Annotated in this window: 54 protein-coding genes (2 of these 54 cut by a window edge); 24 read left to right on the forward strand and 30 right to left on the reverse strand. The window is 71.6% G+C overall.

All coding sequences use genetic code 11. From position 1 onward, the window contains the following. The 7 genes from Q7A36_RS03220 to Q7A36_RS03250 form a co-directional block, all read left to right on the forward strand. Positions 1-598, forward strand: partial view of a threonine synthase gene (locus Q7A36_RS03220; RefSeq protein ID WP_305102206.1) — the 3' portion only. The gene continues 527 nt to the left of window position 1, outside the view; the window shows 598 of its 1,125 coding nt (coding positions 528-1,125); the start codon falls outside the window, past its left edge; the stop codon is at positions 596-598. Then, the gene (locus tag Q7A36_RS03225; RefSeq protein ID WP_305102207.1) at positions 595-2,130 is read left to right on the forward strand and encodes a M81 family metallopeptidase; all 1,536 of its coding nucleotides are present in this window, start codon (positions 595-597) and stop codon (positions 2,128-2,130) included. Before Q7A36_RS03220 ends, Q7A36_RS03225 begins: the two co-directional genes overlap by 4 nt. After that, positions 2,127-3,233: an alanine racemase gene (locus Q7A36_RS03230; RefSeq protein WP_305102208.1), complete on the forward strand. Its 1,107-nt coding sequence runs from the start codon at positions 2,127-2,129 to the stop codon at positions 3,231-3,233. The genes Q7A36_RS03225 and Q7A36_RS03230 overlap by 4 nt, the downstream gene beginning before the upstream one ends. Before the next feature lie 101 nt (positions 3,234-3,334). After that, positions 3,335-4,642 carry a dicarboxylate/amino acid:cation symporter gene (locus tag Q7A36_RS03235; RefSeq protein ID WP_305102209.1) on the forward strand — a complete coding sequence of 436 codons (1,308 nt, stop codon included), beginning with the start codon at positions 3,335-3,337 and terminating at the stop codon, positions 4,640-4,642. A gap of 56 nt (positions 4,643-4,698) precedes the next feature. Beyond that, positions 4,699-5,073 carry a RidA family protein gene (locus Q7A36_RS03240; protein WP_305102210.1) on the forward strand — a complete coding sequence of 125 codons (375 nt, stop codon included), beginning with the start codon at positions 4,699-4,701 and terminating at the stop codon, positions 5,071-5,073. Beyond that, positions 5,070-5,477, forward strand: coding sequence for a 4Fe-4S dicluster domain-containing protein (locus Q7A36_RS03245; RefSeq protein WP_305102211.1), 408 nt, complete (start codon positions 5,070-5,072; stop codon positions 5,475-5,477). The genes Q7A36_RS03240 and Q7A36_RS03245 overlap by 4 nt, the downstream gene beginning before the upstream one ends. Beyond that, complete coding sequence (locus tag Q7A36_RS03250) at positions 5,468-6,361, forward strand: (Fe-S)-binding protein (protein WP_305102212.1); 894 nt, start codon at positions 5,468-5,470, stop codon at positions 6,359-6,361. The genes Q7A36_RS03245 and Q7A36_RS03250 overlap by 10 nt, the downstream gene beginning before the upstream one ends. An 11-nt stretch (positions 6,362-6,372) precedes the next feature. Here Q7A36_RS03250 and Q7A36_RS03255 read toward each other — a convergent pair whose 3' ends face one another. The 6 genes from Q7A36_RS03255 to trxB all read right to left on the reverse strand — a co-directional run bounded on the left by Q7A36_RS03255 (position 6,373) and on the right by trxB (position 12,520). Next, positions 6,373-7,116, reverse strand: a complete 744-nt coding sequence (locus Q7A36_RS03255) for a sulfite exporter TauE/SafE family protein (RefSeq protein WP_305102213.1) — start codon at positions 7,114-7,116, stop codon at positions 6,373-6,375. Positions 7,117-7,146: 30 nt separating this feature from the next. Next, positions 7,147-8,139, reverse strand: coding sequence for a Bug family tripartite tricarboxylate transporter substrate binding protein (locus Q7A36_RS03260; protein WP_305102214.1), 993 nt, complete (start codon positions 8,137-8,139; stop codon positions 7,147-7,149). A gap of 86 nt (positions 8,140-8,225) precedes the next feature. Beyond that, the gene (locus Q7A36_RS03265; protein WP_305102215.1) at positions 8,226-9,212 is read right to left on the reverse strand and encodes a Bug family tripartite tricarboxylate transporter substrate binding protein; all 987 of its coding nucleotides are present in this window, start codon (positions 9,210-9,212) and stop codon (positions 8,226-8,228) included. 181 nt (positions 9,213-9,393) lie between these two features. Beyond that, complete coding sequence (locus tag Q7A36_RS03270; RefSeq protein WP_305102216.1) at positions 9,394-10,365, reverse strand: Bug family tripartite tricarboxylate transporter substrate binding protein; 972 nt, start codon at positions 10,363-10,365, stop codon at positions 9,394-9,396. Between the two features lie 284 nt (positions 10,366-10,649). Then, a complete protein-coding gene (locus Q7A36_RS03275; RefSeq protein WP_305102217.1) occupies positions 10,650-11,540 on the reverse strand; it encodes a LysR family transcriptional regulator in 891 nt (296 codons plus the stop codon). Between the two features lie 2 nt (positions 11,541-11,542). Next, positions 11,543-12,520, reverse strand: a complete 978-nt coding sequence (trxB, locus tag Q7A36_RS03280) for a thioredoxin-disulfide reductase (RefSeq protein WP_305102218.1) — start codon at positions 12,518-12,520, stop codon at positions 11,543-11,545. Between the two features lie 137 nt (positions 12,521-12,657). Here trxB and Q7A36_RS03285 point away from each other — a divergent pair, with 137 nt between their 5' ends. Further along, on the forward strand, positions 12,658-13,137 hold the full coding sequence (locus tag Q7A36_RS03285) for an Lrp/AsnC family transcriptional regulator (protein WP_305102219.1): 480 nt from the start codon (positions 12,658-12,660) through the stop codon (positions 13,135-13,137). A 78-nt stretch (positions 13,138-13,215) separates the two neighbouring features. After that, positions 13,216-13,866: a class I SAM-dependent methyltransferase gene (locus tag Q7A36_RS03290; protein ID WP_305102220.1), complete on the forward strand. Its 651-nt coding sequence runs from the start codon at positions 13,216-13,218 to the stop codon at positions 13,864-13,866. Here the strand turns inward: Q7A36_RS03290 and Q7A36_RS03295 are convergent, their stop codons facing one another. Together Q7A36_RS03295 and Q7A36_RS03300 are read right to left on the reverse strand one after the other, a co-directional pair. After that, on the reverse strand, positions 13,867-14,298 hold the full coding sequence (locus Q7A36_RS03295) for a type II toxin-antitoxin system VapC family toxin (protein WP_305102221.1): 432 nt from the start codon (positions 14,296-14,298) through the stop codon (positions 13,867-13,869). It lies immediately after the preceding gene. Beyond that, entirely contained in the window at positions 14,295-14,570 is a 276-nt protein-coding gene (locus tag Q7A36_RS03300) for a type II toxin-antitoxin system Phd/YefM family antitoxin (protein ID WP_305102222.1), read from the reverse strand. Before Q7A36_RS03300 ends, Q7A36_RS03295 begins: the two co-directional genes overlap by 4 nt. Positions 14,571-14,668: 98 nt before the next feature. Between Q7A36_RS03300 and Q7A36_RS03305 the strand changes: the two genes are divergently transcribed. After that, complete coding sequence (locus Q7A36_RS03305) at positions 14,669-15,154, forward strand: DUF2171 domain-containing protein (protein ID WP_305102223.1); 486 nt, start codon at positions 14,669-14,671, stop codon at positions 15,152-15,154. Between the two features lie 87 nt (positions 15,155-15,241). Here Q7A36_RS03305 and Q7A36_RS03310 read toward each other — a convergent pair whose 3' ends face one another. The 8 genes from Q7A36_RS03310 to carA all read right to left on the reverse strand — a co-directional run bounded on the left by Q7A36_RS03310 (position 15,242) and on the right by carA (position 24,059). After that, complete coding sequence (locus Q7A36_RS03310; RefSeq protein WP_305102224.1) at positions 15,242-16,483, reverse strand: threonine ammonia-lyase; 1,242 nt, start codon at positions 16,481-16,483, stop codon at positions 15,242-15,244. 300 nt (positions 16,484-16,783) lie between these two features. Further along, positions 16,784-17,257, reverse strand: coding sequence for a transcription elongation factor GreA (gene greA / locus Q7A36_RS03315; protein ID WP_305102225.1), 474 nt, complete (start codon positions 17,255-17,257; stop codon positions 16,784-16,786). 224 nt (positions 17,258-17,481) lie between these two features. Next, positions 17,482-20,727: a carbamoyl-phosphate synthase large subunit gene (carB, locus tag Q7A36_RS03320; protein ID WP_305102226.1), complete on the reverse strand. Its 3,246-nt coding sequence runs from the start codon at positions 20,725-20,727 to the stop codon at positions 17,482-17,484. Positions 20,728-20,741: 14 nt separating this feature from the next. Beyond that, on the reverse strand, positions 20,742-20,933 hold the full coding sequence (locus Q7A36_RS03325; protein WP_305102227.1) for a hypothetical protein: 192 nt from the start codon (positions 20,931-20,933) through the stop codon (positions 20,742-20,744). Next, positions 20,930-21,193, reverse strand: a complete 264-nt coding sequence (locus Q7A36_RS03330; RefSeq protein WP_305102228.1) for a hypothetical protein — start codon at positions 21,191-21,193, stop codon at positions 20,930-20,932. The genes Q7A36_RS03325 and Q7A36_RS03330 overlap by 4 nt, the downstream gene beginning before the upstream one ends. Next, positions 21,190-21,825, reverse strand: a complete 636-nt coding sequence (locus tag Q7A36_RS03335) for a LysE family translocator (protein ID WP_305102229.1) — start codon at positions 21,823-21,825, stop codon at positions 21,190-21,192. Before Q7A36_RS03335 ends, Q7A36_RS03330 begins: the two co-directional genes overlap by 4 nt. A 3-nt stretch (positions 21,826-21,828) precedes the next feature. Beyond that, positions 21,829-22,587: an SDR family NAD(P)-dependent oxidoreductase gene (locus tag Q7A36_RS03340; RefSeq protein WP_305102230.1), complete on the reverse strand. Its 759-nt coding sequence runs from the start codon at positions 22,585-22,587 to the stop codon at positions 21,829-21,831. A 5-nt stretch (positions 22,588-22,592) separates the two neighbouring features. Next, on the reverse strand, positions 22,593-24,059 hold the full coding sequence (carA, locus tag Q7A36_RS03345; protein ID WP_305102231.1) for a glutamine-hydrolyzing carbamoyl-phosphate synthase small subunit: 1,467 nt from the start codon (positions 24,057-24,059) through the stop codon (positions 22,593-22,595). Between the two features lie 151 nt (positions 24,060-24,210). Here carA and Q7A36_RS03350 point away from each other — a divergent pair, with 151 nt between their 5' ends. From Q7A36_RS03350 to Q7A36_RS03370, 5 genes are all read left to right on the forward strand, one after another. Continuing rightward, the gene (locus Q7A36_RS03350; RefSeq protein ID WP_305102232.1) at positions 24,211-24,675 is read left to right on the forward strand and encodes a GatB/YqeY domain-containing protein; all 465 of its coding nucleotides are present in this window, start codon (positions 24,211-24,213) and stop codon (positions 24,673-24,675) included. Positions 24,676-24,834: 159 nt separating this feature from the next. After that, positions 24,835-26,718 carry a DNA primase gene (gene dnaG, locus Q7A36_RS03355; protein WP_305102233.1) on the forward strand — a complete coding sequence of 628 codons (1,884 nt, stop codon included), beginning with the start codon at positions 24,835-24,837 and terminating at the stop codon, positions 26,716-26,718. 61 nt (positions 26,719-26,779) lie between these two features. Beyond that, on the forward strand, positions 26,780-28,702 hold the full coding sequence (gene rpoD, locus Q7A36_RS03360; protein ID WP_305102234.1) for an RNA polymerase sigma factor RpoD: 1,923 nt from the start codon (positions 26,780-26,782) through the stop codon (positions 28,700-28,702). 80 nt (positions 28,703-28,782) lie between these two features. After that, a complete protein-coding gene (locus tag Q7A36_RS03365) occupies positions 28,783-29,349 on the forward strand; it encodes a GNAT family N-acetyltransferase (protein WP_305102235.1) in 567 nt (188 codons plus the stop codon). A 93-nt stretch (positions 29,350-29,442) separates the two neighbouring features. Further along, complete coding sequence (locus Q7A36_RS03370) at positions 29,443-30,432, forward strand: LLM class flavin-dependent oxidoreductase (RefSeq protein ID WP_305102236.1); 990 nt, start codon at positions 29,443-29,445, stop codon at positions 30,430-30,432. A gap of 159 nt (positions 30,433-30,591) precedes the next feature. On the opposite strand, the gene Q7A36_RS03375 is transcribed toward Q7A36_RS03370, so the two are convergent. Continuing rightward, positions 30,592-30,816 carry a hypothetical protein gene (locus Q7A36_RS03375; protein WP_305102237.1) on the reverse strand — a complete coding sequence of 75 codons (225 nt, stop codon included), beginning with the start codon at positions 30,814-30,816 and terminating at the stop codon, positions 30,592-30,594. 126 nt (positions 30,817-30,942) lie between these two features. Between Q7A36_RS03375 and Q7A36_RS03380 the strand changes: the two genes are divergently transcribed. From Q7A36_RS03380 to Q7A36_RS03390, 3 genes are read left to right on the forward strand one after another with little or no spacing between them, the layout of a single operon-like run. Further along, positions 30,943-31,266, forward strand: coding sequence for a PepSY domain-containing protein (locus Q7A36_RS03380; RefSeq protein WP_305102238.1), 324 nt, complete (start codon positions 30,943-30,945; stop codon positions 31,264-31,266). After that, complete coding sequence (locus tag Q7A36_RS03385) at positions 31,266-31,934, forward strand: response regulator transcription factor (protein ID WP_305102239.1); 669 nt, start codon at positions 31,266-31,268, stop codon at positions 31,932-31,934. Before Q7A36_RS03380 ends, Q7A36_RS03385 begins: the two co-directional genes overlap by 1 nt. A gap of 6 nt (positions 31,935-31,940) precedes the next feature. Next, complete coding sequence (locus tag Q7A36_RS03390; protein ID WP_305102240.1) at positions 31,941-33,284, forward strand: sensor histidine kinase; 1,344 nt, start codon at positions 31,941-31,943, stop codon at positions 33,282-33,284. Between the two features lie 70 nt (positions 33,285-33,354). On the opposite strand, the gene Q7A36_RS03395 is transcribed toward Q7A36_RS03390, so the two are convergent. After that, on the reverse strand, positions 33,355-35,475 hold the full coding sequence (locus Q7A36_RS03395) for a sodium-translocating pyrophosphatase (RefSeq protein ID WP_305102241.1): 2,121 nt from the start codon (positions 35,473-35,475) through the stop codon (positions 33,355-33,357). A gap of 302 nt (positions 35,476-35,777) precedes the next feature. On the opposite strand from Q7A36_RS03395, the gene Q7A36_RS03400 reads away from it, so the two are divergent. Beyond that, positions 35,778-36,953 (forward strand): E22 family MetX-like putative esterase, encoded by a 1,176-nt coding sequence (locus Q7A36_RS03400; RefSeq protein WP_305102242.1) that lies wholly within the window; start codon positions 35,778-35,780, stop codon positions 36,951-36,953. Between the two features lie 24 nt (positions 36,954-36,977). Here Q7A36_RS03400 and Q7A36_RS03405 read toward each other — a convergent pair whose 3' ends face one another. From Q7A36_RS03405 to Q7A36_RS03420, 4 genes are all read right to left on the reverse strand, one after another. Next, complete coding sequence (locus Q7A36_RS03405) at positions 36,978-37,370, reverse strand: response regulator (protein WP_305102243.1); 393 nt, start codon at positions 37,368-37,370, stop codon at positions 36,978-36,980. A gap of 255 nt (positions 37,371-37,625) precedes the next feature. Further along, positions 37,626-38,822: a glycosyltransferase family 4 protein gene (locus Q7A36_RS03410; protein WP_305102244.1), complete on the reverse strand. Its 1,197-nt coding sequence runs from the start codon at positions 38,820-38,822 to the stop codon at positions 37,626-37,628. Further along, the gene (locus tag Q7A36_RS03415; RefSeq protein WP_305102245.1) at positions 38,819-39,454 is read right to left on the reverse strand and encodes a DUF4214 domain-containing protein; all 636 of its coding nucleotides are present in this window, start codon (positions 39,452-39,454) and stop codon (positions 38,819-38,821) included. Before Q7A36_RS03415 ends, Q7A36_RS03410 begins: the two co-directional genes overlap by 4 nt. A 66-nt stretch (positions 39,455-39,520) precedes the next feature. Further along, positions 39,521-40,909, reverse strand: coding sequence for a glycosyltransferase family 4 protein (locus tag Q7A36_RS03420; protein WP_305102246.1), 1,389 nt, complete (start codon positions 40,907-40,909; stop codon positions 39,521-39,523). A gap of 153 nt (positions 40,910-41,062) precedes the next feature. Between Q7A36_RS03420 and Q7A36_RS03425 the strand changes: the two genes are divergently transcribed. Beyond that, on the forward strand, positions 41,063-41,242 hold the full coding sequence (locus tag Q7A36_RS03425) for a hypothetical protein (protein WP_305102247.1): 180 nt from the start codon (positions 41,063-41,065) through the stop codon (positions 41,240-41,242). Positions 41,243-41,387: 145 nt separating this feature from the next. Next, a complete protein-coding gene (locus tag Q7A36_RS03430; RefSeq protein WP_305102248.1) occupies positions 41,388-43,577 on the forward strand; it encodes a glycosyltransferase family 4 protein in 2,190 nt (729 codons plus the stop codon). A 428-nt stretch (positions 43,578-44,005) separates the two neighbouring features. Here Q7A36_RS03430 and Q7A36_RS03435 read toward each other — a convergent pair whose 3' ends face one another. From Q7A36_RS03435 to Q7A36_RS03455, 5 genes are read right to left on the reverse strand one after another with little or no spacing between them, the layout of a single operon-like run. Next, on the reverse strand, positions 44,006-45,742 hold the full coding sequence (locus Q7A36_RS03435) for a polysaccharide biosynthesis/export family protein (protein ID WP_305102249.1): 1,737 nt from the start codon (positions 45,740-45,742) through the stop codon (positions 44,006-44,008). Then, the gene (locus Q7A36_RS03440; protein WP_305102250.1) at positions 45,732-46,934 is read right to left on the reverse strand and encodes a capsule biosynthesis protein; all 1,203 of its coding nucleotides are present in this window, start codon (positions 46,932-46,934) and stop codon (positions 45,732-45,734) included. Before Q7A36_RS03440 ends, Q7A36_RS03435 begins: the two co-directional genes overlap by 11 nt. Then, on the reverse strand, positions 46,891-47,538 hold the full coding sequence (locus Q7A36_RS03445) for an ABC transporter ATP-binding protein (RefSeq protein ID WP_305102251.1): 648 nt from the start codon (positions 47,536-47,538) through the stop codon (positions 46,891-46,893). Before Q7A36_RS03445 ends, Q7A36_RS03440 begins: the two co-directional genes overlap by 44 nt. Before the next feature lie 5 nt (positions 47,539-47,543). Continuing rightward, the gene (locus tag Q7A36_RS03450) at positions 47,544-48,389 is read right to left on the reverse strand and encodes an ABC transporter permease (protein WP_305102252.1); all 846 of its coding nucleotides are present in this window, start codon (positions 48,387-48,389) and stop codon (positions 47,544-47,546) included. Next, positions 48,338-48,664 (reverse strand): DVU3141 family protein, encoded by a 327-nt coding sequence (locus Q7A36_RS03455; RefSeq protein ID WP_305102253.1) that lies wholly within the window; start codon positions 48,662-48,664, stop codon positions 48,338-48,340. The genes Q7A36_RS03450 and Q7A36_RS03455 overlap by 52 nt, the downstream gene beginning before the upstream one ends. Positions 48,665-48,949: 285 nt before the next feature. Between Q7A36_RS03455 and Q7A36_RS03460 the strand changes: the two genes are divergently transcribed. Beyond that, positions 48,950-50,713: a capsular polysaccharide export protein, LipB/KpsS family gene (locus Q7A36_RS03460; RefSeq protein WP_305102254.1), complete on the forward strand. Its 1,764-nt coding sequence runs from the start codon at positions 48,950-48,952 to the stop codon at positions 50,711-50,713. Between the two features lie 108 nt (positions 50,714-50,821). Here Q7A36_RS03460 and Q7A36_RS03465 read toward each other — a convergent pair whose 3' ends face one another. Together Q7A36_RS03465 and Q7A36_RS03470 are read right to left on the reverse strand one after the other, a co-directional pair. After that, entirely contained in the window at positions 50,822-51,454 is a 633-nt protein-coding gene (locus Q7A36_RS03465; protein WP_305102255.1) for an MlaC/ttg2D family ABC transporter substrate-binding protein, read from the reverse strand. A 22-nt stretch (positions 51,455-51,476) separates the two neighbouring features. Next, positions 51,477-52,292: an MlaA family lipoprotein gene (locus tag Q7A36_RS03470; protein ID WP_305102256.1), complete on the reverse strand. Its 816-nt coding sequence runs from the start codon at positions 52,290-52,292 to the stop codon at positions 51,477-51,479. Between the two features lie 212 nt (positions 52,293-52,504). Between Q7A36_RS03470 and metF the strand changes: the two genes are divergently transcribed. Then, positions 52,505-53,464, forward strand: coding sequence for a methylenetetrahydrofolate reductase [NAD(P)H] (gene metF / locus Q7A36_RS03475; protein WP_305102257.1), 960 nt, complete (start codon positions 52,505-52,507; stop codon positions 53,462-53,464). Positions 53,465-53,494: 30 nt separating this feature from the next. Here the strand turns inward: metF and Q7A36_RS03480 are convergent, their stop codons facing one another. Further along, positions 53,495-54,466 carry a Bug family tripartite tricarboxylate transporter substrate binding protein gene (locus Q7A36_RS03480; RefSeq protein ID WP_305102258.1) on the reverse strand — a complete coding sequence of 324 codons (972 nt, stop codon included), beginning with the start codon at positions 54,464-54,466 and terminating at the stop codon, positions 53,495-53,497. Positions 54,467-54,583: 117 nt separating this feature from the next. On the opposite strand from Q7A36_RS03480, the gene Q7A36_RS03485 reads away from it, so the two are divergent. Then, positions 54,584-55,165: the 5' portion of a phytanoyl-CoA dioxygenase family protein gene (locus Q7A36_RS03485; protein WP_305102259.1), read on the forward strand. 219 nt of this gene lie beyond the right edge of the window; the window shows 582 of its 801 coding nt (coding positions 1-582); it begins with the start codon at positions 54,584-54,586; its stop codon lies beyond the right edge, outside the window.

Consider the following 55,165-nt stretch of genomic DNA (forward strand, 5'->3'; position numbering starts at 1 on the left):
CGCGCTGCGCGAGTCGGCCAATATCTTCTACGCCAGCCACAACTGGCATCCCTTCTTCCTGCAGGGCACCAAGACCCTGGCCTATGAGCTGTGGGAGGATCTCGGCTTCCGCGCCCCTGACAATGTCATCGTCCCCTGCGGCGCGGGGTCGAATGTCCTGGGCTGCGGCATCGGCTTCTCCGAACTGCTGCGGGCCGGGCAGATCGACCGGCTGCCGCGCATCTTCGCGGCGCAGCCGGCCCATTGCGCGCCGATCGCGCGGGAATTCCTGGAGCTGGAACCCGCGGCGCCACAGCCGACCATCGCCGAGGGCACGGCGATCGCCCAGCCGATCCGCCTGCGCGAATGCATCGGCGTGCTGCGCCTGACCCAGGGCGGGGCGGTGATGCTGTCGGAGGCCGAGATTGGCCAGGCATGCCTCGACCTCGCCCGCAGCGGGATCTATGTCGAGCCCACCTGCGCGCAGGCGGCGGCGGCCTTCGGCAAGCTGCTGGCGGCGGGCACGATCAGCCCGGAGGAGACGACGGTGGTGGTGCTGACCGGCAGCGGACTGAAGGCCACGCCGCGGATCGCCGAGCTGCTGGGGCTTTCGCTGTGAGCGCCGAGGGGAAGGCAGGCCCGCGCATCGCCCTGCTGGGCTTCTCCATCGAATGCAACCGCTTCGCCCCGCCGGCGACGCAGCGCGACTTCGAGACGCGCTGCTGGCTGGAGGGCGAGGCCATCGTGACGGACGCCCGCAGCGCCGCGCCGAAGGCGCTGGGCGAGATGCCGGGCTTCGTCGCCGACATGGACGCTGCCGGCCCCTGGCAGCCGCGGCCCATCCTGCTGGCCATGGCCGAGCCGAACGGGCCGGTGGAGCAGCCGGCCTTCGACGCCATGATGGCCACCTGGCGCGCGGGGCTGGAGGCGCTGCGGGGGCAGGTGGAGGGCGCCTATGCCGTGCTGCACGGCGCCGGGCTGACCACCGGGCTCGACGATCCGGAGGGCGCGCTGCAGGCCCTGGTGCGCGAGGTGCTGGGGCCGGTGCCCTTCGTCTGCAGCTACGACCTGCACGCCAATGTCTCGGACGGCATGGTGCGGGACTGCGACGCCTTCGTCGGCTACCGCACCAACCCGCATCTCGACATGCGGGAGCGCGGGGCGGAGAGCGCGCAATTGCTGCGCCGCCTGCTGGCCGGGGAGAAGGCATCCCGCGCGCTGATCCGCCTGCCGATCGTGGCGCCCACCGTCTCCATGCTGACCGCCGCCGGGCCCTATGCCGAAGTGATCGACCTCGGCCAGGAACTGGCAGCGCTCGACCCCGCCATCTGGAACGTCTCGGTCATGGGCGGCTTCGCCTATGGCGACACCCCCTTCAACGGCATGGCGGTCGTGGTCACGGCCGCCGACCAGGACTCGGCAGACAGCATGGCGGAGCGCCTGGCGCGCGCCGCCTGGGCACGGCGGGAGCGCTTCACGGCCGACCTGACGCCGCTGCGCCAGGCCACGCAGATGGCGAAGACCACGGCGGTGCCGCTCGCCTTCGCCGATGTCGCGGACAATCCGGGCGGCGGCGGCCGCGGCAATACCATGCACATCCTGGCCGCCTTCCACGCCGCCGGCGTGGAGGGGTGCCTGATGGGCGTCGTCCACGACCCGCTGCTGGCCGCCGAGGCGCATGAGAAAGGGGTCGGCGCCCGCTTCGCCGCGCGCTTCAACCGCCCGCAGGGCACGCTGACCGCCGACGACCCCTTCAGCCGCCCCTTCGAGGCCGAGGCGGAGGTCGTCGCCCTCTCCGACGGCCGCGTCACCGGCCGCCGCGGCATTTTTGCGGGTACCGCCATGACACTGGGCCCGACCGCGGCGCTGCGACTCGGCGGCATCACCGTGGTCGTCATCTCCATCCGCACGCAATGCGCCGACCCCGCCTTCCTCGAGCATCTTGGCCTCGACATCGGCAATGCGCGTTGCGTGGTGGTGAAGTCCCGCGGGCATTTCCGCGGCGGCTTCGACGAGTTCTTCACCTCCGATCGGATCGTCGAGGTGGACGCGCCCGGCCTGACCTCCCCCATCCTCTCGCGCTTCGCCTGGACGAAGCTGCCGCGCCCGGTCCTGCCGCTGGATCCGGATGCGCGCTGGAGCCCCCGATGATCCTGGACGACCTGCCCACGCCCTGCCTGGTCCTCGACCTCGGCGTGCTCAAGCGCAACCTGGCGATGATGGAGGCGGCCGTCGCGCGCTTCCCGGGCCTACGGCTGCGGCCGCACCTGAAGACCGCGAAGAGCCGCGAGGTCGCGCGGCTGGCCGCACCGGACTTCGGCCCCATCACCGTCAGCACCCTGGCGGAGGCGCGCTACTTCGCCGAGGGCGGCTGGCGCGACCAGATCTACGCCGTCGGTATCACGCCGCAGAAGCTGGACGCGGTCGCGGCGCTGAACGCCGCAGGCACCGCGGTGAAGGTCATCACCGACGACCTGGAGGCCGCGCGCGCCATCGCCGCCCATCCCGGCGCGATCCAGGCGCTGGTGGAGGTGGATGTCGGCGAGGCGCGCGGCGGCGTGGCGCCGGACAGCGGCGTGCTGCCGGAGATCGCGGCGGCGCTAGGCCCGCGGCTGGCCGGCCTGCTCAGCCATTCCGGCCACAGCTACAACGGCCGCAGCCCCGCCGACATGGCGGCCATCGCCGAGGCCGAGCGGCAGGGGATCGTGACCGCGGCCGAGCGCCTGCGCGCGGCGGGCCATGCGGTGCCGATCGTCTCGCTCGGCTCCTCCCCGACCGCCATGCATGCGGAACGGATGGACGGCGTCACCGAGGTCCGCGCCGGGGTCTACATGTTAGGCGACCTCTTCCAGGCGCAACTCCACACCCATCCGGCGGAGGACATCGCCGTTACCGTCCTCGCCTCCGTCATCGGTCGGCGGCCGGCGCGGAACACGCTGCTGCTGGATGCCGGGGCGCTGGCCTTGTCCAAGGACCGCAGCACCCAGGCGGCGCCGCGCGACTGGGGCTTCGGCCGCGTGGTGGACCTCGACGGCCGCCCGCTCCGCGGCGAGCCGATGGTCGCCCGCGCCTATCAGGAGCATGGCGAGGTCCATTCCGACGCCCCGCTGCCCTTCGCGCACCTGCCCATCGGCGCGCGGCTGCGGGTGGTACCGAACCATGCCTGCCTGACCGCCGCGGCGCATGACCGCTACCATGTCGTCGACGGCACGCGGGAGGTGATTGCCGTCTGGGATCGTATGAACGGTTGGTGAATCGAACATAGCCGTAACCGGGCGGCAACATAGGGTTTAGGTCCCGCGTTCCAAAGGGCGCGGCGGCCTGAACCTGGGCCGCTTCCGGGAAGGTTACGTCCATGGCCAGGCGCTGGCTGTCGCTGCTCTATGTCCAGGTGCTGATCGCGATCGCGATCGGCGTCACCCTCGGTGCCCTCTGGCCGCAGCTCGGCGCCGCGATGAAGCCGCTCGGCGACGCCTTCATCAAGCTGATCAAGATGGTCATCGCGCCGGTGGTCTTCTGTACCGTGGTGCACGGCATCGCCAGCGTGCGCGACGCCAGCCGGGTCGGAAGGGTGGGGCTGAAGGCGATCCTCTATTTCGAGGTGGTCTCGACCTTCGCCCTCGCCATGGGCCTGATCGTGGCGAAGCTGTTCCAGACCGGCAGCGGCTTCAACATCGACCCGAGCCAGCTCGACGCGAAATCCGTCGCCTCCTACACCGCGCGGGCCAAGGCGGACAGCGTGGTCGACCACCTGATGGCGATCATCCCCGACACCTTCCTCGGCGCCTTCGCCGGCGGCGACCTGCTGCAGGTGCTGCTGCTGGCCGTGCTGACCGGCTTCGCCATCAATGCCCTCCCGGAGAAGCTGCAGCATGCGGCGTCGCATGCCGTGGACAGCCTCGCGGCCATCTTCTTCGGCGTGGTGAAGATCGTGGTGAAGGCGGCGCCGATCGGGGCCTTCGGCGCCATGGCCTTCACCATCGGCGCCTATGGCGTCGGCTCGCTGCTCCGCCTCGGCGAGCTGGTGGCGACCTTCTACCTCACCTCGATCGGCTTCGTGCTGATCGTGCTGGGGCTGATCGCGCGCTTCTGCGGCTTCTCCATCCTGCGCTTCATCGCCTATATCCGCGAGGAACTGCTGATCGTCCTCGGCACTTCCTCCTCCGAGAGCGTGCTGCCGCAGATCATGCAGAAGCTGCAGCGGCTCGGCTGCGCGCCGCAGGTGGTCGGGCTGACCGTGCCGCTCGGCTACAGCTTCAACCTGGACGGCACCAACATCTACATGACCCTGGCGACGATGTTCCTGGCCTATGCCACGAACACGCACCTGACGCTGGGACAAGAGCTGACCATCCTGCTGGTCGCCATGCTGACCTCGAAGGGCGCCTCGGGCGTGACCGGGGCGGGCTTCGTGACGCTGGCGGCGACGCTCTCCGTCATCCCGGACATCCCGATCCAGGCCCTGGCGGTGCTCGTCGGCATCGACAAGTTCATGAGCGAGTGCCGCGCGCTGACCAACCTGGTCGGCAACGGCGTCGCCTGCGTCGCGGTCAGCGCCTGGGAAGGGGAGCTGGACCGTACCCGCCTGCGGGAGGAACTGGCGCGCGGCCCGCGCACCCACGACCTCGAGGACGTGGTGCCGGTCGGCCGTCCCGCCGAGTAGCGCTTGCGTGGCGGGGCCGCTCCGGGGGAGGCTGCCGGGCCGAGGAGACCCGCCCGATGAGCCAGCGCCCGCTCTTCCCGCCCGCCCGTGTCGTGCCGCTCGGCGGCGGGGCGAAGCTCATCTTCTGCTCCGGCGTCACCGCCCGGGGCAGCGCGGCGGCGGGCCGGCCGGTGCAGGACCAGGCGCGGGAATGCCTGGGCCGCCTGGAGCGGGCGCTGTCCGCCGAGGGGGTGGGGCTCGAGCACCTGCTGAAGATCACCACCTGGCTCTCCGACATGCGGCACTACGAGGGCTTCAACGAGGTCCGCCGCGCCGCCTTCGAGCGGCTGGAGACGCCGCCCGCCAGCACCTGCGTCGGCGGCGCGCAGTTCACCACCACCGATGTCTGCATCGAGATCGAGGCGATCGCGGTGCTGCCGGGGGCGGCATGAGCCTCGCGGGCCATATCCGGGCCGAGTCCGCCCGCCTCGCCGCCCTCTGCACCGCCTGCGGAGCCTGCGTGCAGGCCTGCCCGATGACGCCCTATGCCGAAGGGGTGGTGGAAGCCGGCCCGCCAGCGGTCGCCTTCGGCATGCGCGACGTTCTGCGCGACGGGGCGGGCACGCCGGCGGCGCTCGCCTGGATCGGCGCCTGCACCCGTAGCGGGCAATGCACGCCGGCCTGCCCGGAGGGGCTGGACGCCGCCTTCATGCTGCGGCTCGCGCAGTGGCGGGCCAAGGGCGCGCTCGGCGAGCCGCCGCGCATCCCGGTGAAGGAAGACACGCAGTTTTCCCCGAAGGTGAAGGGCTTCGCGCGCCTGACCCTGAACGAGGAGGAGCAGCGGGAATGGCTGTGAGCACGTCGTCGCCGTCCGATCCGGACCTCCCGGCGGAGCCTTCCGGCCATCGGACGGCCGACAGGGCCGTCTTCTGGTACGGCTGCAACATGACGCGGCATGGCGAGGTCATCCGCGCCACCACCCGCATCCTGGATCTGGTCGGGATCGAGGCCGCGCCCGCCGGCGGCCCGGCGCATTGCTGCGGCAGCCCGAAGGAGGCGAGCGCGCGCATCGCCGAGGGCATGGCCCGCCGCACCGTCGAGGCCTTCAATGCCAGCGGCCGCGACACCGTCGTCACCTGGTGCCCCTCCTGCCACATGAACATGCAGGACGGCATGGCGCCGGTGACGCCGACGAATTTCGAGACGGTGCATGTGACGGAGGCGCTCTGGGCGCGACGCGACCGCCTGGCGCCGCTGCTGGCGCGGCCGCTCGAGGCGCGCGTCCTGGTCCACGTGCATCACGGCTTCAACGGCCGTGTCGCGGTGAACGAGATGGTGCCCGGGCTGCTGCGCCTGATCCCGGGCGTCACGGTGCTGGAGCATCCGTATCGCGCGCCCGGCCACATGTGCAGTTCGATCGCCGCCGTGCCGGGCGCGCTGGCGGATGCGCAGCGCGCGACGCTGGCCGCCATGGCGGAGGTGGGCGCCGATACCCTCGTCACCATCTTCCATTCCTGCCACCGGGAGAGCGCGGCGCTGGAGCGCCACGGCATCCGCGTGCGCAACTGGATCCACCTGCTGGCCGAGAGCCTCGGCATCCCGGCGGAGGACGAATACAAGGCCTGGCGCAATGCCGAGGACCCGCGCGCCGCGGTCGGCGAGGCGCGGATCGCCGCGGCGGGCGAGACGGTCTTCACCCGGCTGCTCGAGCCCGAGCTGCGCAGGCCGCCCACCGTCTGACCGGCGGCGGCTCAGCGCCGCAGGAAGAACACCGCCGTCATCGCCAGGCCGAAGACGATGACGAAGGCCCGCAGCACCGGCGCCGGCAGCCGCCGCGCCAGCACCGCGCCGCCATAGCCGCCGATCACCGCGGCGACCAGCATCACCAGCGTCTCCGGCCAGCGCACCGGCCCCCAGAGCGCGAAGCAGAGCACGGCGACGGCATTCGCGGCGCTGACCAGCAGCGTGCGCGCCGCGCTCATCGCCCGGATGTCGGCATGGCCGAGCAGGCTCCAGACCGCCATCATCATGATGCCGACGCCGCCGCCGAAATAGCCGGCATAGATCGCCAGCACGATCTGCGCCGCCAGCACGGTGCCGCGGCCGATCCGCACATGCCGCCGCAGCGCCTCGCCGAGCTGCCGGCCGAAGGCGAAGGCCAGCGTTCCCGTCAGCAGCAGCCAGGGCAGCAGGTCGTCGAAGGCGCGCTGCGGCGTCGCCAGCAGCAGCACCGCCCCGGCCAGGCCGCCGGCGAAGCTGATGCCGATCAGCCAGGGAAGCGGGATGCCCTCGAAGGAACGGAATTCCTGCCGCCAGGCCCAGGCGCTGGCCAGCGTCCCCGGCAGCAGCGCGACTGTCGAGGAGGCATTGGCCGCGACCGAGGGCATGCCGGCGAAGACCAGCGCCGGGATGGTGACGAAGGAGCCGCCGCCGGCCGCGGCGTTCATCGCGCCGGCCAGCAGCCCGGCGCCGAAGACGAGGAGCAGGGAGAGCATGCCGCAGCCTGCGCCCGCCGCCGCGCCGCGTCAGCCCTCGACCGTCAGGTTCAGCCGTTCCGTGATCTCGGTCCATTCACGCAGGTTGCGCGCGACCTGCGCCTTGAAGGTCGGCGGGTCCTGGTAGCTCGGCACGGTATCCACCGCGAGCAGGCGGCGATGCGTCTCGGGCTTCGCCGCAGCGATGCGGAAGACCTCCGCCAGCCGGTCGAGCACCGGCTGCGGCGTCCGCGCCGGCGCCAGCAGGCCGCTGAAGCCGCCGAAGGAGAAGCGTTCGGAAAAGCCGACCTCCTTCATCAGCGGCGTCTCGCCCAGCGCCGGGACGCGCCGGTCGCCCGCCGTCATCAGCGTCCGGATGCGGCCCGCCCTGATCATCTCCCCGGCCGCGGCCATGGAGTGGAAGCCGCCATGGATCTGCCCGGCCAGCATGTCCTGCAGCATCGGCGTCTCGCCGCGGTAGGAGACGTGCTCCATCTTCAGCCCCGCTTCCTCGGCGACCAGCAGCGCGAAGGCATGGCCGGTCGAGCCCTGGGCATAGGAGCCGAGCGAGAGGTCGCGCCCCCTGGCCCAGGCGGCGAAGTCCGGCCAGGTCCGGATCGCCTCCGGCACCTTCGGCCCGACGCAGAAGCTGATCGAGGTTGTGCCGAGCCGCCCGATGGGCGCGAAGTCATGCACGGGGTCATAGGGGAAGCGGCGCATCACCACCGGCGTCTGCACATGCGTGGTGATGGTGAAGAGCAGGGTATAGCCGTCCGGCGCGGCCTTGGCCGCGGCCTCGGTGCCGACGAGACCGCCGGCGCCGCCGCGATTCTCGATGACGACGGGCTGGCCGAGTTCCGGCTGCATCCCCTCCGCCGCGATGCGCGCCCAGGTGTCCGTGCCGCCGCCCGGCGGGAAGGGCACGATGAAGCGGACGGGGCGGTCGGGGTAGCCGGTCTGGGCGGTCCCCTGGGCAGTCCCCTGGGCGAGGGCCGGCGCGGCGAGGCCGGCGGCGGCGAGGCCGAGGAGGTGGCGGCGGTGCATGGGCGTCTCCCGATGGCGTGGCGGGCCGTCTGCGCGGCCCCTTGCCGTGCAGGGTGGCCCGCGGCCGCGCGCGGCTCAAGCCAGGCTCACCCGGTCGCGTAGAGGTCGAGGCTCTGCGCCAGCTCCTCCCATTGCCGCAGGGTGCGCTCCACCGAGCGGCGGAAGGTCGCCGGATCCTCGTAGCCCGGCACCGTGTCGATGGCGCGCAGCCGGCGCAGCGTCTCGGGATGCGTGGCGACCGCGCGGAAGGCCTGGGTCAGCCGGTCCAGGATCGGTTGCGGCACGCGTGCCGGGGCGAAGAGGCCGGTGAAGCCGGTGAAGTCGAAGCGGCGGGAATAGCCGAGCTCGAGCAGCGTCGGCACCTCGGCGGCCAGGGAGGGCACGCGCTCCGGCCCGCCGGTCGCCAACGGCCGGATGCGCCGCGCGCGGATCATCTCGCCCGAAGCCGGCATGCCGTGGAAGCCGCCATGGAAGCTGCCGGCCAGCAGGTCCTGCAGCATCGGCGCCTCGCCGCGATAGGCGACCTGCGTCACCGTCAAACCGGCCTCCTGCGCCAGCAGCAGGGCATAGGCATGGCCGGTGGAGCCCTGGCCATAATTGCCGAAGGCCAGCTCCCGCCCGCGGCCCCATTCGACGAACCGGGCGAGGGTGGTAACGGAGGCCGGGACGCTGGGCCCGACGCAGAAGGTGATGGCTGTCGTGCCGAGGCGCCCGAGGGGGAAGAAGTCCTTCACCGGGTCATAGGGGAAGCGCCGGAAGGTCACCGGCGCCTGCACATGGGTGGTGATGTTGTAGAGCAGGGTATAGCCGTCCGGCGTGGCCTTGGCCGCCGCCTCGGCGCCGACCAGGCCGCCGGCGCCGGCCCGGTTCTCGATCAGGATCGCCTGGCCGAGCTCGGCCTGCATGCCCTCCGCCACCATCCGCGCCCAGACATCGGTGCCGCCGCCGGGCGGGAAGGGCACGATGAAGCGGATGGGGCGGTCGGGGTAGCGCGGCGCGGCCTCCTGCGCGGCGGCGAGTTTGGGAATGGCGAGCGCCTGGGCAGCGAGGCCCAGGAGGGGGCGGCGTCGCATGCGTCTGTCCTCCCGTGAGGCGGCGCTCTCCGGCGCCGGCGCGGGCAGGCTAGACGAGACGGCGGGACAGTTGCGAAACCTAATGTTGGTGATGACGGCGCCGACGCTCCGCCGCCGTGGCGTCGCCGGGTCCGCCCCCGCGCGGGGGCAGGGATGCCCAGGCCGCTCGTCGCGGCCGGGATCAGCCCTCCACGGTCAGGCCGAGCCGGTCCACCAGCCCCTGCCAGAAGGCCTGGTAGGCCGCGATGTCGGCGCGGAACTCCTCGGGGCCCAGGTACTGGGCGATGGTGTCCGTCTCCGCCATGCGCCGCAGCACCTCCGGCCGCTGCATGGTCTGGCGGAAGGCGTCCACGAGCGCGGCCAGCACCGGCTCCGGCACCTTCAGCGGCGCCCAGAGGCCGATGAACCCGGCATTGCCGAAATAGTCGGGATAGCCGAGGGAGACGAAGCTCGGCACGGCGGGCATGCTCGGGATGCCGGCGCGGCCGAGCGTCGCCAGCGGCCGGATGCGGCCGGAGCGGATCTGCTCGCCCGAGGCGGTCATGGAATGGAAGGCGCAAGCGACGCGGCCGCCGAGCACGTCCTGCAGCATCGGCGCCTCGCCCCGGTAGTGGACAGGGACCATGTCGAGGCCCTCAAGGTCGGAGAGCGCCTGGGCGAAGGCATGGCCGGAACTGCCGGGGGCATAGGTGCCATAGGGCAGTTGCTTCCCCCTGGCATAGGCGACGAACTCGCGGAGCGTCGTGACCGGGAGGTCCGCGCGGACGCAGAAGGGCAGGGGCGTCGTGCCGAACTTGCCGATGGGCGCGAAATCCTCGGGGCGATAGGGCCAGCGGCGCAGCACCACCGGCGTCTGCACGAAGGAGGCGATGTGGAAGAGGATGGTGTAGCCGTCCGGCGCGGCATTCTTCACCGCCTCCGTCCCGATCATGCCGCCGGCGCCGGCGCGGTTCTCGATGACCAGGGGCTGGCCGAGGATGGCCCCCATGGGCTCGGCGACGAGGCGCGCCCAGATGTCGGTCGCGCCGCCCGGGGGCAGCGGCACGACCATGCGGATCGGGCGATTCGGCCAGGAAGGCTGCGACTGGGCCCGGGCGAGGGCCGGCGCGGCAAGCAGCGCGGCCGCGAGGCCGGGCAGGTGGCGGCGATGCATGGACGTCTCCTGGCTTGGCCGTCTCCGCGGCCCCGATAACGCCAGGGTGAAGCGAGGCGGCCGGCCGCTCAAGCCCCGCCGCCGCGGCAAAAAGAAGCCCGCCAGCCCCATGGGGATGGCGGGCGAAAGTCAACAGGGAGGCTTCACGTCTGGGAGACGAAGGGGTTCGGGGCAGGGCCCCGAGTTACCCTGACCGACCGATCAGGTCGGACGACCAAAGCCTACGCCCGCAGGGCCCATGCTGGTCTGGTCAAACCTGCCACCACCCATGCGCAAAGTGCATATCAATGCGTGCCCGTCAGTTCCGCGACTAGGAAGTCGCGGAAGACCGAGACGCGCTTGGAGTGCCGCATCTCCTCGGGATAGACGAAATAGGCATCGAGGCGCGGCGCCTTCAGCTCCGGCAGCACCTGCAGCAGCCCTTCCAGCTCCTGCCCCATGTAGTCCGGCATGGCGGCGAGGCCGAGGCCGCTCTGCACCGCCTTCAGCATGCCCGAGAGGCTGTTCACCTCGACCGCCGCGCGCCGCGGCGCGCCGGGCCGGCGGCCGGCTTCGCTCAGCCAGTTCACCTCGTCGATCGGCGGCCGGTGGTCGCCCCAGATGATGAGGCGATGGGCGTCGAGATCCTCGGCCCGCTGCGGGACGCCGGCCTGCTTGAGATAGGCGGGGGCGCCGACAATCCGCCAGCCGAAGCTCGCGAGGTGACGCTGGATCAGGTCGGGCTGCCGCGGCGGATGCATGCGGATGGCGACGTCGGCCTCCCGCATGGCGAGGTCGAGGTCGCTGTCGTCCATCAGCAGCGTGACGCTGACATCCGGATAGAGCGCGAGGAAGTGGGAGAGCCTCGGCGCCAGCCAACTGCTGCCGAAACCTGTGGTGCTCGTCACCTTCAGCCGCCCCGCCGGCCGCTCGCGGCTCTCGGTCAGCAGCGCCTCGGTCATGGCGAGCTTGGCGAAGACCTCGCGCACCGTGCGGTTCAGGGTCTCGCCCGGCTCGGTCAGGATCAGGCCGCGGGCATGGCGGTGGAAGAGCGGCACCTGCAGCGCCTCCTCCAGCGCCTGGATCTGGCGGGAGACGGCGGATTGGCTGAGGTTCAGCGTCTCCCCCGCATGGGTGAAGGAGCCGGCCTCGGCCACCGCGTGGAAGACCCGCAGCTTGTCCCAGTCGAGCGGCATGGTCAGGTCCAGGCCTCGACCGCCGGGGCCGATTCGGGCATGTGCGCCAGCCATTTCTCGGCCTCGAGCGCGGCCATGCAGCCGGTGCCGGCGGCGGTGACGGCCTGGCGGTAGATGCGGTCCTGCACGTCGCCGGCGGCGAAGACGCCGGGGATGGTGGTGCGGGTGCTGCCCGGCTCGGTGACGATGTAGCCTTCCGCATCCATGCCGATCTGGCTGCGGAACAGCGCCGTCGCCGGGTCATGGCCGATGGCGACGAAGACGCCGTCGAAGGGGCGCTCGGCGACCTCGCCGGTCCGGAGGTTGCGGGTGCGCACGGCGCGGAGCGCGCGGAACTTGCCTTCCGTGCCCAGCATCTCCTCGACCACCGTGTCCCAGAGCACGGCGATATTGGCCTTGGCCGCCACCCGTTCCTGCAGGATCCGCTCGCCGCGGAAGGCGTCGCGGCGATGGATCACCGTGACCTCCCTGGCCAGGTTCGAGAGGTAGAGCGCCTCCTCCATCGCCGTATTGCCGCCGCCGATGACCGCCACGCTCTTGCCGCGGAAGAAGAAGCCGTCGCAGGTGGCGCAGGCGGAGACGCCGAAGCCGCCGAGCGCCGATTCGCCCGGCACGCCGAGCCAGCGGGCCTGCGCGCCCGTTGCGATGACCAGGCTGTCGGCGAGGTAGGTATCGCCCGAATCGCCGATCGCCCGGATCGGCCGCGCGGCGAGGTCGATCCGCGTCACCACGTCCTGCAGGATCGCCGCGCCGCAATGCTCGGCCTGCGCCCTGAACTGATCCATCAGCCAGGGGCCCTGGATCGGCTCGGCGAAGCCGGGGTAGTTCTCCACATCGGTGGTGATGGTGAGCTGCCCGCCGGGCTGCATGCCCGCGACCACCAGGGGTTTCAGGCCGGCGCGCGCGGCATAGATGGCCGCGGTGTAGCCGGCCGGGCCGGCGCCGAGGATGAGGAGTCGCGTACGGAGGGTCTGGGGCAAGGCTCGATTCCCGGCAGTCAGGGCGCAACAAGCATATTTGTCAGGCGAGGGGGCGTCACAAGCACAAGCCTTGCGGCGCAGGCGGCGAGCAATGATATTGCGCCCCGAGCCTTCGCACGGCAACGAATCATGAGAGCATGAGCGCCGATCCCGACTCTTCCCTGGACGAGGTGGACCGCCAGATCCTGGCCGAACTGCAGGCCGATGGCCGGATGACCAATGTGGAACTGGCGCGGCGCGTCGGCCTCTCGGCGCCGCCCTGCCTGCGCCGCGTCCGGCGGCTGGAGGAGGAGAGGGTCATCCGCGGCTACCATGCCGACCTCGATCCGGTCGCGCTGGGCTACGAGATCACCTTCTTCGCCCTCGTCGGGCTGGAGAGCCAGAAGGAGGCGGTGCTGACCGCCTTCGAGGCGCGCATGCGCGACTGGCCCGAGGTGCGGGAGTGCCACATGATCCGTGGCGGCGGCGACTTCCTGCTGCGCCTGGTCGCGCGCGACACGGCGCATGAGAACGCGCTGACGGCGAAGCTGACCGCCGCCGACGAGGTGGCGCGGGTGCAGACGCTGCAGACCATCCGCACCTCGAAGGACGAGGCGGGGGTGCCGATCGGGGCCTGACGGGCCCCGGCGCGGCGGCAGGAAACGGGTCATCCTCGGCGGCCATCCTCCCGCGCCGCGCCGGAGACGAGAGATCTGATGCCCGACCTGATGCCCGCCCTCGCCAAGGAGGCGCGACTCGACGCGGCGGCGCGCCATGTGGGCGATCCCTGGCTGCCGCAGCATCCCTATTTCGACGCGGCCGAGGCCGGCTTCGACATCCTCTGGCGGACCATCGAGCCGCATCTCGCCGGCGCCGACTTCACCTGCGTGCTGGACCTTGCGACCGGCCGCGGGCGGAACGCGCGGCGCCTCCTGCCGCTCGCGCGGCGGCTGATCCTGGTCGATATCCGGCCGGAGAACATCGCCTTCTGCCGCGACCGCTTCGGCGACGACCCGAAGATCACCTACATCGCCAACAACGGCTACGACCTGCGCGAGGTGCCGGACGGCAGCGTGACGCTGCTCTACAGCTTCGACGCCATGGTGCATTTCGACAGCGACGTGGTGCGCGCCTATCTGGGCGAGGCGCGGCGGATCATGGCGCCGGGCGCGCGGGCCGTCCTGCACCATTCCAACTATGTCGGCGGCGAGGACTGGCTGCGCGCGCCGCACTGCCGCAACTTCATGTCGCGCCCGCTCTTCGCGCACTATGCCCGCAAGGAGGGGCTGCGGGTGCTGCGGCAGGAGGTGATGGAGTGGGGCGGAATCCCGCGCCTCGACTGCATCAGCCTGCTGCAGCGGGACTGATCAGCGGGGATCCCAGGGGTTCAGCACCTCGATGCCGGCGGCCAGGAAATCCCCGGTATTGCGGGTGGCGATGCCGAGGCCATGGACCTGCGCCGTCGCCGCGATGAAGAGGTCGGGCTGCGGGAAGGTGTGCCGGCGCGCCCTGCCGTCCTCCACCATCCGCCGCCAGGCGAGCACGACCGCCTCGTCGATGTCGAGCACGCGGCCGGCGAACCAGCCCCGCAACTCCCGGTCGAGCCACTCCGTCAGCGCACGGCGGAACGCCTCATCCGGTGCGAGCCGCTCGATGCCGAAGCGGATCTCGGCGAAGGTGACGCAACTCACGAACAGGCTGTCGTCGGGCTGGGCCGAGACCCAGGCGCGGACCTGCGGGCTGCAGCGCGGCTTGCGCAGCTCCGACAGGACGTTGGTGTCGAGGATCCAGCCCTTCACAGCTCCGCGTCGCGGACCGGCAACCGCGGCCCGGGCTCGCCGAACTCGATGTCGAGGTCCCGTAGGGGCGAGGTCTGCATGAGTTCGAAGAGGCTCCGGCGCGGGGTGGTCAGCCGCGCGTAGTCTTCCGCCGAGAGCACGACAACCGCATCGCGGCCATGCACCGTCACCCGCTGCGGCCCGTGCCGCTGCGCCTCGCGCACCAGCGCGCTGAAGCGGGCCTTGGCGTCCTGCAGCTTCCAGGTTCCGGGCGCGGGGTTGTGACCATCCATCGCGATCAGACTAGTCTGACCGGAATGCCGGCCGCAAGCGCGGCGCATCCATCGCCCGGCCGCGCCGTTCTCCCTGCAGAGGGCAAGGAGACCAGCGCATGACCACCACCGGCGAGATTCGCCCGCACATGGAGATCATCGGCTCCGACGGCGCCCATGTCGGCACGGTGGACCGGCTGGAACTCGGGCATCTCCGCCTGACCCGGCGGGACGATCCCGACGGCAGCGGCCGGCACCACCACAGCCTGCCGCTCTCGGTCGTGGCGGAGGTCGAGGCCGGACGGGTGCGCCTGACCCTGCCGGCGCAGCAGGCCCGCGCCATGGCGGTAGGCGGCATGACCCTGCCGGAGGCTTTGGAAGGCGCCGTCACCGACGACGAGCCGGGCGAGCGCGACGATGGCGCCGGGGTCTCGCCCATGGGCGACCAGGCCGGCACCGGGACGGGCAATATCCATGGCGGCGGCATTGCCGGCCCCGGAAGCCTGCCGGGCTGGGGCACCGGCCAGGGCACCGCCGGGTCCGGTTTCCCGGACGACCCCAACATGGACCGGCATGGCGGCAGCGATCCCGGCCGGGTCAGGTAACGGCTTCGGCCGGCACCAGGGCCGTGGCAAGGGATGGGGGAGAGGACCCTTGGACGCGCGCCGCCCCGATGCGGCGCGAAGGCAGCGCTAGCCGCGCCGCACGACGTACTTCCCTGCCTCGAGCGCCGCGATGATCGCATTGCCCTGGGCAGTGTCGCGCACCTCCACCATCAGGTGCAGTTCGGTGCTCTGCACCGTCGGGGCGCCGAAGAGCTGCTGGTGCTGGACCTCGATGACGTTCCCGCCGAGCGCCGCGATGCGGGCGGAGATGTCGGCCAGCATGCCCGGCCGGTCCGGGATGTCGAGGTGCAGGCGCAGGATGCGGCCGTCACGCAGGAGCTGGCGCAGCAGCACGTTGGAGAGGGCCCGGGCATCGATGTTGCCGCCGCAGACCGTCGTGCCCACGGCCTTGCCCTGGAAGCGCTCGGGGTAGGTCAGGATGGCGGCGAGGCCGACCGCGCCGGCCCCTTCCGCCACCACCTTCGCGCCCTCGGCGAGCAGCGCGATCGCCTCCTCCACCGCGCGCTCCGGCACCACCAACACCTCGACCCCCATCTGGCGCAGCAGGGCGAAGGGCACCTCGCCGACGTCGCGCACGGCGATGCCCTCCGCGACGGTCGGGCCGCCGACCGAGACGGGCTGGCCGGCCAGGCGCTGCGCCATGGCGGGGTAGCCCTCCACCTCCACGCCATAGACCGGCAGGCCGGGCCGCAGCTCCCGCGCCGCGGCGGCGCAGCCGGTCAGCAGGCCGCCGCCGCCCACCGGGAAGACCAGGGCGTCGAGGGCCGGCGCGTCCTCCAGCATCTCGAGCACCATGGTGCCCTGGCCGGCGATCACCCCGAGGTCGTCATAGGGGTGGACGAAGGTCAGGCCCTCCTTCAGCGCCAGCTCATGGGCATGGGCGGCGGATTCCGCGAGCGTCTCGCCATGCAGGACCACGCGGGCGCCCCAGCCCTCGGTCCGGACGACCTTGGTGGCGGGGGTGAATCGCGGCATCACGATCGTGGCCGCGATCCCGGCCAGCGAGGCATGCCGTGCCACGGCCTGGGCGTGGTTGCCGGCCGACATGGCGATGACGCCTGCCGCCCGCTCCCGCGCCGTCATCAGGGCGATGCGGTTGGCCGCCCCGCGCTCCTTGAAGGCGCCGGTCGGCTGCAGGTTGTCGAGCTTGAGGAAGACCTTCGCGCCCACCGCGCGGGAGACGGCGTGGGAGGGAATGGTCGGGGTGCGGAGAACGGCGCCCTCGATCCGGGCCGCGGCGGCGCGCACATCGGCCAGGGTGACGGACGGGGCGGCAACCCCTTCGGAGGCGAGGGCGCGCAGGGGCAAGGCGAGGATCCTTCGCGGCGGGTCTCCGGGCAGGCTCGCGACCGCCCGGTAGCAGGGTGGCGCCCTATACGCCCGATCCGCGAGGAAGGCGACGCATGCTGCTGCACCGCAGCAGGCGACTTTGGTCCATGACGAAAGGCCGGCGGGGCCTCGCTAAGCAAACCCCTCGGGGTTTGCGCTGCAACAAGGCCCTAAGCAGGCTTTCGCTTCAAAGGGTTGGGTCGCACGAAGTGTGGCCCAACCCGCGAAAGCCTGCTTAGGCTCCGGTCCCGCCGAACGGCCCGTGCTCCGCCCATCGCCTCACCGGAAGGCGACCGCGGTGATCTCATAGGCCCGCGCCCCGCCCGGGGCCGGGACCTCGACGCTGTCGCCGACCTTCTTGCCGATCAGCGCCTTCGCCAGCGGGGAGGAGATGGAGATGGAGTTGTGCTTCATGTCGGCCTCATGGGCGCCGACGATGCGGTAGGTCTTCTCCTCCTCGGTCTCCTCGTCAACGATCGTCACCCGGGCGCCGAACTTCACCTGGTTGCCGGAGAGCTTGGAGACGTCGATGACCTCGGCGGCCGGGATGATGGTCTCGAGCTCCATGATCCGGCCCTCGATGAAGGACTGCTTCTCGCGCGCCGCGTGGTATTCGGCGTTCTCCGAGAGGTCGCCATGGGCGCGGGCCTCGGCGATCGCGCGGATCACCGCCGGCCGCTCCTCGGCCTTCAGCTGCTTCAGTTCCTCTTCCAGCTTCGCCAGACCTTCCGCGGTCATGGGGAACTTCTGCACGGCAAGCCCTTCCTTACGAGCAACTCAGGTGAAGTCTGCGCGGTTCGCCCGCCGGGACGCGACGAAATTCGTCCTCCGGCCGTCCCGCCCTTCGGACGAGCGCATGCGTCACCGGGCCAGGACGGCGAAGGAAGACCGAGCAGCCGGGCATGGGGGCGCGGGCCGCCTGAGGGCGCAGGACAATTGCACCCCGGCGGGCCGCGCCGAAACCCGACACCGTCCGCTCAGAATGAACGACTAAAATAGGACTGCAGCGGCGCAACATCAAGGGTGCCGGCCCGCAACGCCGCTATCGCGTGTACCGCCGCGCGGGCACCCGCGGCGGTTGTGTAGTGCGGCACCCCATGGGTCAGGGCGGAGCGGCGGATGTCGAAGCTGTCCGCCACGCTCTGCCCGCCGCCGGTGGTGTTGATCACGAGCTGGATGTCGCCCGACTTGATGGCGTCGACGCAGTGCGGCCGGCCTTCCAGCACCTTGTTGATGATCTCGCAGGCGAGGCCGGCGTCGCGGATGCGCGCCGCCGTGCCGCGCGTCGCCACCACGGTGAAGCCCATGTCGATCAGCCGCCGGGCGAGGACCACCGCCGCCGCCTTGTCGCTGTCCTTGACCGAGACGAAGGCGGTGCCGGCGAGCGGCAGCTTCACCCCGGCGCCGAGCTGCGACTTGGCGAAGGCGCGCTCGAAGCTGGCGTCCAGCCCCATGACCTCGCCGGTGGACTTCATCTCCGGCCCGAGGATGACGTCGACATTGGGGAAGCGGTTGAAGGGGAAGACCGCCTCCTTGACCGCGACATGGCGGTAGATCGCGTCGTCATCGAGGCCGAATTGCGCGAGCCTGGCGCCGGCCATGACCTCGGCGCCGATCTTGGCGACGGGCACGCCGGTCGCCTTGGCGACGAAGGGCGCGGTGCGGGAGGCCCGGGGATTGACCTCGAGCACGTAGATCTCGCCGTCCTTCACCGCGTACTGCACGTTCATCAGGCCGACGACCTTGAGCGCGCGAGCCATCGCCTCGGTCTCCGCCTTCAGCTCCGTCACGATGGCGGGCGGCAGCGAATAGGGCGGCAGGGAGCAGGCGCTGTCGCCGGAATGGATGCCGGCTTCCTCGATATGCTCCATGACCCCTGCGACATAGACCTGGCCCGCGGCGTCGGCGATGCAGTCCACATCCACCTCGATCGCGTCCTGCAGGTACTGGTCGATCAGGATCGGGTTCTCGCCCGAGACCTTCACCGCCTCCTGCCCGAAGCGGCGGAGCTGCTCGGCATTGTGGGCGATCTCCATGGCACGGCCGCCGAGGACGTAGCTGGGACGCACGACGACGGGATAGCCGATGCGCTCGGCCTCCCGCACCGCCTCATCCAGGCCACGTGCCGTGCCGTTCTGCGGCTGCTTGAGGCCGAGGCCCTTGAGGAGCTGCTGGAAACGCTCGCGGTCCTCGGCGATGTCGATCGCTTCCGCCGAGGTGCCGAGGATCGGGATGCCCGCCTTGTGCAGCGCCTGGCTCAGCTTCAGCGGCGTCTGGCCGCCATACTGCACGATGCAGCCGAGCAGCGTGCCCTTCTCCTGCTCCTTGCGGATCAGGGAGATCACGTCCTCGCCCGTCAGCGGCTCGAAATAGAGGCGATCGGAGGTGTCGTAGTCGGTCGAGACCGTCTCCGGGTTGCAGTTGACCATGATGGTCTCGAAGCCCGCATCGCGCAGCGCGTAGCAGGCATGGACGCAGCAATAGTCGAACTCGATCCCCTGGCCGATGCGGTTCGGCCCGCCGCCGAGGATGACCACCTTCCGCGCCTCGGTCGGCCGGCTCTCGCAGACCGGGGTGCCGAAGCCGCCCTCATAGGTCGAGTACATGTAGGGCGTCTCGGAGGCGAACTCCGCCGCGCAGGTGTCGATGCGCTTGTAGACCGGGGTGACGCCGAGCGCGAGGCGATGCGCCTCGACCTGCGGCTCGGTCCGGCCGGTGAGCTGGCCGAGCCGCCGGTCGGAGAAGCCGAGCGCCTTCAGCCGGCGCAGCGCGGTCGCCGTGCTCGGCAGGCCCTCGGCCTTCACCTGCGTCTCGGCCGCGACGATCCGCTCGACCTCGCGCAGGAACCAGGGATCGAATTTCGACGCCTCGTGGATTTCCTCGAGCGAGACGCCGGCGCGCATGGCCTGGGCGGCCATCAGGATGCGGTCGGGCTTCGGCGTGGCCAGCGCCGCATGGAAGGCCTGTGCGCTGCCATCGCCCGGCACCGCGACCTCGTCGAGGCCGGAGAGGCCGGTCTCAAGGCCGCGCAGGCCCTTCTGCAGCGCCTCGGCGAAGCTGCGGCCGATGGCCATGGTCTCGCCTACCGACTTCATGCTGGTGGTCAGCGTCGGCGGTGTGCCGGGGAATTTCTCGAAGGTGAAGCGGGGGATCTTCACCACGACATAGTCGATGGTCGGCTCGAAGGAGGCGGGCGTGACCTTGGTGATGTCGTTTGCCAGCTCGTCGAGCGTGTAGCCGACCGCGAGCTTGGCCGCGACCTTGGCGATGGGGAAGCCGGTCGCCTTGGAGGCGAGCGCCGAGGAGCGCGACACCCGCGGGTTCATCTCGATGACCACCATGCGCCCATCGGCCGGGTTGATGCCGAACTGGACGTTGGAGCCGCCGGTATCGACGCCGATCTCGCGGAGACACGCGATGCTGGCATCGCGCATGCGCTGGTATTCCTTGTCGGTCAGCGTCAGCGCGGGGGCGATGGTCACGGAATCGCCGGTATGGACGCCCATGGCGTCGAGGTTCTCGATGGAGCAGACGATGATGCAGTTGTCCGCCTGGTCGCGGACCACCTCCATCTCGAACTCCTTCCAGCCCAGCACGCTCTCCTCGATCAGCACCTCCGACGTCATGGAGGCCGCGAGGCCGGCGGTGACGATCTGCTCGAACTCCTCCTTGTTGTAGGCGATGCCGCCGCCCGTGCCGCCGAGGGTGAAGGAGGGGCGGATGACGCAGGGCAGCTTGACCTGCTCCAGCGCCTCCCGCGCCTCGGCCATGCTGTGGGCGATGCCGCTGCGCGGGCTCTCGATGCCGATCTTCGCCATGGCATCGCGGAATTTCAGCCGGTCCTCGGCCTTGTCGATGACCTCGGCCTTGGCGCCGATCAGCTCGCAGCCGTATTTCGCCAGGATGCCGGCCTCGGCCAGCTTGAGGGCGGTGTTTAGCGCGGTCTGGCCGCCCATGGTCGGCAGCAGCGCGTCCGGCCGCTCCCTGGCGATGATCTTCTCGACCATCTCGACCGTGATCGGCTCGATATAGGTCGCGTCCGCCAGGCCGGGATCGGTCATGATCGTGGCCGGGTTGGAGTTCACCAGGATGACGCGGTAGCCCTCGGCGCGCAGCGCCTTGCAGGCCTGGGCGCCGGAATAGTCGAACTCGCAGGCCTGGCCGATGACGATCGGGCCGGCGCCGATGATGAGGATGGACTGGATGTCGGTGCGCTTCGGCATGGGGGGCGTTCCGGCTAGAACTGGCGTGATGGGGATTGGCCGGGGGCCAGGCATTCGGGCCGCGTGCGGCCCTCGGGCGGCAGCAGGCGGGAGATGCCGCGGCGGGTGCGCTCCGCCTCGCATTGCGCGCGGATCTGCTCCGGCGTCGGGTCGGTGGCGCAGGCCGCGAGCAGGGCCAGCACTGCGAGGAGGAGGGCGCGGGTCACGGCCGCCGCTCCTCCCAGCGTGCCGCCAGCAGCAGGGGCGGCAGCAGCAGGACGTGGCAGAGCAGCACGAGGATCGTCGTCGGCAGCGGTTCGCCCGGCGCGGCGTACCAGGCGCTGATGCCGTTGAAGACGATGCTGATGCCCCAGGCGCGCCAGGCGGCCTGGCGCGGCGGGGAGATGCGCTTGAAGGCCATGGCGAGCACGGCGAGCGACAGCCCGGTCCAGGAGAGCGCCAGCAGGGCGACGAGGGCGATCGTCATGCCGCGCGCCCCTGCGTCGCCAGCTTGAGCGCGAGCAGGCCGAGCGCCGCGCCGAGCACCCAGCGCTGCACGGCGAGCCATTCCGGCCGCTCGCCGAGGAAGCGGGCCGTCGCGGCGGAGCCCCAGACCAGCAGCGCGTCGAACAGGGTGCAGACGGCGATCTGCACGGCGCCGAGCACCGCGCCCTGCAGGAAGACGTCGCCGCGCGCGGGGTCGATGAAGGGCGGCAGCACGGCCATGTAGAAGAGCGCGACCTTCGGGTTCAGCGCCGCCGTGGCGGCGCCGACGACGAAGAGGCGCGATGCGGGCTCCTTCGGCATCGGCCGCGGGGCGAAGAGCGGCTGGCCGCCCGGCCGCACGCTCTGCCAGGCCAGGAACAGCAGATAGGCCGCGCCGCCGAGGCGCAGCACGTCCCAGGCATAGGGGATGGCGAGCAGCGCCGCGGTGATGCCGGCGGCGGCGCAGAGCATGATGGCGAGCGAGCCCGCCTGGCAGCCGAGGAGCGAGACCATCCCCGCCCCGGTCCCCTGCGCGAGGGAGCGCGAGACGAGATAGAGCATGTTCGGCCCCGGGGTCAGGGCGAGGCCGAGCGAGAGGGCGGCGAAGACGAGGAGGGTCTCGGGGGAGGGCACGGCTCAGCCGTTGACCGAGAACCCGCCATCCACCGGGATGGCGACGCCGGTGACGAAGGCGGCCGCGTCGCTGGCGAGGAAGGCGGCGATGCCCTCGAAATCCTTCGGGTCGCCCCAGCGGCCCTTCGGCGTGCGCGCCAGGACATTGGCGTTCAGCGTCGGCATGTCGGCCCGCGCCTTGCGCGTCAGGTCCGTGTCGATCCAGCCGGGCAGCAGGCAGTTCACCGTGATGCCGTCGGGGCCCCAGGCGACCGCCATGGACTTCGTCATCTGCACCACGCCGCCCTTCGACGCGCCATAGGCGGCGTGGAAGGGCAGGCCGAAGATGGAGAGCATGGAGCCGTTGTTGATGACACGCCCGGCGCCGCCCGCCTTCAGGTGCGGATGCGCCGCCTTGCTGGCCAGCATGGCGCTGGTCAGGTTGGTCGCGATCACCTGGTGCCAGTCGGCGAGGTCATAGACCTCCGGCCGGTTGCGGATGTTGATCCCGGCATTGTTGACCAGGATGTCGAGCCGCCCGAAGCGCGCCACGGTTGCCGCCACTATGGCGTTGACGCTGGCCTCCTCGGTCACGTCCGCCACCACGCTGTCGGCCTCGGCGCCGAGCGCGCGGAGTTCGGCAACCGCGGCCTCGTTCTTGTCCTGCTTGCGGCCGGCCACCATGACGGCGGCGCCGGCCTTCGCCAGCCCGCGGGCGAGGCCGAGGCCGATGCCGCCATTGCCGCCGGTGACGAGGCCGACGCGGCCCTTCAGGTCGAACATCCCGGTCATCCCCCCTTGGTCTTCTCGATCAGGTCCACGAAGCGGTGGAACAGGTAGTGGCTGTCCGTCGGGCCCGGCGAGGCTTCCGGATGGTACTGCACCGAGAAGGCCGGACGGTCGGTCGCGGCCAGCCCTTCGTTCGAGCCGTCGAAGAGTGAGACATGCGTCACGCGCACGTTGGAGGGCAGGCTGCGCTCGTCCACCGCGAAGCCGTGATTCTGGCTGGTGATCTCGACCTTCCCCGTGGTCAGGTCCTTGACGGGTTGGTTGGCGCCGCGGTGGCCGCGGTCGAGCTTGTAGGTCTTCCCGCCGAGGGCGAGGCCGAGCAACTGGTGGCCGAGGCAGATGCCGAAGACCGGCACGCGCTTCTCCAGCACCTCGCGGATCGCCGGCACGGCATATTCGCCGGTCGCCGCCGGGTCGCCGGGGCCGTTCGAGAGGAAGACGCCGTCGGGATCGTGTCGCAGGATCTCCTCGGCGGTCGCGGTCGCCGGCACCACCGTGACGTCGAGGCCGGCGGCGGCGAGGCAGCGCAGGATGTTGCGCTTGGCGCCGTAATCCACCGCGACCACTTTGTGCTTCGGCGCCGCCTGCCGGCCGAAGCCCCCCGCCGGGGAGCGGTAAAGCTCAGGAGTCCAGGCCCATTCCGTCTCGTCCCAGTGATAGGGCTGGCGGCACGAGACTTCCTTGGCGAGGTCCATCCCCTCCAGCCCCGGCCAGGCCGCCGCCTGGGCGCGCAGCGCGGCCAGGTCGAAGCGGCCATCGGCGGGAAAGCAGATCACGCCGTTCGGCGGCCCGCCGTCGCGGATGCGCACGGTCAGCGCGCGGGTGTCGAGGCCGGCGATGCCCGGCACGTCATGGCTCTTCAGCCAGAGGTCGAGGTGGCGGGTGGAGCGCCAGTTGGCCGGCTCCGTCACGTCCTGCTTGACGACGAGGCCGCGGGCGACCGGCGTCGCCGCCTCCAGGTCCTCGGCATTGGTGCCGACATTGCCGATATGCGGGAAGGTGAAGGTGATGATCTGCCCGGCATAGGAGGGGTCGGTCAGGGTCTCCTGGTAGCCCGTCATGCCGGTGTTGAAGCAGACCTCCGCCACCGGGGCCTTGCCGGCCGGGGTATGGGCGCCGAAGCCGCGGCCCCAGAAGACGCTGCCGTCGCCGAGGACGAGGCAGGCGGTCGCGCCCTCGGGCACGCGGGTCTCCTGCATGCCCGAGGGGACGGCGTCGGGGGCGGTCTCGGTCTGGGGCATGGGGGTCTCCGCGCGGGACTCGGGGGCGCCAAAGGGGGTGGTATGGGGCGCGCCGGGAAGGTCGGACAGGGACAGGCCGGTGGCGGCCAGGATGGAGGGCCAGTGCCGGGGCGGGATGGCGCGCGCCTGGCGCCATTTGCGCACCGCCTCGGTCCCGATGCCGCAACGCTGCGCCGCGGCATCCGGGCCACCGAGCAGGGCGATGATATCTTCGACCGTCCGCATGCCCGGAGATCTATGGGAAACCAGTTCCCAGTTCAATGCTCAATCCGGCGACTGGGAAATCTCTTCCCAGGCGTCCGGCGCAGCGCTTCCCCATCCCGTGGCCCGGCATGCTAAAGGCCGCGGCCCATCGGAATACAGAAGGACTGCCGCCATGGCCGAGGACCTCCGCACCCGCTTCACCGAGGCGCTGAAGGCCGCGATGCTCGGCAGGGACACCGCGAAGACCTCCACGATGCGGATGATCCTGGCCAAGCTGAAGGACACCGACATCGCCGCCCGCCCCTCCGGCGTGGACAAGGTGCCCGACGAGCAGATCGTCGCCATGCTGCGCGGCATGGCGAAGTCCCGCCGCGAATCGGTGGACCTCTACCGCCAGGGCGGGCGGGAGGAACTGGCCGCGAAGGAGGAGGCGGAGATCGCCGTCATCGAAGCCTTCCTGCCGCAGCAGATGGACGAGGCCGCGACCCGGGCCGCCATCCAGGCCGCGATCGCCGAATCCGGTGCCACCGGCATCAAGGAGATGGGCAAGGTCATGGCCGTGCTGCGGGCGAAGCACGCCGCGAGCATGGATCTCGGCAAGGCGGGGCCGCTGGTGAAGGCGGCGCTCGGCGGGTAAGGGCGGGAGGGGAGGGAACTCCCCTCCCGCACCCACCCCACCTTTTTCTGTGAGTCTGGACGCTGAAACAGCGGACTCGGAGAAAAAGGAGGGATGTGGGGGTACGGGGGGAAGGGAGTTCCCTCCCTTCCCCCCGGGCAACCCGCATAATAGAGGCCCATGGCCCTCCCGCCCGCCTTCCTCGACGAACTCCGCGCCCGCACCCCGCTGCATGGGCTGATCGGCCGCAAGACGCGCCTGGCCCGCAACGGCCGGCAATGGAAAGGCTGCTGCCCCTTCCACAACGAGAAGACGCCGAGCTTCTACGTCTACGACGACCATTTCCACTGCTTCGGCTGCGGCGCCCATGGCGACGCCCTCACCTTCCTCATGCGGGCGGAGGGCGCCTCCTTCCCCGAGGCGGTGGAGCGACTCGCCGCCGAGGCCGGGATGGAGGTGCCGAAGCCCACCCCCCAGGTTGCGGCGCGGGAGAAGCGGGCGCGCGACCTGCATGGCGTGCTGGCCGCGGCCGAGGCGGCCTATCGTCGCCGCCTCTTCCTGCCGGAGGGGCGGGCGGCGCTCGACTATCTCCGCAAGCGCGGCCTCTCCGACGAGACCATCGCCCGCTTCGGCCTCGGCTGGTCCGGCGAGGGGCGCGGGGCGCTGGCGGCCGAGCTGAAAGCCGAGGGGATCGAGCCGCCGCAACTCGTCGCCGCCGGCCTGATGAAGCCGCGCGACCCGGACCGGCCGGAGGCCGGGCTCTCCGACATGTTCTTCGGCCGCGTCATGTTCCCGATCCGCGACCGCCGCGGCCGGACCATCTCCTTCGGCGGTCGCATCCTGGGTGACGGGCAGCCGAAATACGTCAACGGTCCGGAAACCGAGCTCTTCCACAAGCGGCAGGGGCTCTACGGGCTCGACCTGGCGCGGGAAGGGGCCTTCCGCGGGGCCGCGCTGCTGGTTGTCGAGGGCTATATGGACGTCATCGCCCTGCACCAGGCCGGCTTCAGCGGGGCGGTGGCGCCGCTCGGGACGGCGCTGACGGCGGAGCAGCTCGAGCTGATCTGGCAACTCAGCCCGGAGCCGGTGCTGTGCTTCGATGGCGATGCCGCCGGCGCCCGCGCCGCGGCCCGCGCGGCGGACCTCGCCCTGCCGCTGCTGAGCCCTGAGCGCAGCCTGAAGCTGGCGACGCTGACGGGCGGCGAGGACCCCGACACGCTCCTCCGCAAGGGCGGGCCGCGCGCCTTCCAGCCGGTGCTGGACGCGGCGAAGCCCCTCTCGGCGGCGCTCTACGACCTGCTGACGGCCGGCCGGCCCCGGCAGACGCCGGAGCAGCGGACGGTGCTGCGCAACCTGCTGGAGGAGGCGGCGCGGCGGATCCCCGACAAGGTGCTGTCGGGCGACTATCGCCGCACCCTGCTGGACCGCCTCTTCGCGGAAACCCGGCGGCCCTTCGCCCCCGCCGGCCCCCGTCGCCGCCCCTGGCCCGGCCGGGGGGAGCGGCCCATGGGCATCCCCAATCCGCCAAGGGCTCCCATCGACCTGCCGGGCATCCAGCTTGAGCGCGCCCGTAACCTTCTCGCGATCCTGCTCCGCCATCCGCTGCTGCTGCCGGAGGTGGAGGAGTCCCTGATGACGCTCGACCTGCCGGAGGGCGATTGCCGGGCACTCCGGACTGCCATGCTGGACTGGCTGGCGGCGGCGGAAACGCTTGACTCGGCAGCCTTGACAGGCCACCTCGCCCAATGCGGGATGGGGAATGCTGTCAACTGGGCCACCCGGGCCACTGGGCTCTGCGCCGCGGCGCATCCCGCGGCCCAGCCGAAGGAGGCACTGGACGGCTGGTGGTATTTCTTCGGCCTGCTGCGAGGCGAGGCGGAACTGCTGGACGATCTGGCCAGGGCTGAACGGCGTCTTGCCGAGACATTCGACCCGGATGCGCAGCGGCAGGTGATCCGGCTGAAGGGCGTGCTCGATGCTTTCCGGAGCGGCGAGTTCGACCCCGCGCTGGACGAGGGGCCCGTCCCGGGTCCCAAGGCATCGCGTGCAGATACCATAGGGTAGAGGGACCTCGATCGCGCGCCCTGTGGGGCGGGGCGCGCGGCGCGTCGATGGAGCGGACGGTATGGCGAGCAAGGTCACGGGCGGTACCGAGACTGTCGAGACCCGCGATGAGGTGGTGGAGGGCGTGTTGCTCGACACTATGACGGCCGCGGTCAAGAAGCTCATCACCCGCGGCAAGGAGCGGGGCTATGTCACCTATGACGAGGTCAATGCCGCGCTGCCGCAGGATCAGGTCTCGTCCGAACTGATCGAGGATACCCTCGCCAATTTCTCCGAGATCGGCATCAGCGTCGTCGAGGCCGAGGAGAGCGAGGAGGGCGAGGCCCAGCCCGTCGCCAAGGCCAATGGCGAGGAGAAGGAGAAGGAGGAGGACGAGGAGGGCAGCGGCAACGTCGACGAGGAAAGCCTCGGCCGCACCGACGACCCCGTCCGGATGTACCTGCGGGAGATGGGCAGCGTCGAACTGCTCTCCCGCGAGGGCGAGATCGCCATCGCCAAGCGGATCGAGGCGGGGCGGGACATGATGATCGGCGGGCTCTGCGAGAGCCCGCTCACCTTCAAGGCGATCGTCGCCTGGCATGAGGCCGTCAAGGAAGGCCGCATGCTGCTTCGCGACATCATCGACCTCGAGGCGACCAATGCCGCCGACACGCCCGATGGCGGCCCGACCGAGCAGCCCGAGGAGTTCGAGGAAGGCGAGGAGGGCGAGGGCCTCGGCCTCTCCCTCTCCGCCCTCGAGGAGAAGCTGAAGCCCGAGGCGCTGGCCGCCTTCGAGGCGATCGAGGCAGCCTATGCCAAGTTGCAGAAGCTGCAGCACAAGCGCATGGAGGCCTATACCGCCGGCGAGGACCTGCAGGGCAAGTCGGAGAAGACCTACGAGAAGGCCCGCGCCGAGCTGGTGGCGCTGGTGGAGAAGGTCCAGCTCCACAACAACCGGATCGAGGAGCTGGTCGAGCAGCTCAAGGGCCTGAACCGCAAGCTGACCGCGCTGGAAGGCCAGGTCCTGCGCATGGCCGAGGCCAGCAAGGTCAAGCGCGAGGAGTTCCTGCAGCACTGGCGCGGCGCCGAGCTCGATCCCGCCTGGTTCGAGCGGCTGTCGAAGCTGAAGGGCAAGGCTTGGCAGACCTTCATTCTCCGCTCGAAGGATGACGTGGAGTCGGTGCGGGGCCAGATGGCCATCGTCGCCAACGACACCAACCTGCCGATCGGCGAGTTCCGCCGGGTCTATGCCACGGTCAGCCGCGGCGAGCGCGACATGACCCAGGCGAAGAAGGAGATGATCGAGGCCAACCTCCGCCTCGTCATCTCCATCGCCAAGAAATACACCAACCGCGGCCTGCAATTCCTGGACCTGATCCAGGAAGGCAATATCGGCCTGATGAAGGCGGTGGACAAGTTCGAGTACCGCCGCGGCTACAAGTTCAGCACCTATGCGACCTGGTGGATCCGGCAGGCGATCACGCGGTCCATCGCCGACCAGGCGCGGACCATCCGCATCCCGGTCCATATGATCGAGACGATCAACAAGCTGGTCCGGACCTCGCGCCAGATGCTGCACGAGATCGGCCGCGAGCCGACGCCGGAGGAACTGGCGGAGAAGCTCGGCATGCCGCTCGAGAAGGTCCGCAAGGTCCTGAAGATCGCCAAGGAGCCGATCAGCCTCGAGACGCCGATCGGCGACGAGGAGGACAGCCATCTCGGCGACTTCATCGAGGACAAGGCGGCGATCATCCCGCTCGACGCCGCCATCCAGTCCAACCTGCGGGAGGCGACGACGCGGGTGCTCTCCTCGCTCACGCCGCGCGAGGAGCGGGTGCTGCGCATGCGCTTCGGCATCGGCATGAACACCGACCACACGTTGGAGGAGGTCGGGCAGCAGTTCAACGTGACGCGCGAGCGCATCCGCCAGATCGAGGCCAAGGCGCTGCGCAAGCTGAAGCACCCGAGCCGCAGCCGGAAGCTCCGCAGCTTCCTGGACAACTAGGCCCGGCGTCTGGCCACATGACGCCCGCCATGCGAGGAACATGGCGGGAAAGTCCAAGGGGTCCGCGCGTGGCGGTGAGCATGGCGTCGGAGACGATCATCCCGGTCGCGGTGGACGTGACCTTCCTCCGCATGGACCGCCCGCCGGAGGCGGCGGCGCCCGCGCTGCCGCCGGATGCCGGCGTGGTCCGGGCGGTGCGCTGCACCACCGGCTTCTACCGCTACCTCTACCACACCGTCGGCCACGACTATGTCTGGTGGCTGCGGCGCACCCTGCCGGATGCGGAACTGGCGGCGATCCTCGCGGACCGGGGCGTCACCATCCATGTCCTCTACCGCGACGGCGAGCCGGCCGGCTTCTACGAGCTCGACCGGCGCAACCGGCCCTCCATCAACCTGGCCTATTTCGGGCTCATGCCGCATGCCATCGGGCAGGGGATGGGCCGCGCCTTCCTGCGCCATGCGGTGGATACCGCCTGGGCCGAGCAGCCGCGCGCCCTGACGGTGAATACCTGCACCGCCGACCATAGGCGGGCGCTGCCCAACTACCACGCGGTCGGCTTCGGCCGGCTGCGGACGGTGCGGGAGATCTGGCAGGTGCCGGCGCGGCTCGGCTTGCCGATCCCGGAGCGGCTGCGCTACCGCTGACGCCCGCGCCGGACGCCGTCGGACGGGTGCCGGGCAGACAACCCGGCCGGTCGGACGCTAGGCTGACGCCAGCCGAGACGGGGGAAGCGCGCCATGAAGGTCGGCCTGTTCCTGAACACCCAGTTCCCCGAGGGCGACGACCTCCGCGCCCGCATGCCGGAGCTTGTCGAGCAGGTGCGGCTGGCGCGGCAATCAGGCTTCGCCTCGCTCTGGTTCCCCGACCACTACCTCATCGGGCCGGTGCAGATGCCGCAGCCCATGCTGCTGATGGCCTGGTTGCTGCGAGAGGCGGAGGGGATGACCATCGGCCCCAATATCCGCATCCTGCCGCTGCTGAACCCGGTGCTGGTGGCCGAGGAGGCGGCGACCATGGACCTGCTCTCCGGCGGCCGCTACGTGCTCGGCGCCGGCCTCGGCTACCGGGAGACCGAGTTCACCGCCTTCGGCGTCCCGGTCCAGGAGCGCGCGCCGCGCTTCGCCGAGCAGATCGGGCTGCTGCGCCGCCTCTGGACCGAGGAGAAGGTCACCCACAGGGGCCGCTTCTACACTGTGGAGGAGGCCTCCCTCTCCTGCCGTCCGGTCACGCCGGGCGGGCCGCCGATCTATGTCGCGGCGCAGGTCGAGGCCGCGATCCGGCGCGCCGCGCGCCTGGGTGATGCCTGGCTGATCGTCAATTCCTCGGCGCTCGATGTGGTGGTGCCGCAGATGCAGGTCTATCGCGCCGCGCTGGCCGAGGCCGGCCGGACGCCGCGGGAATTCCCGATCGCGCGGGAATGCTATGTCGGCACCTCCCACGCCACGGCCTTCGAGGAATGCCGGGCGGCGCTGCACTACAAATACGCGGCCTATGCCTCCTGGGGTCTCGGCCGCGGCAGCACCGACGCCGAGATGTTCGGCATGCCCTTCGAGCAGTTCGTGCGCGACCGCTTCATCATCGGCGACGAGGTCTCGGTGAAGGAGGAGATCGCGCGCTACCGCGAGGCGCTGGGCGTGGACCACTTCATCATGCGCCTGCAATGGCCGGGCCTGCCGCAGGAGCGGGTGCTGGGCAGCATCGAGCGGCTGGGTCGCATCTTCGGCTGACCGGGCCGGGACGTGGGCACCGGCCTGCCGGGAGCCGGGCGGGCAGCGGGCGGCCGCGGCGCATCCGGGGGAGGGCAGGCCATCCAGGACCGCCAGGCGGCCGGCCGGGTCCTCTTCGCCGGGCTCACCTCTCGCCGCCGCCCGCCAGCGGCATCGATGTCATGGCGTGGCCGCCGGCAGGCGCGCTGGCGGCACCCGAAGGGTCCGGACGCGTTCGAACACCGCCTCGTCCATCTCCCGTCGAGCCTCATGGAACGGTCCCGACCATCCGCCGACCACCTCCGCCCGCCGCTTCTCCGCCCGCAGGGCGATGATGGCGGGCAGGCTGCCGCAGGCCAGCAGCACCAGGCCGAGGAGGGACAGGCTCGCATCGATCTCAGTCATCGGAACCTCCTGTGCGCCGGGGCCCTTCCGCCCCGCGCCGATGCCGGACCATCGCAGCCCCTGCCTGAACCGGCGCTGAGCCGGCCGTTCAGCCGCGGTTCAGCCGCCACCCGTTACGGGCAATCCATGCGACGCCGCCTTCTCGCTGCCCTGGCCGCCCTGGCCCTGCTGCCCGCCGGCCCTGCCGTGGCCGATGACGACCATGAGCGCGCCCGGCGCGCGGTCGAGGCCGGGCGCATCCGCCCGCTCGCCCAGCTCCTCGCCGAGGTGGAGAGGCGCTTCATCGGCCAGGTGGTCGAGACCGACCTCGACGACGACGATGACAACGACGGCCGCTGGACCTACAGCTTCAAGCTGCTGCCGCCCTCGGGGCACATGTACCGGGTGGACCTGGATGCTGCGACCGGCGCCGTCCTGCGCACCAAGGGCCCGGTGCAGGAGCGGCGCTGATGCGCGTCCTGGTGGTCGAGGACAGCGAGGCGCTGGCCGCGCAGCTTCGCGCCGCGCTGGCCGCGGCGCATTTCGCGGTGGATGTCGCGCCGGACGGGGAGGAGGCGCTCTTCCTCGGGGAGACCGAGCCCTATGACGCCGTCATCCTCGATCTCGGCCTGCCGCGGCTGGACGGGCTGACGGTGCTGCGCCGCTGGCGGGCGGCCGGGCGGGCCATGCCGGTGCTGGTGCTGACCGCGCGCGATTCCTGGACGGAGAAGGTGGCCGGGCTGGATGCCGGGGCAGACGATTATCTCGGCAAGCCCTTCGCCATGGAGGAGCTGCTGGCCCGGCTGCGCGCCCTGGTCCGGCGCGCGCACGGAAGGGCGCAGGCGGAGATCGCGCTGGGCGGGCTGCGGATCGACCCGGCGGCGGGCACCGTCTCCCTGCACGGGGCGCCGGTGCGGCTCACGGGCCTCGAATTCCGTCTGCTCGCCTATCTCGCCCACCGCGCCGGGCAGGTCGTCTCCAAGACCGAGCTCACCGAGCATCTCTATGCCCAGGATTTCGACCGCGACAGCAATACGCTGGAGGTCGTGATCGGCCGTCTCCGCCGCAAGCTCGACCCCGCGCTGATCGAGACGCTGCGCGGCCAGGGCTACCGGCTGGCCGCCGCGGACGGGGGGTGAGTCGGCTTGGCGCTGCCGCGCTCCCTCACGCTCCGCCTCGCGCTGCTGACTGCGGCCTGGGTGGCGCTCGGCCTGACGCTGGCGGGCTGGCTCGTCCTCAGCCTGACTTCGGAGCAATTGCTGCGGACCTTCGACGGCAGGCTGCTCAACCTGCTGGATGCGGTGGCCGGCGCCGCGACGCTGACGCCGGAGGGCAAGCCGGGCGTCGGCACGGTGCGGGCCTTGTCGGCGCCCAATTTCGCCCAGCCGCTCTCCGGCTACTACTGGCAGATCGCCGTGCCCGGGGCGGGCAGCGCCACCTCGCGCTCGCTCTGGGATGCGCGGCTGCCGCCCTTCGATGTCGCGGCCGGATCGGGACCGGTCATCACCGACATCCCCGGCCCGCGCGAGGCGACGCTGCGCCTCGCCCAGCGCGCGGTCGTGCCGGAGGACGGCGCGCAGCCGCTGCTGGTGCAGGTGGGCGTGGCGCGGGACGCGCTCGACCGCGACATCCGGCGGCTGCGGCTGCTGGTCGGCGGCACCTTCGCCCTGCTCGGCCTCGGGCTGGTGGGCGGCGTCGCGGGGCAGGTGGTCTGGGGGCTGGCGCCGCTGCGCCAGGCGCGGCAGGCGCTGGCCGAGGTGCGCGCCGGGACGCGGGAGAGGCTCGTGGCCGGCTCCGCCCCCTCGGAACTCGCGCCGCTGCTCGAGGAGATCGACGCGCTGGTGGCGCAGAACCGGGCGACGGTGGAGCGGGCGCGGGCGCATGTCGGCAACCTCGCGCATGCGCTGAAGACGCCGATCGCGGTGCAGCGGACCGCGCTGGAGACGCCGCAGCCGGACCTGGCCACGGCGCGGGCGCAGGGCGCCGCCATGGAGCGGCTGGTGCAGCACCATCTCGCGCGCGCCCGGGCCTCGGCGCTGGCCGGCGCGGCGGCGGCCGAGTCGGCGCCGCTCGCGGTCGGGGAGGAACTGGCGCGCGCCCTGCGGCGGCTCTTCGCCGCGCGGGGGCTGGAGATCACGGTTGCCGGGGATGCCGCGGCGCGGGTGCGGGTGGACCACCAGGACCTCGCGGAGATGCTCGGCAACCTGCTGGAGAATGCCTGCAACTGGGCGCAGGAGCGGGTGCGGCTGGAGGTGCGGCGCGGGCCAGAGGGCGTGGCGGTCTCCATCGCCGATGACGGTCCCGGCCTGACGCCGGAGGAGCGGGAGCGGGTGCTGGCACGCGGCGCGCGGCTCGACGAGGCGGCGCCGGGCAGCGGCCTCGGCCTCGCCATCGTCCGCGACCTCGCGGGACTCCATGGTGGCAGCCTCGCGCTCGGCGAGGCGCCGGAGGGTGGGCTGCTGGCGCGGCTACTGCTGCCGGCCCGCTGACACCGGCGCAGCCACGAAAAAGGGCCGGCGGATCGCTCCGCCGGCCCCGGTTCAGCCCATGCCGTGCGGCTCAGCCGCCATGCGCCAGCATGGCCAGCAGCAGCAACGCGACGATGTTGGTGATCTTGATCATCGGGTTCACCGCCGGGCCGGCGGTGTCCTTGTAGGGGTCGCCCACCGTGTCGCCGGTGACCGCCGCCTTGTGGGCCTCCGATCCCTTGCCGCCATGGTGGCCTTCCTCGATGTACTTCTTGGCATTGTCCCAGGCGCCGCCGCCGGTGGTCATGCTGACCGCGACGAAGAAGCCGGTGACGATGACGCCGATCAGCATGGCGCCCAGCGCCTCGAAGCCCGCGGCCTTCCCGGCGATGGCGGCGACGCCGAAATAGACCACCAGCGGCGAGAGCACCGGCAGCAGCGAGGGGATGATCATCTCCCGGATCGCCGCCTTGGTCAGGATGTCCACCGCGCGCCCGTAGTCGGGGCGGTCGCGGCCCTCCATGATGCCGGGCTTCTCGCGGAACTGCTTGCGCACCTCCTCAACCACGCTCATCGCTGCGCGGCCCACCGCAGTCATCGCCATGCCGCCGAAGAGGAAGGGCAGGGCGCCGCCGAAGAGCAGGCCCATGACGACATAGGGCGAGGAGAGGCTGAAGGTCAGCGTGCCGACGCCCTGGAAGTAGGGGAAGGTCGTCGCATTCGCCGCGAAATAGGTCAGGTCCTGGGTATAGGCGGCGAAGAGCACCAGCGCGCCGAGGCCCGCCGAGCCGATCGCATAGCCCTTGGTGACCGCCTTCGTCGTGTTGCCCACCGCGTCCAGCGCGTCGGTGGTCACCCGGATCTCCTTTGGCAGGCCGGCCATCTCGGCGATGCCGCCGGCATTGTCGGTGACCGGGCCGAAGGCATCGAGCGCCACGACGACGCCGGCCAGCGCCAGCATGGTCGTGACGGCGATGGCGATGCCGTAGAGGCCCGCCAGGTTGTAGCTGCAGAGCACGCCGGCGATGATGATCAGCGCCGGGACCGCGGTGCTCTCCATCGAGACGGCGAGGCCGCGGATGACGTTGGTGCCGTGGCCGGTGACCGAGCTTTCGGCGATGGCCTGGACCGGCCGGTAGTCGGTGCCGGTGTAGTACTCCGTCACCACGATGATCAGGCCGGTCACCGCGAGGCCGACGACGCCGCAGAGGAAGAGGCTGAAGGCCGAGAAGCTCGCGCCACCCGCGGTGATCGTGCCGCTGCCGAAGACCAGGTAGGTCAGCGGCAGCAGGACGATCAGGCTGAGCACGCCGGTGACGATGAAGCCGCGGTACATCGCCCCCATGATGGAGTTGTTGGCCGGCAGCTTCACGAAATAGGTGCCGGCGATGGAGGTGACGACGCAGACCGCGCCGATCGCCAGCGGATAGAGCATGCCGAGATGCAGCATGTCCGCCGGGAAGGCGATGGCCGCCAGCACCATGGTGGCGACCATGGTCACCGCATAGGTCTCGAAGAGGTCGGCCGCCATGCCGGCGCAGTCGCCGACGTTGTCGCCCACGTTGTCGGCGATGGTGGCGGGGTTGCGGGGGTCATCCTCGGGGATGCCGGCCTCGACCTTGCCGACCATGTCCCCGCCCACATCGGCGCCCTTGGTGAAGATGCCGCCGCCGAGGCGGGCGAAGATGGAGATCAGCGAGGCGCCGAAGCCGAGCGCGACCAGCGCGTCGATCACGGTGCGGCTGTTGGGCGCGAGGCCGGCGATCCCGACCAGGATGAAGAAGTAGACGGCGACGCCGAGCAGGGCGAGGCCGGCGACCAGCAGGCCGGTGATGGCGCCCGACTTGAAGGCGACATCGAGGCCGGCGGCGAGCGACTGGGTGCTGGCCTGCGCCGTCCGCACATTGGCCCGCACCGAGACGTTCATGCCGATGAAGCCGGCCGCGCCCGACAGCACCGCGCCGATCAGGAAGCCGATCGCGACGGGGAAGCCGAGCGTGAGGACGATCAGCACGAAGAGCACCACGCCGACGATGCCGATCGTCGTGTATTGCCGCCGCAGATAGGCGGAGGCGCCTTCCTGCACCGCCTGGGAAATCTCCTGCATGCGGGTGCTGCCCGCATCCAGCGCCATCACCTGCCTGGCGGTCACCACGCCGTAGGCGATGGACAGCGCCCCCAGCACGATCACCAGGAGCAACGAAAACGTCATCAAGGCAGCAACCCCCCGTTCTTCTGTCTGTCGCCCGCCCGCATGCGAGGCCGACCCGGAACGCACCCCCGGTCAGGCCGCACGCCAGGCTTGGCGGTCGGCCGGACCCGGGGGAGGGGTCGGACGGCGCGCCTCGGCACGGCGCAGGCAGCCCACAGTAAACGGGGGCTTCGAGGCGCGCGCAACGGTGCCCGGCGACGGTACGCGCCCGGCGCGGGGCTCGCCGCCCCTGGTCCGCCACGCCGTCTTGCCGCCATCATCCGGGACTACCCCGCGCTCACCTAGACGGGAGAATCCGGCGCATGATTCAACGGCGAGGCCTGCTGGCCGCGGTGGCCATCCTGGCGAGCCTGCCCCTCCTGCCGGCCGCGGCGCAGGAGGTGGTGGAGAAGAAGGTCTTCGAGGCCGGGGAATTCCGCACCCGCGGCGGCGCCACCATCCCGAACACCCGCATCGGCTACCAGACCATGGGCAAGCTGAACGCGGCCGGGGACAATGCCGTCCTGATCTGCCATTTCTTCAGCGGCAACAGCCACGCCTTCGGCCGGCTCTCGGCGGGCGGCCCGGCGGGCTACTGGGACGCCATCATCGGCCCGGGCAAGGCGATCGACACGGAGAAGTACTTCGTCGTCTCGGCCGACACGCTGGTCAACGTGAACGTCCCGGATGCCAGCACCGTCACCACCGGCCCGGCCAGCATCAACCCCGATACCGGCCGGCCCTATGGCATGACCTTCCCCGTCATCGCCATGCGCGACTTCGTCGAGGTGCAGAAGAAGCTGCTCGACAGCCTCGGCGTGAAGCGCCTCGCCCTGGTCGCCGGCCCTTCCAATGGCGGGCTGCAGACCATCGAATGGGCGGCGGCCTATCCGGACTTCGTCGAGCGCGCCATGCCGGTCATCGCCGCCGAGATCGATGCCTGGATGCAGGGCTGGCTCGACATCTGGGAAGCCCCGATCAGGCTCGACCCGAATTGGCGCGAGGGCGACTACTACGGCCAGGGGCGGGAGCCGCCGCTGAAGGGCCTAGCGGAGGCCTGGAAGATCGTCACGCTGCATGCCCGCGACCGGCTCTGGGCGAAGCAGTACGACCGCAAGCTGCCGGAGGGCCAGGACCCCGCGCGGAAGATCGGCGACCGCTTCGCCATCGAGAAATGGCTGGACGATGCCGCCGCGGCGCGGGCACGGACCTCGGACGCCAATTCCTTCCTCTACATGGTCCGCGCCAACCAGCTTTTCCTGAACGACTATCCGAGTCTCGCCGCGGCCATGGAGGGGGCGGCGAAGCGCTGGCTGGTCATTCCCTCGCCGACCGACCGGGTCTTCGTCCTCGACGGCGCGCGGGAGTTCATCGAGGTGCTGCGCAAGGCCGGCAAGCAGGTGGACACGGCCGAGGTCACCGGCCCGCTCGGCCACCTCAATGGCGTGGTCGGCATGGCGCCGCTGGCCGACCGGATCCGCGCCTTCCTCGGCGCCTGAGCGCGGCGGCCGGGACCGCCCGTGTCAGGCGGTGCCGGCCGCCGCGGCCCGCGGCGCGATCCGGGCGAGCGCATCGACGAGCTGCGTGACGGCGAAGGGCTTCAGCAGCAGCGCGGTCGGGCCGGTGGCGGGGGCGGCAAGCATCCGCGCCCCGTCCTCCGTCAGGTAGCCGGTCATCACCACCACCGGCAGATCGGGATGGTCGGCGCGGAGGCGGGGGATCAGCTCCAGCCCCGTCATGCGCGGCATGGCCAGGTCGGTGACCAGCACGTCGAAGGGCAGGGCGGCGGCGAGCCCGAGTGCTGTCTCGCCATCCGCCGCATGCACGACGGCATGCCCCATATCGGTGAGCGCTTCGCCGATCACCGCCGCTGCGAGGGCTTCATCCTCCGCCAGAAGGACCCTCAGGCCGTCCACGCCCATCCCGTCTCTCCTCCACCGGCCCGCGATCCCGTCTGGCAGTGCGCATCATGGATCACGGATCGGTAACTAAACCGGTCCGTGTAAATTGCGGCCTCACTAGTGCGCGATAGTTGATGGAGCGACGCCGCTGCTGCCGTTTTTCACTGGGCAATCCGGGGCAGCATGGCGTCCGCGGTGGGGCCGCCCGGTGTTCCGTCATCGGGCATGGTGCGGGGTGCTGCCGGGACCAGGCTCAGGACCGCACCGGCGTCATCCGGCCCAGACGTCGATGGCCTCGAGATAGAGCCGGGCCGATGCATCGAGCGCGTGATGCCGGCGCAGATGCGCCCGCGCCGCCTCCCCGCGCGCGGCGAGTCCCGCCGGGTCGCGCAGCATCCCGCCGATGAGGGCGGCGAGTCGTGCCGCCGGCTCCGGTCCCGGGGCGAGTTTCGCCACCACGCTGTCCGGGTATTCTGCCGAAGGACCCGTCGCATCCACCACCGCCGGCAGGCCCATGCCGAGCGCCCGCACCAGCGCCCCGGATGTCTCGCCCGCCTGCGGCTGCCGGAGGTTCACGAGCAGGTCGGCGGCACGGGCATAGGGCAGGAAGGCTTCCTCCGGCAGCCAGCCCGTCACCCGCACCCGGCCGCCGAGGCCGTACCGGGCGATGAGCCCGTCCAGGTCCAGCCCCGGATCGGGCGCGCCGGCGACGAGATGCAGCAGGTCCGGAAATTCGCCGGCCAGCCGCGCCACCGCCTCCAGCACCAGGTCGATCCGCTTGGCCGGCGTCGCATGGCCGAGCGAGAGGAGGATGGGCGCCCGCTCCGGCAGGCCGAGCCGCTGCCGCACCGCCTGCCGCGTCAGCCCGTCCAGCGCCGGGACCTCGGGCGAGAGGTGGTGCGGGATGACGCGCAGCGGCGGGCCGCCCGGCCGGTGCACGCGCCCGGCGGCGAAGCGGCTGTGCAGGATCACGCCCCGCTGCCGGTCCAGCAGCATGCGGTTCAGCGGCAGCAGCCAGCGCAGCGACGGGTCGAACAGCCCCCGCCGGCGCAGCCGGGCCACCCGGCGCCCGGCAACGCCATGCTCGGCGACGAGCGCCGCCTCGTAGCCCGCCGGATTGCCGCGGCCGAGGGTCAGCGCCTCCACCAGGTGATGCAGCACCGGGTCGTGCAGGGTCACGATCCCGGGCCGGCGCAGGGCGCCGAGCAGGGCATGCGCATGGTCGAGGCTGTTGCCGACCTGGTGCAGGTGCGGCCAGGCCTGCAGGTCGCGCCGCGCCCGGTAGTCGAGCACCGCCAGGACCTCGACGCCCGGCAGCGGCACCACCTCGGCACGGCGGGCGACGACGGCGGCGACGGGCAGGTGGCGTGCCAGCGCCGGCAGGAGCTCCGCCGCATAGCTGGCGATGCCGGAGCGGGCCGGCGGCAGCGGGGTGAAGACGACCAGGCCCGGAAGGGCGGGCCTCACGCCTCCCGCCCGGCCTCAAGGGCGAGCAGGCGTGTCTCCAGCGCCTGGAGCCGGTGGTCCATCTCCGCCCGTGCCGCCGCGACCCGCTCCTCCACCCGCTCCGCCACCAGCCGGGCGAGGCTTGCGGCCACGGCGTCGCGGCGCACCGCGGCCTCGGGCGCGACCGGCCCGCCGAGCGCCGCGTCCAGCCGCTCCGTCACCTCGCGGCGCAGCGCGGCCATCTCGTAATGCAGGGCGGCGTCGCGCGATTCGATCAGGTCGGCGCCGAAGCCCGCGCCGCCGAGCAGGCCGATCGCCTCGTCATGCCCGGCGAGCTTGCGCAGCACCCAGTCGCGGAACACGGCGAGGCTCACCTGCACCGCGCGCGCGGGGCTCGGCGGCACGGACGGGCCCGGGGCGAAGCGCACCTGCGTGCCGGCGCGGCGCGCCTCCGCCGAGCCCGCGGCCTCGCGCAGCGCCTCGATCCGCCGCTCGGGCCGGCCGGCGATGCTCTCGCGGTAGTGCCGGTAGCCGGCCGGGTCCGGCAGGCGGCCGAGCACCGCCAGGTAGAGGTTGACGATGAAATCCTCGTCCTCCCCGCCGATCAGGTCGGCTGCCTCCCAGACCCGGCCAACCGCATTCTCCTGCGCCATGCGCCCGTTCCTCACTGTCGCGTGAGGCATGGCCTGGCGGGCGGCGGAACGCCAGTAGGGCCGGCGCTATTCGGCGGCCAGCCGCACCGGCTCGACGGGCTCGGGCACGGCCTCTCCGGCCGCGACCGGCGCGATGCCGAAGCGGGCATAGAGCGCCTCGAGCCGCGCGGCATAGCGCTCCGGGCTGAACTGCGCGGCCTGGCGCGGCCCGGCCTCCGCCAGCCGCGCCCGCAGCGCCGGGTCCCGGTCCATGGCCTGGATCGCCTGCACCAGCGCCGCGATGTCGTAGGGATCGACCTTCAGCGCGGCATCGCCCACGACCTCCGGCATGGAGGCGGTGTCGGAGGTGATGACGGGCGTCCCGAGCAGCATGGCTTCCAGCGCCGGCAGGCCGAAGCCCTCGTAGAGCGAGGGGAAGAGCACGGCGCGCGCGCCGCGGATCAGGTTCACCAGCAGCCGGAAGGGGACGTAGTCCAGCATCATCACCCGGTGCCGGGTGCGCAGGACCGAGCCCTCCTGCGCGAGGTAGCGGACATGGTCGTCGTGCAGCAGGCGGAGTTCCTGCTCGGACTTCCAGGCCTTCTTGCCGACGATGACCAGCGGCCCCTCCACCCCGCTGGCGAGGTAGGCCTGGATCAGCCGGCCGACATTCTTCTTCGGCTCGATGGCGCCGAAGAACAGCCAGTACTTGCCGGCAGCCAGGCCGAAGCTGCCGTCGATCTCGGCCCGCATCTGCTCGGGCGGGATGTCGATCAGCTTCCGCGGGATGTCGACGGCCTGGTAAGTGTTGGTGACCCGCTCCTCCGGGATGCCGAGCAGCGAGACGATGTCGCGCTTCGAGGCCTCCGACACCGTGACGATGTGGTCGGCGTCGCGGCCCAGCATGCGGGCGAGCCGGAGGTAGCGCCGCTTGTTGTCGAGCGTGGTGTAGGGCAGCCGCAGCGGCACCAGGTCGTGCATGGTGTAGAGGTTCGCCGCGCCCGGGATGCGCAGCGGCAGCGGGTAGGTCCAGTGCATCAGGTGCGGGCGGTCGCGCAGCCGCACGCTGAGCGGGCGCTGGGCAAAGGAATAGTGCACGTGCGCCTGCTGGAAGAGGTCCTGGGCGTTCCAGATCTCGTCGTAATGCGGCAGGCGGTCGCGGAAGGGGGCGGCGACGACCTGGCCGGTCATCGGCACCGGCGTCGCCACCTCGCCCATCATGGAATGCAGCATGCGGCGGGCGCGGCGCAGCGCGACCAGCCAGGTCGGCGGGTCGCCGGCCTGGTCGTCGAAGAAGGCGATCTCGCGGATCAGCGGGTTGATCGAGGGCGCCGCACGCGTGCCGTAGAGCACCCCGACGCGGTGGCCGAGCCGGCCCATCGCATAGCTGAGGTTGCGGGCATAGGTGGCGACACCCGTCCCCTGGTCGAGCGCCAAGTTGTAACCATCAAGGAACAGTCGCGAGGGCTGGCTCATGCCCGGGTCTCCCGGCTCTGGCTGCGGCGGGTCGTCGGGACGTGATGGCCGAAGGCCCGGTCATTCACATCTCGGCAATCCTTTGCACGCGGATATCTCTTGTCAGGCGATGAAGACCAGAGCTTTATCGCGTTACTGATGTGGAACCCTGTCGTGGCACGATCCCCGGAACCGATGGAAGGGCTGGTCGCCGAGGTCGCCGTGGCGGACCCGGTGCCGATGCGTGGCTGGGTGGCGCTGCGGCTTGTGGATGCGGCGATCCTTATGCTGCGGGTGACGGCCATCCTGGTGCTCCTGTCGCCCCTTCTGGGCCTCGCCATCCTGCTCGGCTGACATTCAGCAAGCGGTTAACCGGCATCGCCGCGCCTCCCGGGCCGGCCCGGCACCGCGCATGGCCGGGTCACAAGAGAGGCGAAATGCGTCATAGTTCATTTCGCCTTTTGATTTTAGAGCCGGGGAACGGATGGCACCTCTGGAGATGATCGCGGACACTGCGGCCGAGGCCGAGCGGCTGCTGGAGGAGGGGGACCGGCTGCGCGACCGGAGGGCCTGGGCCGATGCGGCCGAGGCCTATGGCCAGTATCTCCGCCTGAAGGGCGAGGATTGGGGCATCTGGGTCCAGTACGGCCATTGCCTGAAGGAGACCGGAGACCCCAAGGGGGCGCTGCTCTGCTACCGGGAGGCGGAGAAGCTCCATCCGCAGGACAGCGACCTCCAGCTCCAGATCGGCCATGCCCTGAAGCTGCTCGGCCGGGCGGAGGAGGCGCTCGGCGCCTATGCCATGGCGCTCTCCTTTGACCCAGGCAATCTGGACGCCCAGCGGGAATTGCTCGGCGTCGAGGCCGCGCCGCCGGCGACCCGTGCGCCCGCGCCCGCCGCCCCGGCGGCCCGCCCCGCCGCCCGGCCGGCCGCCGCCCCTGCCGCCGCCGTGCCGGCCGGCACCGTCCTGCTCTTCGACGCCTCCGACCTGCTCGACTATTTCCGTGCCAACCGCGCCCCCACCGGCATCCAGCGGGTCCAGCTCAACATCATCCGCGAGGCGCTGGCCGCGCCGGGCGCGGCGGCCGTCCTGGTCACCGCCTTCGACCCAGGCTCGGGTGCCTGGAAGCAGGTGCCGGCGGCGCTCTTCGGCCGCCTCGCCGCCCTCTCCGGCACCGGCACCGACACGGCCGAGCCGGCCTGGCGGGAGGCGGTGGAGGAGGCCCGGACGCTGCTGCGGGACGGCCCGGCGATCGAGCCCGCCCCGGGCAGCACGCTGGTGAACCTCGGCACCTCCTGGTGGCTGCCGGACTATCTCCGCCGGGTGCGGGAGGCGAAGGCGCGCCACGGCCTCCGCTACGTCCCCTTCCTGCACGACTGCATCCCGCTGGTCGTGCCGGAGCATTGCGAGGCGAAGCTGGTCGACGAGTTCGCCCGCTGGTTCGCCGGGCTCTGCCTGCATGCGGATGCGGTGCTGGCGAACAGCGACTGCACCCGCGCCGATTTCGAGCGGCTGCGTGCCCGGCTGCTGCCGGCGCAGTCGATCCCCTGCTTCGTGGTGCCGCTGGATGCGGCGCCGGAGGCGCCGGAGCCGGGCCCCCTGCCGCCGGCGGTGGCCGATGGCCGGCACTTCGTGCTCACCGTTGGCACCATCGAATCGCGCAAGAACCACCTGCTGGTCTTCCAGGCCTGGCTGACCCTGCTGCGCCGGCACGGGCCGGAGGCGGTGCCGGACCTGGTCTGCGTCGGCAAGCAGGGCTGGCTGGCGGAGGAGGCGCTGCGGCTGCATGCCCGCTCCCCGCTGCTGCAGGAGAAGGTGCACCTGCTGCACGCCGTGCCGGACACGGTGCTGGAGGCGCTCTATCGCGGCTGCCTCTTCACCCTCTGCAACAGCTTCTACGAGGGCTGGGGCCTGCCGGTCACCGAGAGCCTGGCGCATGGCAAGGTGCCGCTGGTGCCGAACCATTCGGGCTTCCGCGAATCGGGCGCTGAGGGCGCCGTCTTCTTCGCCCCGAACAGCGAGCCGGAACTGGCCGAGCATGCCTGGTGGCTGGCGACCGATGCCGGCCACCGGCGGGCGCTGGAGGCGCGGATCCATGCCGGGCTGCGGCTGCGGACCTGGTCGGAGATCGCGGCGCAGGTGATGCGCGACGCCGTCGCCGGCGCGGGGCTCGCGCTGCCGGCGCCGCTCGAGCGGATCGCGCTGCCGCTCGGCCAGGCGCATCCGCTGCGGCTGCTGCCGGGGCCCGAGCCGGTGCCGGCGATGGCCCTGGCCGATGCCCTGCGGGAGGGCCCGGGCTGGGGACCGCTGGAGCGCTGGGGAAGCTGGGCCCGGCCGGGCGCGAGCCGGCTCCGCCTGCCGCTGCCGGCCGAGGCCCATGGCGCGCCGCTGCGCCTCTACCTCGAGATCCGCGCGCCGGCCTCGCCCAGCCGCTTCGCCCTGCGCGTTGCGCGGGAGGGCCTGGCCGAGCCGGTGACGCGGCGCCTGGAGACGACGGCGGAGGAGCGGCTCTTCGTCATGCTCCCGCTGCCGGTGGGCGGCGCCGGCGACCTGCTGCTCTCGATCGAGCCGGCGCCGAGCCAGGAGCCGGTCGGGATCTGCAGCCTCATGGCCTGCCGCGCCGACGACCTCGCGGCGCGGCTCGACTATCTCGAGGCGCATGCCCTGGCGCGGCTGCCCGGCGGCTGATCCCGCCGGAGGGCGGCCCGCCCCCGGCCGCGGCGTCGCGCGCCGGGGGCGGGCGGCTGCGCGCCCCATCCACGGCGCGACCGGGCAGGCCCGCGCTGATGGGCGGGAGCTGATGACGCCTGGTACCGGCCTGCGAATATCCTGACGTCTGCAGGCCGGTACCGCGCGGAGGTCGATGCAGGACGCCGACGGCATGTCGGCTGCGCGCCAGACATGGAGCCATGTCGGTCAGCAGTCATGCTGGCCGGCATGTGCGGACTCGCTCAGGCGCGGTTTGCTCCATCGCGCAAAAGGCCGACCGGCCGATGCGAGCCACGGCGGGCGTCGAGCGGACAGGCGTTGGCCCGTCGCTGCCGCCTCGGCAGCCGCCGTGCGCGAAGGGAGCGGCAGGCGGCGGCGACCCGCGGAGGGGACGCCGCCGCGCCCCGCTAGAGGAAGACCCGGGTCGCCACCGCGATCTGGTAGATCAGCCCGAGCAGGTCGCTGCCGATCTGGAAGAGCTTGGGATCGAGCCGCGGCAGCACGATCAGCTCGTCGCCCGGCTTCGGCACCTCCTGCGGGTCGAGCAGCAATTCGCCGCTGGCCCGGCGGATCATGAGCGAGCTGTCGGAGCCGCGCGGCGCGTAGCCGCCCGCCGCCTTCACGTAGTCCGCCAGCCGCATCTCCGGCTTCCAGACCACGGCGCGCGGCGCCGTCACCTCGCCGGCGACGAGGACGGTCTGCGACTTCTCCGGGATGACGATGACGTCGCCGTCCTCGAGCCGCAGCGGCGAGCAATGGCCATTGCCGTCCACCACCACCAGCCGGCCCTCCGGCTGGGTGCGGCGGGCGCGCTGGATGTAGGAGGAGACGAGATTCGCCTCGCTCGACCGGATGGCGGCGACGCCGGTGGTGGGCGAGACCGCGAGGAAGAGCTGCCGCTCCAGCCGGTCCAGCGCCTCGTCGATGGCGCGGCGCTGCTGCTGCGCGACCGAGGGACGCAGCAGGAAGACCGAGCGCGTGTCGGCGAGCAGCGGGTCGACCGCCACATGGTCCAGCACCTGGCAGAGCTGGGCGTCGCGGTCGGCGACGAGCACCGAGGGGCCGATGCGGCTGCCCTCCACCGTCACCCGCACGGTGCGCGCGGGGCTGTCTGTGATGAAGGTGACGGTGTCCTGGTCCTGCAAGGACAGCGTCGGCAGCTCGGCCAGCGTGGCGTAGCGCGAATAGGGCTGGCCGTTGCGGGTGCCCTTCACCACGGCATTGGTGGCCGAGGGCAGGGGGCGCGCATAGTCGAGCAGCTCGCGCCCGGTCATGGCGCGGCCCGGCACCTCGAAGAGGTAGTTGTTGCGCACCGCGCCGTCGGCGCCGACCACCGCGCGCTGCTTCGCCACCACCAGCGTATCGCCTTCCTGCAGCCGGAGGCGCGGAAGCTGGCCTTCCAGCAGGAAACGGTAGAGGTCGATAGTCGTAACGGTATGGCCGCCTCGCTGCAGGGCGATCTCGCGGTAGGAGCCGCGGCCGGGGTCGACGCCACCGGCGCGCACCAGGAAGTCCACCACGCTGTCGGCGGCCGAGCCGGCGAAGCGGCCGGGGGTGCGGACGAAACCGGTGACGAAGACGCCGATGCGGTTGGTCGAGAGCAGGACGGCATAGACCTGCACCTGGTCGGTATAGACCTTCTTGACCTCGCTCTCGACCACCTTCTGCAGGTCGCCCGCGCGCGTGCCGGCGACGCGGATGGGGCCGATATTCGGCAGGAAGAGCATGCCGGAAGGGTCGACCTGGCCGACCACCTCCGCCTCCACCGCGCCCCAGACCCGGACCGAGACGCGGTCGCCGGGCACGAGCTGGTAGTTCGGGTTGGGCGCGTCAGAGACGGCCGTCGCCTCCCGGGTGAAGAGGCTCGCGCCGAAGACGGCGGTGGCGCCGGCCGCGCGGCTGCCGTCGCCGAGCGGGCCGATCGCGACCGGCCCGCCCTCCGATGCGGTCTCCGTCCCGGCGCGGCTCACCACGCGGTCCTGGCCGACCAGGCTCTGCAGCGCCTGCACCACGCCCTGGTTGGGCGCGGAGGGGATGACCGATTGCGCGGCGCGCTGCTGCAGCACCTGCATCGGCGTCTGGGCCGAGGCGCCGCCCCCGGCGAGTGCGACAGCAACGAGGACCGTACTGAACCTAGGACGCATGTTCGCGCATTCCCGCGATGAGCAGCCAGGCCAGTCCGTAGCCGACGGACAGGCAGGCGAAGATGTAGACGATGGTCAGCGCGGACTTGGGGTAGCGCGCATATTCGGCGAGGTTCGGCTCCACCACGCGAAGGAGGAAGATCTGCTGGCGCTGCGCGTCGCCGCGCGCCTTCTCGAGCGAGGCGGTGGCGGAGGCGAGCTGCGCATGCGCCAGCTCGCGCTCGACCGAGAGCCGCTCATACTCGCCGACCTGCTGCGAGACGCGGTCGTCGCCGCCGAGCCGGCGGCGCTCCTCGGCAATCTGGGCGGTCAGCGCCTCCACGCGGTTGCGGAGCGGAAGCAGGCGTGGGTTGTCGGTGCGGGCGAAGCGCTGCGCTTCCGCCAGCTCGGCCCGCGCCTGGGCCAGCGCGCCCTCCAGCCGGCCGATATTGTCGACGGCGATGCCGGCCGAGCGGGTCGGGTCCACTGCGCGCTCGCGCTCGCGGAACTCGCTGATGGCGAGCTGGGCCTGGGTCAGCCGCGCCTCGGCGCGCTGGACCTCCTCCCGCGCGACGCGCAGGCCATCCTCCTGCAGCCGCTTGTTGAGCCGGTTCACCAACTCCTCGGACAGGCCGAGGAGGTTCTCCGCGATGAGCTTGGAGTCCTCCGCGCGGAAGCTGCGGACGCGCAGCGTGGTGATGCCGCTGGTGGTGTCGTACTCGGCACCGGCCATGCGGCGGAAGTAGTCGAGCAGGCGCTCGGCGGTCGGGTTCGACCACCAGAGCCGGGCGAGCGGGTCGGCTTCCGGCCGGCGGAAGATCTCGACCACCGGCAGGCGCCCGCGCAGCGCCGCGACCACGTCGTGCGACTGCAGGTAGTCCCGCACGCCCATCGCGTCCTCGGAGGCCGGGCGGAACCCGGCGCTGGCCATCATCTCGCCGAGGCCGCCTCCGCCGCCGCCCCCGCCGCCGCTGGAGCGGCCGCGGACGAGGAAGCGGGCTTCCGATTCGTATTGCGGCGCGGCGATGCCGTAGAGGTAGACGGCCGCGAGCAGCGTCGGCAGCAGCACGGTGACCGTGAAAGCGTTGCGCCGGACGAGGCGTCGCAGCCGCGTCAGCAGTCCGGGCGCGGGGACCGGCCCGGACCAGCCCGCGGCGTCGAGGCCTGCCTCAGGCAGCGTGGTAGGCGGCGATTGCTTCGTCCAGATCGTCATAGCGGGTCAACCTACCATCCTGGAGGATCGCTGCGGTCTTGCAGAAGGCCCGCACGGTTTCAGCCTGGTGAGAGACAAGCAGCAGGGTGCTGCGGGATTGGAGATCGGCGAGGGCGGCGCGCGCCCGCGCGGCGAAGCGGCTGTCGCCGACCGCGATCGCCTCATCCACGAGATAGCAGTCGAACTGCACGGCGAGCGAGAGGGCGAAGCCCAGCCGCACGACCATGCCGGAGGAATAGGTCTTCACCGGCATGCGGAAATAGCTGCCGAGATCGGCGAAGTCCTCGACGAGTTCGACCGTCTCCCGGATCGGCTTGTCGTAGATCCGCGCGATGAAGCGGGCATTGTCGGCGCCGGAGATGCTGTAGTGCATGGCACCGGCGAAGCCGAGCGGCCAGGAGACGCTCATGCGCCGCTCGATGCGTCCGGCATTCGGGTGCTCGACGCCGGCGATCAGGCGCAGCAGCGTCGTCTTGCCGGCGCCGTTGCGGCCGAGGATGCCGACCTTTTCCCCGCGCCGGAACTCGGCATCGACACCGCGCAGGACCACCTTCGCACCATGGTGCGTCTTGTAGGTCTTGTGGACATCGGTGAGCCGGATCATGGCGCTCAGACGACCAGGTGGAGCCGCGCCTTGCGCAGCGCCGCCAGGCCAAGCAGGTGCAGGACCGCGATCCAGGCAATGACGTAAGGGATGTCGAAATGGGTGGGCACGATGGTCCCGTAGAGGCCGCGGCGGACGAGTTCGAAGCAGTGCACCGTCGGCACGACGAGGGCGGCCGCCTGCAGTTCGGTCGGCAGCCAGAACACCATGAAGAACGCGCCGGTGAAGCCCATGGTGAGATAGGTGAAAAGGTGGGTTATGCGCTCGAAGAGCTCCGTATAGACAGAGCCGGCGGCGATCAGGAACGCGATGCCCTGGGCGATGCCGAGCATCAACACCATGCCGAGCACCATCAGCCCCGGCTCCTTCGGCCATTCGCCGAAGATGGATCCGAACAGCAGCAGGAGGATGCAGAGCGCGATTCCGACGGCGCAGAATTCCAGCAGGTGACGCGACAACATGATGTCGAGCACCGTGATGTGGCGGTGATAGAGCAGCGACTGGTTGCCTTCGATGCCGGTCGCTGCACGGTTCACGACGCCGCGGAACAGGTAGAAGGGGACGTAGCCGACCGTCCAGAAGACGAAGGGATTGAGGCCGCCGGGCATGTCGTGGCCGGTCACCAGGTGCAGGCCGCCGATCGCGCTGCCGAGCATCAGCGGTTCGAGAAAGAGCCAGACATAACCGAGGTTGTCGCGGCCGAAGCGAGTGCCCATCTCGCGCAGGATCAAGGCGCCCACGACCCGTACCTGGATTCGCAGGCAGGTCCAAAGGCGCGGCTGCGGCGCGACCGCGTCGCTCAAGGTCTGGCCCCAACGTTGCCGAGCAGCAGCGGGCGTGCCGGTACCCATTGCCCATCCGTCTGGCAGAGCAGGTTCGCACGGCCGCCGGTGCCGGAGCCGACCAGCACCTCGCGGCATTCCCGCCCGCTCGCGGCGGCATAGGCGCGCAGCACACGGACCGGCGCCGAGCGGCCATCCTCGAAGGTCACGAGGCCGTCCCGGCCCGGCGCCGCGGAAGCCACGAAGCGACCGAGCGCATCCTGTGGCGCGGCAGCAGGGGCGGGCGGCGCGGACGACAGGGTGGCCGGGCGCTCGCCACCCCCGCAACCCGCGACCAGCAGCATAACCCCCACCAACAGGGCCGAGGCCGGAATTGATACGGCAGGGCACCTCGAAGCGCCCGAGTTGAAAATCATGTGTTCGCAGCCTCCAGCACTTCCTCTACCAAAGTGCGAGCCAGGGGCAACATATTTCCTTGAGGCGTTAGTGACGGTTTTCGAACGCTGCGATGCAGGTCACCCTCGGGCAGCGGCGGCACGCTGCGCCGCCGGTGCGCTCGGCCGGGCCGCCTCCAGGGGATGCGGCGGCAAAATATGAGTCGAACCGTTAACGTTCCCTTTTCGGCTCCGATGCGGCAGGGCTCGGCGGCCCCGCCGGGAGAGGGGCTGTTCCGCGCGCCGGGCTTCGGCACGGCTTGGGCGCCTGTTGCTACGCTGGAGGCCAAGGGACCCGACCCGGTGGCGGCCGCGGTCGCGGCCGGTCTTGCGGGGGCTAGGCCGGACGGGGCGGCGCGCGCGGCCGCCCGCGACGTCATGGCGCGGCTGCGCGCCGCCCGGGTCGGCGGGGCGCCGGGCCTGCCCGATCCGGGCCCGATCGGCCTCGGTCTGCCGGCGCAGGCGGCGGCGGTGGTGTTGGACCCGGGGAGGGACTTGCCGGCGGCACGGGCGATGGTCGCCGCGGCCCTGGCCACGGAGCGACCGGTGCTGGTCGCCCTCGACCCGGATGCGCCCCCAGGCGCAAAGCCGGTGCTGGAGGCCGCGGGCGCGCGGCGGTTGCCGGGACGCCTCGCGCCCTGGACGCTGCTCGACCTCGCCGCCTCGCTGCATACGGTCTCGGCGGAGATGGCGCTGCTGGCCGGTGCGGCGGGGCTGACCGTGATCCTCGGCGGGGACGTGCCCTGGGGCGGCGTGCCGGCGGAGGCGGCGATGGCCGCGCTGCTCGCCCGCACCCGCTGGATCGATCCCTTCCGCGGCCGGCCCTGGACGGCGGCGGAGGGCATCGCCCAGCTCGCCGACTGGCGCCGGGCCGAAGCCGCGAACCGCCGCATCGTCGCCGCCACCGGCATGGACCTGTTCAAGCGTACCGCCATGCGGGACTGGCTGGCCGGGCAGGGGACGGCACCCCGCCTCCGCTTCCGCGCCTCGGCCGCGCTGCGGCTGGCGCGGGCGCAGGGCGGGGATGTCGCGGTCTGGGCCGCCGCCATGCCGCCCGGCCTGCCGGCGCGCGCCGCCGCCGCCGGCGTCGGGCTGGTGCGGATCGAGGACGGCTTCATCCGCTCCGCCGGCCTCGGCGTGCACAGGGCGCGGGCGGCCTCCCTGGTCATGGACGGGGCCGGGATCCATTACGACCCCTCGACCGAGAGCGAGCTCGAGCGCCTGCTGGCGACCACCGTCTTCGACCCGGCGCTGCTGGCGCGGGCGGCACGGCTGCGCGGCATGATCACCGCGACGGGCGTGACCAAGTACAACCTGGCCGGGCCCGCCGCGCTACCGGCGCTGCCGCCGGGGCGGCGGGTGATCCTGGTGCCGGGGCAGGTGGAGGACGACGCGGCCATCCGCCGCGGCGGCGGCCGCATCCGCACCAACCTCGCCCTGCTGCGGGCGGTGCGGGCGGAGAACCCCGAGGCCGTCATCCTGTGGAAGCCGCACCCGGATGTCGAGGCCGGCATGCGCCGCGGCGCGGTGCCGGCGCGGGAGGCCCGTGCGCTCGCCGACCATGTCCTGGATCGGGTCCCCATCGGCCCGCTCTATGCCCTGGCACCGGAGGTGCACTGCATCTCCAGCCTCACCGGCTTCGAGGCCCTGCTGCGCGGACTGCCCGTGGTGACCTGGGGCCAGCCCTTCTATGCCGGGTGGGGGCTGACGGCGGACCGCGACCCGCCGCCCCGCCGTGGCCGGCGGCTGAGCATTGATGAACTCGTCGCCGGCGCCCTCATCCTACACCTGCGCTGCCGCGACCCGGTGACGGGCCTGCCCTGCCCGCCGGAACTGCTGGTCGAGCGCCTGGCGGAGGGACGGACGGCCCCCCCGCCGCCACCGCGCGTGCCGGCGCCGCTGCGGGCCTTCGTCGCGCGGTGCTCGCGGCTGCTGGCCGGGCTGGGAGCCAGGCTGTAGAGGCGCCGGACATTCTCGCGCCGACCGCGCAGCGCGAGAATGCTCCAGGCTCTCGCTTTGCTGGGCGGAGTCTCGCCGCCGTGCCTTTCCACCCTGCGGCGATCCGCTCTACCGCGTCGTCTGCTCCCGCGCCGCAAGCTGCTGGATCTGCCGCTTCATCGCGGTCAGCAGCGCGGCGACCGAGCCGTTGTTCTGCTGGATCACCGCCGAGTACTCACTGCGCTGGGTCAGCCGCAGCGAGGTCCCCTCCGCGATGACGTCCACCACCTTGGGCTGGCCGCCGACATCGCCGACCCGCCAGTCCAGCGCGAAGGGCGCGCTGTTCGGCCGCTCGATGATGGTATTGACCAGCACGTCGTCCTCAGTGCGCTGCTGGCTGCGGCCGAGGGAGAAGCGCACGCCCTGGTACTCCCCGAAGCGGGCGGAGAGGTTGCGGATCAGCGTCTCCTCGAAGAGCTTCAGGTATTCCTGCTGCTCCGCCGGGCTTGCCTGCCGCCACCAGCGGCCGAGGATGAAGCGGCCGACGCCGTCGATGTCGACGGCCTTGCGCAGCACCGCCGCCACCCGCTGGCGGCGGGTGGCGATATCCGAGCGGGTGTCGTTGATGGCGGCGACCAGGTCCCGTCCCGTCGTCTCGATGAAGGATGCGGCGCGGCCGATATCCTGCTGCGCCCGTGCCGGCCCGGCCAGCGGCAATGCGAGGCCCGCGCCGAGCAGCAGGCGGCGATGGAAAACGGTCATCTCAGTCTTTCTCCCGGTCGGATCAGCGCGGCGCCTGCGGCGCCACGCCGGTGCCCACGCCGAAGCCGGTGCCGCCGGCAGCGGACGGCGCGACCCGGTCGTTGCTGTTCCTGATTTCGGCATTGCGGCGCTGGCGATAGGCGCTGCGCAGCACGGCATAGGGGTCGAGCGACTCGCGCTCGACGGCATCGAGGGTATCGATCAGCGATTCACGGGTGTCCACCACGGTCGCGCCGGCACGGGTGCCGGTCAGGGCATCGACCACGACGCCCTGGCCCACCCAGGTCAGTGGGTCGCCGGCAATGCCGAGGCCGAAGCCGGTGAGGTCACGGGGGTTGGACGGGCCGAGGACGGGGATGAAGAGATAGGCGCCCTCGCCGACGCCCCAGACCGCCAGGGTCTGGCCGTAATCCTCGGAATGGCCCGGCACCTTGAACCAGTCATTGGCCACGTCGAAGATGCCGCCGATCCCTAACGTGGAATTGATCAAGAATCGCCCCAGCGTGTCGCCGGCCCGGCGCGGCTCGCCCTGCAGCATGTCGTTGGCCAGGATCACCGGCGTGCGGAGATTGCCGAGCAGGTTGCGGACGCCGGTGCGGACCGGCTGCGGCACCACCTCCCGATACCCCACGGCGACCGGCCGCAGGACGACGCGGTCGATGCCCTGATGGACGGAGTACATGGTGCGGTTGAAGGGCTCGATCGGGTCGTTGGTCTGCCTGAACTCGGCGACCGCATCCGGGTCGGACGGGTCGGGCCTCTGGGCGCAGCCGTCCAGCAGCGGCAGCAGCAGCGCCGTGGCCAGGGCGGTCCGGGCCAGGCGGGATGGGATCGGCATGGTCAGGTGCATCGGCGGCGGGGCCCTCTTGCGTTGGTTGAGCGCAATAATACCTCACGATGCACCGCGCCACACAGACGGGCGCCCGGCGCGCCTCGGTACTGTGAAGGTCATGTAGACCGTTGGGGTAGCGCTGCAACGCCACAAACTGTATCCGGTGCCCGGGATTGCGACGACGTTGACCCGCGCAAAGGTGAATGATGGATCAGACCATGCCTGACGCCGCCGAGTTCGCCCATCCGCGTTCGGCCGCCGGCACCCTGCAGCGCTGGCTCACCGGCCCGCGCGTGGGTGGTCTTCCCCCGCTCGCCGGCCTTCCCGCGCCGGCGCTGTCCTTCGAATTCTTCCCGCCGAAGACCGAGGCGCTGGAGAACCAGCTCTGGTCCTGCATCCGGCGGCTGGAGCCGCTGGCCCCGCGCTTCGTCTCCGTCACCTATGGCGCGGGCGGCACCACCCAGGCGCGCACCCACGCCACCGTGGCGCGGATCGTGAAGGAGACCTCGCTCACGCCCGCGGCGCACCTGACCTGCGTCGGCGCCTCCCGCGGCGAGGTGGACGACGTCGCCCGGGCCTATTGGGAGGCCGGCGTGCGGCATATCGTCGCGCTGCGCGGCGATCCGCCGGCGGGTGCCGAGCGCTACGAGCCGCATGCCGAGGGCTATGCCTTCGCCGCCGACCTCGTGGCCGGCCTGAAGAAGGTGGCGCCCTTCGAGATCAGCGTCGCGGCCTATCCCGAGGTGCATCCGACCGCGCTCTCCTCCGACCATGATCTCGACAACCTCAAGCGGAAGATCGATGCCGGCGCGACGCGGGCGATCACCCAGTACTTCTTCGACAGCGACATCTTCCTGCGCTTCCTCGACCGCTGCCTCGCGGCCGGGATCACCGTGCCGATCGTGCCGGGGATCATGCCGGTCTCCAACTTCACCCAGATGAGGAAATTCTCCGCCATGTGCGGCGCCGGCGTGCCGGATTGGATGGGCCGGCTTTTCGAGGGGTTGGAGGACGATGTCGAGACCCGGCGCATGGTGGCCGCGGTGGTCGCGGCGGAGCAGGTGCGGCTGCTGCAGGCGAACGGCGTGGACGAGTTCCACTTCTACACGCTGAACCGCTCCGACCTGGTCTACTCCATCGCGCATATCCTGGGCGCGCGGCCGAAATCCGCGGGCTGAGGGTGCAAGGCGCCCGCGGCCGGGCGGGCGCTACTCCACCTTGATCCCCTCGGCCTGGATGATCGCGCCGAGGCGCGATCGCTGGTCCTGCCAGAAGGTGCTGAACGCCGCGGGCGAACTGCCGACCGGGATCATGCCGAGCTCGCCGAGGCGCTTCACCGCATTCGGGTCCCGCATGCCGGCCTGCGCCGCCTCCGCCAGCCGGTCGATGATCGGCGCCGGCGTGCCGGCGGGGACGTAGAAGCCGAGCCAGTCCGCGACGTCGAAATCCGGGAAGCCCTGCTCCTGCACGGTCGGGACCTCCGGCAGGTTGGGCAGCCGGTGGGCGATGCTGACCGCGAGCCCGCGCAGCCGCCCCTCCTGCGCCAGCGGCGCCGCCTGCGGCAGGGTCGAGAAGACGAACTCCGCATCGCCCGCAAGGATGCCGGCGACCGAGGCGGCGCCGCCGCGATAGGGCACGTGGTTCGCCGTGACGCCGGCGCGGCGCAGCAGCAGCGCCGGCGCGAGATGCGTCGCGGTGCCGACGCCGGAGGAGGCGAATGGGATCCGCCCCGGCGCCTTGCGCAGCCGCTCCAGCAACTCCGGCAGGGTGCGCGCAGGATGGTCGGCCCGCACCACGCAGAGCAGCGGCGAGACCACCATCTGGCTGACCGGCGTCAGCGCCTTGGCGAAGTCGTAGGGCAGGCCTGGGATCAGCAGGTGGTTGACCGCGCCACCGGCGGTATCGGCCAGCGCGGTGTAGCCATCGGGCGTCGCCTGCGCGACTACCCCGGCGCCCACCGAGCCGCTGGCGCCGGCGCGGTTCTCGAGCACCAGCGCCTGGCCGAGCACCTGCTGCATGGCGGGCGCCGCCAGCCGCATTGGAATGTCCGCCCCGCCGCCCGGCGGCCAGGAGATGACGACGCGGATCGGGCGGTTCGGCCAGTCCCCCTGGGCGCGGGCAGCAAACGGCGCGGCAAGCGCGGCGGCAATGAGCGGACGTCGGCCCAACCTGGCGGTCATGAAAGCCTCCCCTGGTTTTCCACCATCCTGCCCGTGGCAGCGGCCGTGGGAAAGGCTTTGGCCCCGCCCGGCACGGGTCTAGGATGCCGGGCAATGACGACCAAAGGGGAAACGACCATGCGTCTGTCCGACGACCAGGTCCGCCAGTTCCATGAGGAAGGCTGGCTTTTCCTGCCCGAAACCTTCACGGCCGAGGAGATCGCCGTCCTGCGGGAGGAGGCGGAGGCGATCTACCGCGAGCACCGCCCGGAGATCTGGCGCGAGAAGTCCGGCGCGCCGCGCACCGCCTTCGCCGCGCATACCTATAACGAGGCCTTCCGCCTGCTGGGCGCGCATCCCCGCATGATCGAGCCGATCGAGCAGATCTTCGGCGAGAAGCTCTACATGCACCAGTTCAAGATCAACGCGAAGGCCGCCTTCACCGGCGATGTCTGGCAGTGGCACCAGGACTACGGCACCTGGCTGCGCGACGACGGCATGCCGGAGCCGCGCGCCATGAACATCGCGGTCTTCCTCGATGAGGTCATGCCGATCAACGGCCCGCTGATGCTGATCCCGCGCAGCCAGAGGCACGGCAACCTCGATGCCGGCCACGACCTCAGCACCACCTCCTACCCGCTCTGGACCATCAACGACGAGGTGGTGACGAAGCTGGTGCAGGAGGGCGGCATCGTCGCGCCGACCGGCAAGCCGGGCGGG

The sequence above is a fragment of the Paracraurococcus lichenis genome (assembly GCF_030657435.1).
GTDB classification, from domain to species: Bacteria; Pseudomonadota; Alphaproteobacteria; order Acetobacterales; family Acetobacteraceae; genus Paracraurococcus; species Paracraurococcus lichenis.

Coding starts and splice junctions, on each gene's coding strand:
- Q7A36_RS03230 (WP_305102208.1), top strand. CDS start 2,127: ATGATCCTGGACGACCTGCCCACGCCCTGCCTGGTCCTCGACCTCGGC.
- Q7A36_RS03235 (WP_305102209.1), top strand. CDS start 3,335: ATGGCCAGGCGCTGGCTGTCGCTGCTCTATGTCCAGGTGCTGATCGCG.
- Q7A36_RS03240 (WP_305102210.1), top strand. CDS start 4,699: ATGAGCCAGCGCCCGCTCTTCCCGCCCGCCCGTGTCGTGCCGCTCGGC.
- Q7A36_RS03245 (WP_305102211.1), top strand. CDS start 5,070: ATGAGCCTCGCGGGCCATATCCGGGCCGAGTCCGCCCGCCTCGCCGCC.
- Q7A36_RS03250 (WP_305102212.1), top strand. CDS start 5,468: ATGGCTGTGAGCACGTCGTCGCCGTCCGATCCGGACCTCCCGGCGGAG.
- Q7A36_RS03255 (WP_305102213.1), bottom strand. CDS start 7,116: ATGCTCTCCCTGCTCCTCGTCTTCGGCGCCGGGCTGCTGGCCGGCGCG.
- Q7A36_RS03260 (WP_305102214.1), bottom strand. CDS start 8,139: ATGCACCGCCGCCACCTCCTCGGCCTCGCCGCCGCCGGCCTCGCCGCG.
- Q7A36_RS03265 (WP_305102215.1), bottom strand. CDS start 9,212: ATGCGACGCCGCCCCCTCCTGGGCCTCGCTGCCCAGGCGCTCGCCATT.
- Q7A36_RS03270 (WP_305102216.1), bottom strand. CDS start 10,365: ATGCATCGCCGCCACCTGCCCGGCCTCGCGGCCGCGCTGCTTGCCGCG.
- Q7A36_RS03275 (WP_305102217.1), bottom strand. CDS start 11,540: ATGCCGCTCGACTGGGACAAGCTGCGGGTCTTCCACGCGGTGGCCGAG.
- Q7A36_RS03285 (WP_305102219.1), top strand. CDS start 12,658: ATGAGCGCCGATCCCGACTCTTCCCTGGACGAGGTGGACCGCCAGATC.
- Q7A36_RS03290 (WP_305102220.1), top strand. CDS start 13,216: ATGCCCGACCTGATGCCCGCCCTCGCCAAGGAGGCGCGACTCGACGCG.
- Q7A36_RS03300 (WP_305102222.1), bottom strand. CDS start 14,570: ATGGATGGTCACAACCCCGCGCCCGGAACCTGGAAGCTGCAGGACGCC.
- Q7A36_RS03305 (WP_305102223.1), top strand. CDS start 14,669: ATGACCACCACCGGCGAGATTCGCCCGCACATGGAGATCATCGGCTCC.
- carB (WP_305102226.1), bottom strand. CDS start 20,727: ATGCCGAAGCGCACCGACATCCAGTCCATCCTCATCATCGGCGCCGGC.
- Q7A36_RS03330 (WP_305102228.1), bottom strand. CDS start 21,193: ATGACGATCGCCCTCGTCGCCCTGCTGGCGCTCTCCTGGACCGGGCTG.
- Q7A36_RS03340 (WP_305102230.1), bottom strand. CDS start 22,587: ATGTTCGACCTGAAGGGCCGCGTCGGCCTCGTCACCGGCGGCAATGGC.
- carA (WP_305102231.1), bottom strand. CDS start 24,059: ATGCGGACGGTCGAAGATATCATCGCCCTGCTCGGTGGCCCGGATGCC.
- Q7A36_RS03350 (WP_305102232.1), top strand. CDS start 24,211: ATGGCCGAGGACCTCCGCACCCGCTTCACCGAGGCGCTGAAGGCCGCG.
- dnaG (WP_305102233.1), top strand. CDS start 24,835: ATGGCCCTCCCGCCCGCCTTCCTCGACGAACTCCGCGCCCGCACCCCG.
- rpoD (WP_305102234.1), top strand. CDS start 26,780: ATGGCGAGCAAGGTCACGGGCGGTACCGAGACTGTCGAGACCCGCGAT.
- Q7A36_RS03365 (WP_305102235.1), top strand. CDS start 28,783: ATGGCGTCGGAGACGATCATCCCGGTCGCGGTGGACGTGACCTTCCTC.
- Q7A36_RS03370 (WP_305102236.1), top strand. CDS start 29,443: ATGAAGGTCGGCCTGTTCCTGAACACCCAGTTCCCCGAGGGCGACGAC.
- Q7A36_RS03375 (WP_305102237.1), bottom strand. CDS start 30,816: ATGACTGAGATCGATGCGAGCCTGTCCCTCCTCGGCCTGGTGCTGCTG.
- Q7A36_RS03380 (WP_305102238.1), top strand. CDS start 30,943: ATGCGACGCCGCCTTCTCGCTGCCCTGGCCGCCCTGGCCCTGCTGCCC.
- Q7A36_RS03385 (WP_305102239.1), top strand. CDS start 31,266: ATGCGCGTCCTGGTGGTCGAGGACAGCGAGGCGCTGGCCGCGCAGCTT.
- Q7A36_RS03395 (WP_305102241.1), bottom strand. CDS start 35,475: ATGACGTTTTCGTTGCTCCTGGTGATCGTGCTGGGGGCGCTGTCCATC.
- Q7A36_RS03400 (WP_305102242.1), top strand. CDS start 35,778: ATGATTCAACGGCGAGGCCTGCTGGCCGCGGTGGCCATCCTGGCGAGC.
- Q7A36_RS03415 (WP_305102245.1), bottom strand. CDS start 39,454: ATGGCGCAGGAGAATGCGGTTGGCCGGGTCTGGGAGGCAGCCGACCTG.
- Q7A36_RS03420 (WP_305102246.1), bottom strand. CDS start 40,909: ATGAGCCAGCCCTCGCGACTGTTCCTTGATGGTTACAACTTGGCGCTC.
- Q7A36_RS03430 (WP_305102248.1), top strand. CDS start 41,388: ATGATCGCGGACACTGCGGCCGAGGCCGAGCGGCTGCTGGAGGAGGGG.
- Q7A36_RS03435 (WP_305102249.1), bottom strand. CDS start 45,742: ATGCGTCCTAGGTTCAGTACGGTCCTCGTTGCTGTCGCACTCGCCGGG.
- Q7A36_RS03440 (WP_305102250.1), bottom strand. CDS start 46,934: ATGACGATCTGGACGAAGCAATCGCCGCCTACCACGCTGCCTGAGGCA.
- Q7A36_RS03445 (WP_305102251.1), bottom strand. CDS start 47,538: ATGATCCGGCTCACCGATGTCCACAAGACCTACAAGACGCACCATGGT.
- Q7A36_RS03450 (WP_305102252.1), bottom strand. CDS start 48,389: ATGGGTACCGGCACGCCCGCTGCTGCTCGGCAACGTTGGGGCCAGACC.
- Q7A36_RS03455 (WP_305102253.1), bottom strand. CDS start 48,664: ATGCTGCTGGTCGCGGGTTGCGGGGGTGGCGAGCGCCCGGCCACCCTG.
- Q7A36_RS03460 (WP_305102254.1), top strand. CDS start 48,950: ATGCGGCAGGGCTCGGCGGCCCCGCCGGGAGAGGGGCTGTTCCGCGCG.
- Q7A36_RS03465 (WP_305102255.1), bottom strand. CDS start 51,454: ATGACCGTTTTCCATCGCCGCCTGCTGCTCGGCGCGGGCCTCGCATTG.
- Q7A36_RS03470 (WP_305102256.1), bottom strand. CDS start 52,292: ATGCCGATCCCATCCCGCCTGGCCCGGACCGCCCTGGCCACGGCGCTG.
- metF (WP_305102257.1), top strand. CDS start 52,505: ATGCCTGACGCCGCCGAGTTCGCCCATCCGCGTTCGGCCGCCGGCACC.
- Q7A36_RS03480 (WP_305102258.1), bottom strand. CDS start 54,466: ATGACCGCCAGGTTGGGCCGACGTCCGCTCATTGCCGCCGCGCTTGCC.